Raw genomic sequence first — 55547 nt, forward strand, 5'->3', positions numbered from 1 at the left:
GGGGGCCGCTCCGCTGGCCGCGGGCCCCGCCGCCCGGGCGGGGGCGCGGGGACCTGCTCCATGCGCGGTGGCCGTCAGTCGATGGAGGGCTTCTCGCGGCGCTCCGTGGCGCCGCCGGAGGCGCCGTTGCCGCCCGAACCGCCGCCCAGGCCTCCGAAGTTGCCCATGGCCCCGGAGAGCCCCTTGAGGGCGTCGCCGATCTCGCTGGGGACGATCCAGAGCTTGTTGGCGTCGCCTTCCGCGATCTTCGGGAGCATCTGGAGGTACTGGTAGGAGAGCAGCTTCTGGTCGGGGTCGCCCGCGTGGATCGCCTCGAAGACCGTACGGACGGCCTGGGCCTCGCCCTCGGCCCGGAGGGCGGCGGCCTTGGCCTCGCCCTCGGCGCGCAGGATCTGGGACTGCTTCTCGCCCTCGGCGCGCAGGATCTCGGACTGCCGGACACCTTCGGCCTGGAGGATCGCGGCGCGCTTGTCGCGGTCGGCGCGCATCTGCTTCTCCATCGAGTCCTGGATGGAGGTGGGCGGCTCGATCGCCTTGAGCTCGACGCGGTTGACGCGGATGCCCCACTTGCCGGTGGCCTCGTCGAGGACGCCGCGCAGGGCCGCGTTGATCTCCTCGCGGGAGGTCAGGGTGCGCTCGAGGTCCATGCCACCGATGATGTTGCGCAGGGTGGTGACGGTGAGCTGCTCGATCGCCTGGATGTAGCTGGCGACCTCGTAGGTCGCGGCCCGTGCGTCGGTCACCTGGTAGTAGATGACGGTGTCGATGTTGACGACCAGGTTGTCCTGGGTGATCACCGGCTGCGGCGGGAACGGGACGACCTGTTCGCGCAGGTCGATCCGGTTGCGGATGGTGTCTATGAACGGGACGACGATGTTGAGGCCCGCGTTGAGTGTGCGGGTGTAGCGGCCGAAGCGCTCGACGATGGCGGCGCTGGCCTGCGGGATGACTTGGATCGTCTTGATCAGGGCGATGAAGACCAACACCACCAGGATGATCAGGACGATGATGATCGGTTGCATCGTCGGTTTCCCGAACCCTTCTTCGCCTCGGCGCCTTCGTCAGATCCTATGCCTGTTACGGATCTTGCTGGTCGAGTCTGACAGACCGTCGTGCAACTCGGTGGCCGTTCGGCCCAGTTGTTGTCCTGTGCGAGCCAGTGGTGCGGGATCACATGACGATCGCCGTGGCTCCCTCGATCTCCACGACGTCCACTTCCTGGCCCACTTCGTAAGAGCGGGCGGCGTCGAGGGAACGTGCCGACCAGATCTCGCCGGCCAGCTTGATCCGGCCGCCGGAGCCGTCGACCCGTTCCAGCACGACGGCCTGTCTGCCCTTCAGGGCGTCGACGCCGCTGGCGAGGTGGGGGCGTTGTGCGCGCTGCCTGTTCGCGATGGGGCGTACGACGGCGATGAGAGCGGTCGAGACGACGGTGAAGACCACGACCTGGACCACGGCGCCGCCGCCGAAGATTCCGGAGACCACCGCCGCGGCGACGGCGCCCACCGCGAGCATGCCGAGTTCGGGCATCGCGGTGATCACCAGCGCGATGCCGAGTACCGCCGCGCCGATCAGCCACCACAGCCATGCATCGATGTCCACAGGGGCATGGTAGGACCGTGCACCCGGTCACCGACAGGGCGCCGGGACATTCGAAAGGGCCTTCCGGGCCCGGTTTCTGAGTGGACGGAACCTCCCGGCCGGATTCAGGCCATCGGGAGGCCCTGCGCGGTCCAGCGGTCGCCGACCTGCTCCACGACGAGCGGGAGGCCGAAGCAGAGGGAGAGGTTGCGGGAGGTGAGTTCGAGCTCCAGCGGACCGGCGGCCAGGATCTGGCCCTGGCGGATCATCAGGACGTGGGTGAAGCCGGGGGCGATCTCCTCGACGTGGTGCGTGACCATGACCATGGAGGGGGCGATCGGGTCGCGGGCGAGGCGGCCGAGGCGGCGCACGAGGTCCTCGCGGCCGCCCAGGTCGAGGCCGGCGGCGGGCTCGTCGAGGAGCAGCAGTTCGGGGTCGGTCATCAGCGCGCGGGCGATGAGGGTGCGCTTGCGCTCGCCCTCGGAGAGGGTGCCGAACCTGCGGTCGACGAATTCGGACATGCCGAGGCGGTCGAGGAAGGCGCGGGCGCGCTGTTCGTCGATGTCCTCGTACTCCTCCTGCCAGCCGGCGGTCATCCCGTAGGCGGCGGTCAGCACGGTCTGCAGGACCGTCTGGTTCTTGGGGAGCTTGTCGGCCATGCCGTTCCCGGCGATGCCGATGCGCGGGCGCAGTTCGAAGACGTCGGTGCCGGGGGTGCCGAGGGTCTCGCCGAGGATGGTGGCGGTGCCCTTGCTCGGGAACAGGTAACTGGAGGCGATATTCAGCAGGGTGGTCTTCCCGGCGCCGTTGGGACCGAGGATGACCCAGCGCTCGCCCTCCTTCACCGACCAGGAGACCTGGTCCACCAGAGCCCGGCCCTCGCGGACCACGGATACGTCCTGAAGCTCCAGAACATCGCTCATGAGCGCGTTGTCTCCCCTTGCAGTGTGGCCGGGTTCTCGGCTCTGTCGTACGCCTGTGGTCGGTCCGCCGCGCCCGTGGGCGCGGCCCTCCATGAAATCTACGCCACCGGTCGGCCCGGACATCCCCTCGGTCCTGTCCTTAGGGTGGAGGCATGCTCTCGGAACCACGTTCAGGACGTCTCGCCTCCTGGGGAAATGCCCTTATTGCCGGTCTTGTCTCTCCGGATGACGCCGTGCTCGCCATCGTCGGCGAGGACGCGGTGCACCGGGTGGAGGGGGTGCCGGGTGAGTCCGCGCCGGTGGGTCTCACGCTGGCGCTGGGGCGCCTGCGGACGCTCGGGGTGACCGGGCTGCGGGTCGCGCTGCCCATGCCGGGGCATCCACTGGGGCTGAGCGGGCCGCCGGAGTTCAACGCGCGGGCGCTGGAGGCCGGGGAGGCGGTGGTCGGTCACGGGGCCGCCTTCGGGCTGGTGCCGCAGGTGCGGGAGGCCGGGCCCGCGGGTGATGTGCATGTGGAGGTCGTCTGGCACTGCCTGGCGGTGCGGGAGGCGCCGCCCGCCGACGTGCCCTCGCTCGGCGAGGCGGAGCGGGAACTGGCGGAGGCGCTCAGGGAGGCGACCGAGGTGCTGACGCGGCTGGACGTGGCCGGCTCGGGTCCGGTGGCCGAAGCGGCGATCGAAGCGTACCGGGCCCGGGCGGAGTCGGGCCGTGAGGTGCTGGCGCCGGGATATCCGCCGCGAGCGGTACGGGTGCTGGAGCTGGCCCGGCGGGTGGGGACGCTGGTCTCGCTGGCCGGTGCGAACGGGCACGGGGGCGCGGTGAGCGCGTCGGAGATGGCGGCGCGCGGGGAGGCCCTGCGGCCGGTGGAGCGGACGGCCCGGCGGGCGCAGGTCGCGGCGTACAACTCCGTCGTGGAGGAACGGGAGCGGGGGGCCCGGTGAGCCCCGGCCCCTGCGTGATCGGCGTGGGCGGACCGAGCGGCCTCCCGGGTGGGGCCGGGAGGCCGGGAGCGTCACCGGTGGGGTGACAGGCGTCAGCCGTTGACGGCCACGTTGCCGAAGGCGGGGTTCAGCAGGCCGATCACGTTGACGCTGTTGCCGGACACGTTGACCGGGACGTCGACCGGGACCTGGATGACGTTGCCCGAGACGACGCCCGGGGAGCCCACGGCCTTGCCGCCGGCGTGCGCGCCGTCGGTGGCGGAGGCCATGCCCGTGCCGGCGGCGAGCAGACCGCCGGCCACCATCGTCACGGCCGCTGCCTTCTTCAGGTTCTTCACTTTCCGAGCCCTCCTCGCGGTCACCGCGGCAGGCGCCGCGGTACGCACGGGAGAACGGCGGGAGGCCGAAGAAGGATGCGCCATCCGGGGGACATTCCCACTACGGTATGAATCTCGCACCGGAGGGGAACCATCCGCCCGGCCCGGCACGTCACGGGTCGGCCTCCCCCGGCTCACCGCTCGGGTACTCAGGTGTTCGGTGCTCAGCCGCTCAGGCCGTGGCGCACCGCCCACAGGGCGGCCTGGGTGCGGTCCGCCAGGTCGAGCTTCATCAGGATGTTCGAGACATGCGTCTTCACGGTCTTCTCGGAGAGGACCAGGGCGCGGGCGATCTCCCGGTTGGAGCGGCCGTCCGCTATGAGGCCGAGCACCTCGCGCTCCCGCTCCGTGAGCGAACCGGCCCGGCCCTGGCCGGAGTGGGTCTCCTCCTGGGCCAGCAGAGCGCCGGCGACCTCGGCCTGGAGGAGGACGTGTCCGGCGTGCACCGAGCGAATGGCTCCGGCGAGCGCGTCGGGGTCGATGTCCTTGTACACGTATCCGGCGGCGCCCGCGCGCAGGGCCGGGACCACGGTGCGCTGCTCGGTGAAGCTGGTGACGATCAGCACGCGCGCGGGGTGGTCCAGTTCGCGGAGCCGGCGCAGGGCCTCCACGCCGTCCATGCCCGGCATCCTGACGTCCATCAGGATCACGTCGGGCCGCAGCTCCCCGGCGAGGGCGACTCCTGCGGCGCCGTCCGCCGCCTCGCCGACGACCTCGATGTCGTCCTGCACCTCCAGAAAGGTGCGCAGCCCTCGGCGGACCACCTGATGGTCGTCGACGAGCAGCACCCTGATCGCGTCAGCCACCGGGAACCTCCATCTCGATCGTGGTGCCCTTGCCGGGCGCCGATTCCACGGTCAGGCTGCCGCCGACCCCGCTCGCCCGGTCGCGCATGGAGACCAGGCCGAGATGCCGTCCGGCACTGCGGATGATCTGCGGGTCGAACCCCTTGCCGTCGTCGGTGACCCGCAGAACGGCGCCGCTTCCGCGTCGGCCCAGGGTGACGTCGACACGGTCCGCCCCCGAGTGCCGCAGGGCGTTGTGCAGCGCCTCCTGGGCGACGCGCAGCACGGCCTCCTCCTGTGCGGCGGGCAGGGCGCGCGCACCGTGTCCGGCGAAGGTCACGCGCGCGCTGTGGGCACGGTCGAGGACCTGGATCTGGGTACGGAGGGTGGGGACGAGGCCGTCCTCGTCGAGGGCCGCGGGGCGCAGCTCGACGACCGCGGCGCGCAGTTCGTCGGCGGCCTCGGCCGCCAGGGCGGCCACCTGCTGGAGCTCTCCCTTGGCCCGGGCCGGGTCGCGGTCCACGAGGCGGGCGGCCGCCTGGGCGGTGAGGCGCAGGGAGAACAGCTTCTGGCTGACGGCGTCGTGCAGTTCGTGGGCGAGGCGGGAGCGTTCCTCGGCGATGGTCAGTTCGCGGCTGCGCTCGTAGAGCCGGGCGTTGGTGAGGGCGATCGCCGCGTGCTGGGCCAGGATGCCCAGCACGTCCTCGTCGTCCTGGGTGAACCCGCAGGCGCCCTCGGGTGCGGGGCACGAGGGACCGAAGGGGTCTTGGGGGTCTTCGGGGCTTCCCCCCGCCGGGGCCCTTTTGTTGGCCAGGAACAGGGCGCCGATGACCTCGTCGCCGTCGCGGATGGGCAGGCCCAGGAAGTCGACCAGCTCGGGGTGGGCACTGGGCCAGCCCTCGAAGCGGGGGTCCCTGCGTACGTCGGCGAGGCGCTGGGGTCCGTCCTCGCGGAGCATCGCGGCGAGGATGCCGTGCTGGCGCGGGAGGGGGCCTATGGCCTTCCACTGGTCGTCGCTGACGCCGTCGACCACGAACTGGGCGAAGCCGCCGTGGTCGTCGGGGACGCCGAGCGCGGCGTACTCCGCGTCGAGCAGCTCGCGGGCCGAGGCGACGATCGTCTTGAGGACGTCACGCACCTCGAGGTGCCTGCTCATGGCCAGCAACGCGGTGCTCACCGCGGCGAGGCCGGACCGGGGGCCGTGGCTCATGTCCTCACGGTACCGGCGGGCACCGGCACCGCGGATCCGACCGGTGGCGGCGACGACCCGGACCTGAGGTCCTAGGACCTCAGGTCTCCCTGGGGGCGGGCCCGGGTTCTCCGCAGGCCGGTCCAGGGCTCGCCACGCCCCTCACACAGAGCCTTGCACCAGCAACTCCGGGTGAGGGTGACGGTCGCCCGGTGTGAGGCCGGGCATAGGGCCCACATCACGTACGAAGGTGAATAGGAGGACCATAGCGGGCATGTGATCGGCGCAGATAGCCCCCTATGCCCCGTTTTGACCTCCCCTGATCCACTACCCGACTTCGTACGTCACACCTTTGCCTAGTCATTTTGCGACCGCTAAGAATTGCTCCCGTCGCTCAGCGCCGTGGGTTCCGCCCGCGGCGTTCGTGCCGGAGAAACCCCTGTCCCCACCGGACGTTGAGCGACCTCCGCGCTATTCGAAGAGGTCCATCACCCATGTCGAAGAACTTCCTCGCCCGAGGTCACATTCGTGCTCTGAACCGCCACCACAAGATCGCCGCCGCCGGTGTCGCCGCCCTCGGGGCCGCCGCCATCGCTCTCTCGGCCACGCCGAGCCAGGCGTCGACGACCGTCACGAGCGAGGCAGTTCCCACCGCGCAGGTCGCCTACAGCACCGAGCCGATCAAGGACGTCAAGGGCACCGTCACCGACCAGCTCGCCGTCTCCGGTGTGAAGACCGAGCAGATCGCGGCGAAGCAGCAGGCCGCGGCCGACGCCGCCGCCGAGAAGCAGGCCGCGAAGGAGCAGGCCGCGAAGGAGCGCGAGACCGAGCAGGCCGCCGACCGCTCCGCGCAGCGGGCCGAGGCCGACAAGGCCGCCCCCAAGACCTACGGCAACAACCTGGACGGCTGGATCCGCGAGTCCCTGGACATCATGAAGAAGCACGGGATCCCGGGTTCGTACGAGGGCATCCACCGCAACATCATCCGGGAGTCCTCCGGCAACCCGATGGCCATCAACCTCTGGGACATCAACGCCAAGAACGGCATCCCGTCCAAGGGACTGCTGCAGGTGATCCCGCCGACGTTCGAGGCGTACCACGTCCCGGGCACGCCGAAGGACATCTACCACCCGGTCTCGAACATCACCGCCGCCTGCAACTACGCGGCCGACCGGTACGGCTCCATGGACAACGTCAACAGCGCGTACTGAGGTCGGCGCGGACCTCTTCACGCGGCCTGACGCGCCCGGATACGCCGAAGGGCGGCACCCTCCTGACGGGGTGCCGCCCTTCGGGCGTACGGCGCGCGAACGGCCACGCCGACTCCTTGCGTCACTCGCGTTACTTGCGCATGACCTCGGGCTCGTGGCGGCGCAGGAAGCGGGCCACGAAGAAGCCGCAGATCACGCCGAGGGCGATGAGCGCGCCCATGTCCATGAACCAGGCCCCCGCCGTGTGCTCCCACAGCGGGTCGGGGTCGCCCGCGGTCTCCGGCGGGCTGATCTTGTTGAAGTCCAGCGTGGCGCCGGAGGCGGCGACCGCCCAGCGCGACGGCATCAGGAACGAGAACTGGTTGACGCCGATCGAGCCGTGCAGCGCGAACAGACAGCCGGTGAAGACGACCTGGACGATCGCGAACATCACCAGCAGCGGCATGGTCTTCTCGGCGGTCTTCACCAGCGAGGAGATGATCAGGCCGAACATCATCGAGGTGAAGCCGAGCGCCATGATCGGGATGGACAGCTCCAGCAGTGTGAAGCCGCCGAGGACCAGTCCCTCCTCGGGGAGCTCCCGGCTGGAGAAGCCGATGACGCCGACCATCAGGCCCTGCAGCACGGTGATCATGCCGAGCACGAACACCTTGGACATCAGATACGCCGAGCGGGACAGTCCGGTCGCGCGTTCCCGCTCGTAGATGACCCGTTCCTTGATCAGCTCACGTACGGAGTTCGCGGCGCCGGCGAAGCAGGCGCCGACCGCGAGGATCAGCAGGACCGTGGTCGCCGTGCCGTTCGGGATGATCCGGCCGGTCTGCGGATGGGGCGGGTTCGGCAGCAGCCCCTTGTCGGCGTCGATGAGCAGGCTGACCGCGCCGAGGACGGCCGGCAGGATCACCGTCAGGGCGAGGAACCCCTTGTCGGAGACGATCACCGAGATGTAGCGGCGCACCAGTGTGGTGAACTGCGACATCCAGCTCTGCGGCTTCGGCGGCTTCATCGCCTGCATCGCCGGGACCTGTACGGACTGCGGCGCGACCGCGTCGATGTCCGCCGCGTACATCTGGTAGTGCTGCGAGCCCTTCCAGCGGCCCGCCCAGTCGTAGTCGCGGTAGTTCTCGAAGGCGGAGAAGACGTCGGCCCAGGTGTCGTAGCCGAAGAAGTTCAGCGCCTCCTCGGGCGGACCGAAGTAGGCGACCGAGCCTCCGGGCGCCATCACCAGGAGCTTGTCGCAGATCGCCAGCTCGGCCACCGAGTGGGTGACGACGAGGACGGTGCGCCCGTCGTCGGCGAGCCCGCGCAGCAACTGCATGACGTCGCGGTCCATGCCCGGGTCGAGGCCCGACGTCGGCTCGTCGAGGAAGATCAGCGACGGCTTGGTGAGCAGTTCCAGCGCCACCGAGACCCGCTTGCGCTGGCCGCCGGAGAGCGACGTGACCTTCTTGTCCTTGTGGATGTCCAGCTTCAGCTCGCGCAGCACCTCGTCGATGCGGGCGTCGCGCTCGGCGGCCGTGGTGTCGGCCGGGAAGCGGAGTTTGGCCGCGTACCCGAGGGCCTTCTTGACGGTCAGTTCCTTGTGCAGGATGTCGTCCTGCGGGACCAGACCGATGCGCTGGCGCAGTTCGGCGAACTGCTTGTAGAGGTTCCGGTTGTCGTAGAGGACCTCGCCCTGGTCGGCGGGCCGGTACCCGGTGAGCGCCTTGAGCAGGGTGGACTTGCCGGAGCCGGACGGGCCGATGACCGCGATCAGCGACTTCTCCGGGACGCCGAAGGAGACGTCCTTGAGGATCTGCTTGCCGCCGTCGACCGTGACGGTGAGGTGGCGGGCCGAGAAGGACACCTCACCGGTGTCGACGAACTCCTCGAGCCGGTCGCCGACGATCCGGAACGTCGAGTGGCCGACGCCCACGATGTCGGTCGGGCCGAGCAGCTGCGTGCCGCCCTTGGCGATCGGCACACCGTTGACGTAGGTGCCGTTGTGCGAGCCCAGGTCGCGGATCTCCATGCGGCCGTCGGGCGTCGAGTGGAACTCGGCGTGGTTGCGGGAGACCTGCAGGTCGGAGACGACCAGGTCGTTCTCCAGAGCACGGCCGATACGCATCACGCGGCCGAACGAGAACTGGTGGAACGTGGTCGGACTGCGGTCGCCGTACACCGGCGGCGCCCCCGCCGCGCCACCGGGGCCCTGCTGCTGCGGGACGTACGGCGCGGACTGCTGCGGCGGCACCGGCTGCTGCTGCCAGCCGGCCTGCGCGGACTGCTGCTGATGCATCTGCTGCTGCCCCTGCTGGACCCAGCCCGGGACCGCCCCCTGCACCCCCTGTGCCGCGTATGGCTGCTGCGGTTGCTGCTGCGGCACCGCGGCCCGGGCCGCGGTGCCGGACAGGGTCACCCGCGGCCCGTCGGTCGCGTTGCCCAGGTTCAGCGCCGTACCGGAGCCGACCTCCAGATGCTGGATCCGCTGCCCCTGCACGAACGTGCCGTTGGTGCTGCCGTGGTCCTCGACGACCCAACTGCGGCCGTTGAAGCTGATCGTGGCGTGTCGCCAGGACACCCTGGCGTCGTCCACCACGACGTCCCCCTGCGGATCGCGTCCCAGGGTGTACGACCTGGACGGATCGAGCGTCCAGGTCCGTCCGTTTGATTCCAGTACGAGTTCCGGCACTCCATGCCCCACTGAGTTGTCCCCCGAATTCCCCCCGTCGCAGGGAGTCTAGGGATGTCGAACATCGGGGGGAACTATTTCAGGCTCGGCCGCCGGACCGGAAGTCGGGCCGTCGGAAGGGGGCTCTCGGACGCTTCCGTGCTCCCGTTGACGGGGTTGAAACCGGGCCGGAGAGTGGTAATCCACCCGAGGGGGCATGCGCGGCCACCGTGTGCCGCGCCGCGGGTCGGGGGGTCTGCCATGAGCGCTGCCACGGGCGTCGGTACCGCGGGACACGGCACGCGCGTGCCGTGGGTGGATGTCGTGATGTCCGCGGTCGCCGCGGTGAGCTGGGCGCTGATCGGGATGGCGGGGACGGCGACGCTCGGGCTGCGTCTGCTGGACGCGGACTCGGCGGGTTCGCTGGGGCCGATGACGGCCGCGGTGGTGGCGTCGGCGGCCGGCGGCTCGGTCACGCCGTCCGTCGAGGTGTCGGCGTTCGGCTTGTCGGGCGCGGAGGCGAGCACGGCCGTCGGGGTCGCGCCGCTGGGGGTGAGCCTGGTGGGCGCGCTGCTGCTGTCGTCCGTCTTCCTGCGGTCGCTGCGGGCTGCGGGCGACGTTCTGTCCCCGGCCGAACTCGCCGCACGCGCCGGCGCGGTCGTGGCGCTCTTCGTGGGGACGGCGGGTGGCCTGGTGTGGGCGGGCCACGGCGTCGTCACCGTCGACGGGGACGCGCTGGGCCTGGACGGGTTGCCGGGCGCCGGCGGGGGCGGGATCGAGATCCCGGGGCTGGGTGATGTCGGGGGTCTGCTGCCGGAGCGGGTCGGTGGTCTCGTCGACGTGAAGGCCGTGGTCGGGTTCAGCGTCGACACCGTGCCGACGCTGCTCGGCGGTCTGGGCTGGTCGGTCGGCGTCCTGGTCGTCGCGTTGCTGGCGTCCAGGCGCACTCCGCTGCCGCGCGGCTGGGACGTCCTGCACCGCGTCGTACGGCCCGCGGTGTCCGCTCTCGTCGTGGTGGGCCTGGTGGCGGTGGCGGCGGGGTACGCGGCGGCGGGGTACGCGGCGATCGGCGACGACCATCCCCGGCGGATCGCGGGAGCGGCCCTGCTGGGAGCGCCGAACGGGGTGTGGCTCGGCATACCGGTCGGACTGTTCGTGCCGTGGGAGGGGCGGGCGACGGGGGCGCTGCTCGGCGTCCTGCCGCACCCCTTGGACGACCTGCTGCGGGTGGACTCCGGCCAGTCGGTCACCCTGGCCCGGCTGGCCGGGCTCGACGGGCGGGTGTGGCTGCTGGGGGTGGCGGCCGCGATGACCATGCTGTCGGCCGGTGTGCTGGTGGCGGCGCGGACACCGCTGGGGACGGCAGGGGGTGCCGGTGATGTACGGGATGGGGGCGCCGCGGGTTTCGCCGGGCGGTGCGCGCTGCGGTTGGCGGTCGCGACGGCGTCGGCCCTGCCGCTGCTGGTGTGGCTGACGGAGGTGTCGGCGGACGTCTCGCTGTCCGTGCTCGGTTTCGACGCGTTCGGTGCGGGCGTCGAGCTGCGCGGTCACCTCGCCGCGGCACTGCTCCTGGGCGCCGTCTGGGGTGCGGGCGCGGGCGCGGCGGGGGCGCTGCTGGCATGGGCGAGCGGGGCCGCGGGGCGACGGGTGGCGCCGCGGGCGCGGGTCGCGGCCGGGGGCGGGGCGGTGGAAGGCACCGGGAGCCCGGGGTACGCCGGGGGTGCCGCTGGACCGGGGGACGGTACGGGGACCGGGCCCCGACCTGCCGGGGCGGGGGCCGGGCCGTATGCGCCGGGGGTGCCGTACCGGCCACCGAATCCGGGGACGAATCCGTATCTGGTGGTGCCCGAGGAGTTGCGGGGGCGGCCGGAGGCCCGGCCGGGTGGTGCGGGGCGGCGGCCCGGCGCGCGGTCGGGGCACGCTCCCCCGCCGGAGCCCGATGACGCCCGGCCGCCCGGTCCGTCGGCGGCACTCGGTGACATGCGGCCGCCCGGCCGGCCCCCGAACGAGCCTCCCGGGGGCGACGGCGTGCCGGACGACGGCGACATCTCCGGCGCTCCGACCGTGATCCGCCCCGTCGAGCCGCCGCCACCGGGAAGGGTCCCGCGCGGGCGGCCCGGGGGCGGGCGGTCCGGGCGTGCTGGCGGGCCGTCCACGGGGCAGCGCCCGCCACTGTGGCCGGACGAAGGACCTCCTCCGCCTCCGCCGCCCCCTCCCCCGGCCCCACGTCGTCCCGGCGGCCGGTGAGGCGGACGGCGGCCGAGGCGCGTAAGGTCCGAGACACCTCGGCGACGCCGAGAGTTCGCTGTCCGCCAGACGGACCTCGGGCGCGCAGGGCACTGCGTGCCCGATACGGTAAGAACACCATGAACGCATCGCAGACCTCGGACGTTCCCACACTCCTTGTCAAGATCTTCGGCAAGGACCGACCCGGTATCACCGCCGGTCTCCTCGACACCCTCGCCGCCTACTCCGTCGACGTGGTCGACATCGAGCAGGTCGTCACCCGTGGCCGAATCGTGCTGTGTGTGCTCGTGACCCAGCCGGCGCAGAGCCTGGAGGGCAGCCTGCGGGCAACCGTCCACAACTGGGCCGAGTCGATGAAGATGCAGGCGGAGATCATCTCCGGCATCGGCGACAACCGCCCGCGCGGGCTCGGCCGTTCCCTGGTCACCGTGCTGGGCCACCCCCTCACCGCCGGGACGGCGGCGGCGATCGCCGCGCGGATCACGAAGACCGGCGCCAACATCGACCGTGTCTTCCGACTCGCCAAGTATCCGGTGACCGCGGTGGAGTTCGCGGTGTCCGGCGTGGAGACGGAACCGCTGCGCACCGCCCTGGTGACCGACGCGTCGAAGCTCGGGGTCGATGTCGCCGTCGTCGCGGCCGGTCTGCACCGCCGGGCCCAGCGCCTGGTCGTCATGGATGTGGACTCCACCCTCATCCAGGACGAGGTGATCGAACTCTTCGCCGCCCATGCCGGCTGCGAGGACAAGGTCGCCGAGGTGACCGAGGCGGCGATGCGCGGGGAACTGGACTTCGAGGAGTCGCTGCACGCGCGTGTGCAGCTGCTGGCGGGGCTGGACGCCTCCGTGGTGGACAAGGTGCGCAGCGAGGTGCGGCTGACACCGGGTGCCCGCACCCTGGTCCGCACGCTGAAGCGGCTCGGCTATCAGGTGGGCGTGGTCTCCGGGGGGTTCACCCAGGTCACGGACGATCTGAAGGAGCGGCTGGCGCTGGACTTCGCCCACGCCAACACCCTGGAGATCGTCGACGGAAAGTTGACCGGCCGGGTCACGGGCGAGATCGTGGACCGGCCGGGCAAGGCGCGGCTGCTGCGCCGGTTCGCGGCCGAGGCGGGGGTCCCGCTGTCGCAGACCGTGGCGATCGGCGACGGCGCGAACGACCTGGACATGCTCAACTCGGCGGGCCTCGGCGTCGCGTTCAACGCCAAGCCGGTGGTGCGCCAGGCGGCCCACACCGCGGTGAACTTCCCCTTCCTGGACACGGTCCTGTACCTGTTGGGCATTACGCGCGAAGAGGTCGAGGCGGCGGACATCCTCGACCGGGACTGAACCACGCGCGGACCCGCGGTGTCCGTGCAGGGCGGTGCGGGGCCCGGCACCGGACCGGTGCCGGGCCCCGCTGTCATGGCGCGTGGGTCACTCGCTGGGTGCCCAGTAGTCGAGCAGGGTGGCGACCCCGGGCTCGAGGGACTTCCAGGAGCCGGTGAAGGACAGCACGGCGAAGGCTGCGGCGGGATAGCCACGACGGCTCATCCGCTCACCCGCGTCCCCCTCGGCCGCCCCGGAGAGGATCTCGGCCGCTCCCTGGATGCCGGGGTTGTGGCCGACCAGAAGCACGTTCTGCGCGTCGTCGGGGGTTTCGTTCAGCAGGGTGATCAGTTCACCGGGCGAGGCCTCGTAGATCCGCTCCTCGTAGACCGTCTTCGGGCGCTGTGGGAACTCGTGCACCGCGATTTTCCACGTTTCCCGGGTCCTGGTCGAGGTGGAGCAGAGGGCCAGATCGAACGCGATGGCGGAGTCGGCGAGCTTGCGTCCGGCGACTGCGGCGTCCGTCCTGCCGCGCTCGGCGAGCGGGCGCTCATGGTCGGTCACCGGTGGCCAGTCGGCCTTCGCATGCCGGAAAAGGACAATCCTGCGGGGTTCTGCGACGCTCATGTGCCCCAGCTTCGCATGAAACAGGCCACGGGGCGCGGGTAGTTGACGGCCGTTCCCGGGGTGCTCAGCGGGTTATGAGCTGCTGAGCACGCTCGAGGAGGTGGGTGATTCCGGGCTCGGTGGTCGCCGCGTGCGCGTCGGCGGGGTTCAGGACCAGCGCGAGCAGCGTGACGAAGGCGAGCGCGGGCAGGACGAGGGCCCACCACGGCAGTCGGCTGTCGACGCCGCCCCGGAGGACCGGGTGGGGCCGGGTGTGGGTGCGCGCCGACATGGGGTCTCCGCTCTTCGAGTGTTTCGTGCCGCGTCTCGCGGCCACATCTCGAAGGTATGTACTCCTCGGCCCTCAACCCATCCGGTGACCCACCCACTTGACCCTGATCCTGGCCCCCTAGGGGACAGGGGGGCCAGCACCACCACGGCCCCCGGACAGGGGCGGCGCCGGGGGTGTCACGGCGCGAGGATGCTCGCGATCACACCGATGACGATGAAGATGGCGAAGAACGCTCCGAAGACGAGCAGCAGCTTCTTCTGGCCGTTCTGCGGGTTCGGGTCGAGGACTGGCATGGGACAAGTCTCGCACCCGCCGGCGCTGCGGCGCGCCCCGGGGTCAGGCGCAGCGGGCTCAGCGGGCCGCCGCCTCGTCCTCCACCGTGTGGTCACGGCCCGCCAGGACTCCGGCGATCGTCTGCGGGATCATCAGGCCGGCCAGGAGCGCGAGCGGCAGGCCCCAGCCGCCGCTGTGCTGGTAGAGCACGCCCACCAGGAGGGGGCCCGGGATGGAGATCAGATAGCCGGTGCTCTGGGCGAAGGCCGACAGCTTGGCCACGCCCGCGCCGGACCTGGCCCGCATCCCGACCATGGTGAGCGCGAGGGGGAAGGCACAGTTGGCGATGCCCAGCAGCAGCGCCCAGACCAGGGCGCCGACGGCCGGTGCGAAGTACAGACCGGCGTAGCCGATCAGGCCGCTCACACCGAGCACGAGCACGATCGGGCCCTGCTGGGGCAGGCGCGTGGCGAGGCGCGGGATGACGAAGGCGAGCGGCACGCCCATCACCATGATGAACGCGAGCAGCAGCCCGGCCGTGCTCGCGGGCACGCCCGCGTCCCGGAAGATCTGCGGCATCCAGCCCATGGTGATGTAGGCGACGGTCGCCTGGAGCCCGAAGAAGACGGCCAGCGCCCAGGCGGTCCGGCTGCGGGTGATGCGCACCTCGGGCGCGGGCGCGTCCGCCGACGTCGACGCCGCGCCCGGGGACGACGGTCCGGGTGCGGGGGCCCGCTCGGCCGACGGCCTGCCCCGCTTCCCCGACATTCCAGCGTTTCCCGCGTTTCCCGCGTTTCCCGCGCTTTTCACGAACGGGATCCAGGGCAGTACGGCGGCCGCGGCGAGCGCCGCCCACAGGGCGAGTCCCGTCTGCCAGTTCCCGCCCAGCGCCTCGGTCAGCGGCACGGTCGCCGCGGCGGCCGCGGATGTGCCCAGGGCGAGGGCCATGGAGTACAGGCCGGTCATGGAGCCGACCCGGTCCGGGAACCACTGCTTGACGATGACCGGCATCAGGACGTTGCTGACGGCGATGCCCATGAGCGCGAGGGCGCTGGCGGCCAGGAAGCCCGCCGTGCCTCCCGTGAACGGGCGTATCAGCAGGCCCGCGCCGATGGCGACCATGCCGGCGCACACCACCGCACCCGCTCCGAAACGGCGGGCCAGCCGCGGGGCGGTGACGCCGAAGACGGCGAAGCACAGCGGGGGCACGGAGGTGAGCAGCCCGGCCACGCTGCCGCTCATGGCGAGGTCGGTCCGGACCTCCTCGAGCAGTGCGCCGAGGCTGGTGATGGCGGGACGGAGGTTCAGCGCCGCCAGCACGATGCCGACGACGAGCAGCCGGATCGTCCACGCGCGCGGGGCGGTGCCCCCGGGCTCCCGGAGTTCGGACGGAGCCGCCGTGCGTACGGTCGTGGACTTGAGCGTCCGGGTTTCCTCACCAGCCATGAGATACATCATAGAATCATGGGATGATTGGCTGTCCATGCCGAGACTGCCGTCCGGTGTCGGCACCCGTGCCGTGCAGAGGTGTGTCATGCCCCTGAGCCACCCCCGTCGTTCTGCGCTGTCCGAGCAGGTCATCGCCGCTCTGCGCGCCCAGATCACCTCGGGCGAGTGGCCGGTCGGCTCCCGCATTCCGACCGAGCCGGAGCTGGTCGAGCAGCTCGGGGTGGCACGCAACACAGTCCGCGAGGCCGTGCGCGCGCTGGCGCACAACGGACTGCTCGACATCCGTCAGGGCTCGGGCACCTATGTCGTCACCACGAGCGAGCTGGCCGGGGTGATGCAGCGCCGTTTCGCCGGCGCCGACCGCGGGCACGTCGCGGAGCTGCGCTCCGCCCTGGAGTCGTCCGCGGCGCGGCTGGCCGCCGAGCGGCGCACCGAGAAGGACCTCAAACAGCTCGACATCCTGCTGCTGCGCCGTGAGGAGGCCTGGGAGTCGGGTGCGGCAGAGCAGTTCGTGTCGGCGGACACGACGTTCCACCTGGCCGTCGTGGCGGCGTCGCACAACGACGTGCTGACCGCGCTGTACGCGGACCTGAGCGAGGTGCTGCGGGACTGGCTGCGCGACGACGTCGGCCGTCAGCTGACCCCGGAGACCCACCTGGACCACTCGCGGCTGCTGGACGCGATCCGCGCGGGCGATGCGGCGACGGCGGCCGAGGAGGCCGCCGCCCACTCGCCGGCGTGCCGTCCGGGGCGGTTCAGTCCGCCTTCCGGTGGCTGATCCACGCGGCCCGGACCTCCTTCCAGCAGCGGCCGGTCAGCCGCACGGTCTGTGCGGGTGCGGCGGCCACCGGGGCGCTGTCACTGTCGAGGTCCCACCATCGGAGGCACTCGATGTGCAGGCTCACGTGGTCGGTGTCCGGATAGGGGTTGTGGCAGTACGCGGTCACCCGGGAGCCGTCGGCCCCGATCCGGCAGGCGGCTCCGAACGGATCGTCGGGCCCCGCGCCGCCGGACCCGGCGTCGGCCGACCGCACGCGCGCGTGCGGCGTCGCCTCGTACGCCAGGGCGGGTACGAGAGCGGTGCCGAGGGCGACGGTGAAGGTCACTGAGGCCAGGCGGTGAAAGCGCACAGGGGGACCTCCTCGGCCGTACTGGGAGGGAGATCAGGCGGGAGCACGCGGTGTCCGCGTGCTCCCGGTGACCTGTCGCTCCACAGTGCCCCGCCGGCACCGCGCACCGCCCGCGCTGCTGAGCCGAACAGGTGACGCGGTGAGGGCCCGCACCCTTCCCGGGTGCGGGCCCTCACCGACCGCTTCGGGCCGGGCCGACGGCGCTCAGGCGCCGATGGCGTGCAGACCGCCGTCCACGTGGACGATCTCGCCGGTGGTCTTCGGGAACCAGTCGCTCAGCAGGGCGACGACGCCGCGGCCGGCCGGCTCCGGGTCCTTCAGGTCCCACTCCAGCGGGGCACGGGTGTCCCACACGGAGGCCAGCTCGCTGAAGCCCGGGATGGACTTGGCGGCCATGGAACCGAGCGGGCCCGCCGAGATCAGGTTGCAGCGGACGTTCTGCTTGCCCAGGTCGCGGGCCATGTAACGGCTGGTCGCCTCCAGGGCGGCCTTGGCCGGGCCCATCCAGTCGTACTGCGGCCAGGCGTACTGCGCGTCGAAGGTGAGGCCGACGACGGAGCCGCCGTTCTGCATCAGCGGCAGGCAGGCCATGGTCAGCGACTTCAGGGAGAAGGCCGAGACGTGCATGGCCGTGGCGACCGACTCGAACGGCGTGTTCAGGAAGTTGCCGCCGAGCGCGTCCTGCGGCGCGAAGCCGATGGAGTGCACGACGCCGTCGAGGCCGCCGAGCTCCTCGCCCACGACGTCCGCGAGGCGGCCCAGGTGCTCCTCGTTGGTCACGTCGAGCTCGATGACCTTGGCGGGCTTGGGGAGCTTCTTGGCGATGCGCTCGGTCAGGGTGGGCCGCGGGAACGCGGTCAGGATGATCTCGGCGCCCTGCTCCTGTGCCAGCTTGGCAGTGTGGAAGGCGATGGAGGACTCCGTCAGCACACCGGTGATCAGGACGCGCTTGCCCTCGAGAATTCCGCTCATGTCGTTCAGTGACCCATTCCCAGTCCGCCGTCAACGGGAATGACGGCTCCAGTGATGTACGAGGCGTCGTCCGAGGCGAGGAACCGCACGGCCGCGGCGATCTCCTCCGACCGCGCGTACCGGGCGAGCGGTACCTGCGCGAGGATCTTCGCCTGCTGCTCCTCGGTGAGCTCCCTGGTCATGTCGGTGTCGACGAAGCCGGGGGCGACGACGTTGAAGGTGATGTTGCGCGAGCCCAGCTCACGGGCGAGGGAACGCGCGAAGCCGACCAGCGCGGCCTTGGAGGCGGCGTAGTTCGCCTGCCCGGCGGAACCGAGGAGCCCGACGACCGACGAGATGAGCACGACGCGGCCCTTCTTGGCCCGCAGCATGCCCCGGTTGGCGCGCTTGACGACACGGAAGGTGCCGGTGAGGTTGGTGTCGACGACGGACGTGAAGTCCTCCTCCGACATCCGCATCAGCAGCTGGTCCTTGTTGATGCCGGCGTTGGCGACCAGCACCTCGACGGGACCGTGCGCTTCCTCGATCTCCTTGTAGGCCTGCTCCACCTGCTCGCTGTCGGTGATGTCGCACTTGACGGCGAGGAAGCCCGTGGGGGGCTCGCCCGAGCGGTACGTGATCGCGACCTTGTCACCGGCATCGGCGAACGCGCGGGCGATGGCGAGGCCGATCCCCCGGTTACCTCCGGTGACGAGAACCGAGCGGCTCAACGGATCACCCTTTCGATAGCGGTCTGGAGCCCCTGCGCGCGGCAGGCGCCTTCACCGAAAACCTATCGGTCCACCCGCCCCCCGGAGCAATCGGGCACCGACAGTGACACCGGGTCGCCACTGTTGGATCCCTACAGTCGGCAGCTCGCAGACTCCCTCGGATCCGACCGCCGTCCTGAGAGCGTGCTGTCGACTCTGATGCGTCGCGGGGGTCTCCGCGCGTGGTTCACTGCCTCAGACGGTCAGCAGGCGAGCGCCCGAAGGGAATCCCCACTCGTGCCCCATGAAGTCGATCAGTCGTTCCTGGCGCTGCCGCTGCGCGCCCTCGCCGATGCCGCGCTGGCCCGCGCTCGGGCGCTCGGGGCGGAGCACGCGGACTTCCGTCTGGAGCGGGTGCGCAGCGCCTCCTGGCGGTTCCGGGACGCCAAGCCGGCCGGGTCGTCGGACACCACCGACCTCGGGTACGCGGTGCGCGTGGTGCACGGCGGGACGTGGGGGTTCGCGTCCGGGGTGGACCTCACCCTCGACGCCGCCGCCAAGGTCGCCTCGCAGGCCGTGGCGATGGCGCAGCTGTCGGCGCAGGTGATCCGGGCGGCCGGGTCGGCGGAGAGGGTGGAGCTGGCCGACGAGCCCGTGCACGCCGACCGGACGTGGGTCTCCTCGTACGAGGTCGATCCGTTCACCGTGCCCGACGCGGAGAAGGCCGGGCTGCTGGGCGAGTGGAGCGCGCGGCTGCTGGCGGCGCGCGAGGTGGACCATGTGGACGCCTCGCTGCTCACCGTGCACGAGAACAAGTTCTACGCCGACACGGCCGGGACCACGACCACCCAGCAGCGGGTGCGGCTGCACCCGGTGTTCACGGCCGTGTCGGTGGACGAGTCGAGCGGTGAGTTCGACTCCATGCGGACGCTCGCGCCGCCCGTCGGCCGTGGCTGGGAGTACCTGAGGGGCACCGGCTGGGACTGGGACGACGAGCTGGAGCGGATGCCCGAGCTGCTCGCCGAGAAGATGCGCGCGCCGAGCGTGGAGCCGGGCCTGTACGACCTGGTCGTCGACCCGTCCAACTTGTGGCTGACCATCCACGAGTCCATCGGGCACGCCACCGAGCTGGACCGGGCGCTCGGCTACGAGGCGGCCTACGCGGGCACCTCGTTCGCCACCTTCGACCAGCTGGGGAAGCTGAAGTACGGCTCGGAGCTGATGAACGTCACCGGTGACCGCACCGCCGAGCACGGGCTCGCGACGGTGGGGTACGACGACGAGGGGGTCGCGGCGCAGTCCTGGGACCTGGTGAGGGACGGCACGCTGGTCGGCTACCAGCTGGACCGGCGGATCGCGAGGCTGACCGGGTTCGAGCGGTCCAACGGGTGCGCGTTCGCGGACTCCCCCGGGCATGTCCCGGTGCAGCGCATGGCCAACGTGTCGCTGCGGCCCGACCCCGCCGGGATGTCCACCGAGGATCTGATCGGGGGCGTGGACCGGGGCATCTACGTCGTCGGTGACCGGTCGTGGAGCATCGACATGCAGCGGTACAACTTCCAGTTCACCGGGCAGCGCTTCTTCCGGATCGAGAACGGGCGGCTCACCGGGCAGGTGCGGGACGTGGCCTACCAGGCGACGACCACCGACTTCTGGGGTTCCATGACGGCGGTCGGCGGTCCGCAGACGTACGTCCTCGGGGGCGCCTTCAACTGCGGCAAGGCCCAGCCGGGGCAGGTCGCGGCGGTCTCGCACGGCTGCCCGTCCGCCCTCTTCAAGGGGGTCGGCATTCTCAACACCACCCAGGAGGCGGGACGATGAACGCGCGTACCACCAAGCCGCACGAGCTCGTCGAGCGTGCTCTGGAGCTGTCCCGGGCCGACGGCTGTGTCGTGATCGCCGACGAGGAGTCGACCGCCAACCTGCGCTGGGCGGGCAACTCGCTCACCACGAACGGTGTCACGCGCGGGCGCACGCTCACCGTCGTCGCGACGGTGGACGGCCGGGAGGGCACGGCGTCCGGCGTCGTGTCCCGGTCCGCGGTGACCGTCGACGAACTGGAGCCCCTGGTACGGGCCGCCGAGGCCGCCGCGCGGGGCGCCGGACCGGCCGAGGACGCCCGGCCGCTGGTGACGGGCGTGACTGAGTCTCCCGAGTTCAGGGAGGCCCCCGCGGAGACCTCCTCCACCGTGTTCGCCGATTTCGCACCGGCCCTCGGCGAGGCGTTCGCACGCGCGCGCGGGGGCGGCCGGGAACTGTACGGCTTCGCCAACCACGAACTGGTCTCCAGCTACCTCGGTACGTCCACGGGGCTGCGGCTGCGGCACGATCAGCCGAGCGGGACGCTGGAGCTGAACGCCAAGTCGCCGGACCGTACGCGCTCGGCGTGGGCGGGCCGTGCCACGCGGGACTTCAAAGACGTCGACCCCGCGGCGCTCGACGCCGAGCTGGCCGTGCGGCTGGGCTGGGCCGAGCGGCGGTTCGAGCTGCCCGCGGGCCGGTACGAGACGCTGCTGCCGCCGACCGCCGTCGCGGACCTGCTGATCTACCAGCTGTGGTCGGCCTCGGGCCGGGACGCGGCCGAGGGCCGCACGGTCTTCTCCAAACCGGGCGGCGGCACCCGGATCGGCGAGCGGCTGTCCGGGCTGCCGCTGACCCTGCGCAGCGACCCCGCCGAGCCGGGGCTGGAGTCGGCGCCCTTCGTGATCGCCCACTCCTCCGGGGGCGACCGGTCGGTGTTCGACAACGGGCTGCCGCTGACGGCCACGGAGTGGATCCGCGAGGGCGAGCTGACGCGCCTGACCACCAGCCGGCACGGCGCGGACCTGACCGGGCTGCCCGTGGCACCGGGGATCGACAACCTGATCCTCGACGGGGGCGAGGACCGCTCCCTGGAGGAGATGGTCTCCGCCACCGGGCGCGGGCTCCTGCTGACCTGCCTGTGGTACATCCGCGAGGTGGACCCGGCGACGCTGCTGCTCACCGGTCTGACCCGGGACGGCGTCTACCTCGTCGAGAACGGCGAGGTCGTCGGGGAGGTCAACAACTTCCGGTTCAACGAGTCGCCGGTGGACGTACTGGGTCGCGCCACGGAGGCGGGGCGTACGGAGAGGACGCTGCCCCGGGAGTGGGGCGACTGGTTCACCAGGGCCGCGATGCCGCCGTTGCGCGTCCCCGATTTCAATATGAGTTCTGTCAGCCAGGGCGTATAACCTCGTAGACGTTCGCCACCGGCGGTCACCCGACCGGCCGAGCACCGGCGAGCCGAAGATCACCGAGGAGACACGAGAACCGTGACGGACATCGTCGATGAGCTGAAGTGGCGCGGGCTGTTCGCCCAGTCCACCGACGAGGACGCTTTGCGCAAGACGCTCGCGGACGGTCCCGTCACGTTCTATTGCGGCTTCGACCCGACCGCGCCGTCACTGCACGTGGGGCACCTGGTGCAGGTGCTCACCCTGCGCCGGATGCAGCAGGCCGGTCACCGGCCGCTGGCGCTGGTCGGCGGGGCCACGGGCCAGATCGGCGACCCCCGCCCGACCGCCGAGCGCACGCTGAACGACCCGGCGACCGTCGCCGGCTGGGTCGAGCGGCTGCGCGGCCAGATCGAGCCGTTCCTGTCCTTCGAGGGCGAGAACGCGGCCACGATGGTCAACAACCTCGACTGGACGCAGAACCTCTCCGCCATCGAGTTCCTGCGGGACATCGGCAAGCACTTCCGCGTCAACAAGATGCTGACCAAGGATTCCGTCGCCCGGCGTCTGGAGTCCTCCGAGGGCATCAGCTACACCGAGTTCAGCTACCAGCTGCTCCAGGCCATGGACTTCCTCCAGCTGTACCGGCTTCACGGCTGCACGATGCAGCAGGGCGGCAGCGACCAGTGGGGCAACCTCACGGCGGGCCTGGACCTGCTGCACCGGCTGGAGCCGGACGCCGCCGTCCACGCCTACGCCACGCCGCTGATGACGAAGGCGGACGGCACCAAGTTCGGCAAGACCGAGGGCGGCGCCGTCTGGCTCGACCCGGAGATGACCACGCCGTACGCGTTCTACCAGTTCTGGTTGAACACGGACGACCGGGACATCTCGGGCTACATGCGGATCCTGTCCTTCAAGTCCCGCGAGGAGCTGGAGGAGCTGGAGCGGCAGACGGCGGAGCGTCCGCAGGCCCGTGCCGCCCAGCGCGCCCTGGCCGAGGAGCTGACGACCCTGGTGCACGGTGCCGACCAGACCGCCGCCGTGATCGCCGCGTCGAAGGCGCTGTTCGGCCAGGGTGAGCTGGCGGAGCTGGACGAGCGGACACTGGCGGCGGCCCTCTCGGAGGTGCCGCACGTCCAGGTCGCCGAGCTCGGTCCGGTCGTCGACCTGTTCGCCGAGGTCGGCCTGGTGGCGAGCAAGTCGGCCGCGCGGCGCACGGTGAAGGAGGGCGGCGCCTACGTGAACAACGTCAAGGTCACCGCCGAGGACGCCGTCCCCGCGAAGGAGGACCTGCTGCACGGGCGCTGGCTGGTGCTGCGCCGGGGCAAGAAGAACCTGGCGGCGGTGGAGGTCACGGCCGCCTGAGCCGCTGGAACGTCCGGTCGTCCGGGCATCCGAGGGGGCGATCGGCCTCGGATGCCCGGACGACACCGGCAGGACACCTCGGCGGACCCGCGCGTCAGGCCCGCTGCTGTGTGCGCTTGCCCCGCATCTGCGTGTAGAGCATGTCGACGAAGAAGACGATGACGATCGCCGCCGCCAGCTGGAAGACGTGCCGGCCCCAGTCGATGCCCCGGGTCTCCGCGATACCGAAGCCGCGCGCGATCGCGTTGCCCGCGATGGCGCCGAGGATGCCGCAGATGGTGGTCAGCCACAGCGGGCTGTGCTGCTTGCCGGGAATGATCGCCTTGGCGATCAGGCCGAGCACGAATCCCACGATGATCGCCCACAACCAGCCCATGACTGCCTCCCGGTACGCCTAGACGCGAGCGTTACGGCCAGTGTCGGCCCGGACCCGTTGCGTCGCATGTCGGGCATGCCGTACGGGCTTCGGACCGGACGGGGCGGACGGGGGAACGGCGGACGGATTCCGCGGGCCCGGGGCGCCCCGGTCTCGTGGGCGGCGGGGGCGCGGCGTAACGTGGTCTTCGTGCGGGCCCGGTGCCCCGGCCGTCACGAGACGGCCAGGGGCGGGAAAAGTCCGATACGGGCGGATGGTGGAATGTGATGCGGAAGCAGCACGGCGGCGTCCAGGTGTTCCGGATCACCGGTGCCAGGGCGGGCCTCCAGGACGATGTGCGCGCGCGGCAGCGCCGGTATGTGATCTCCATGACCGTTCGTACGATCTCGGTCATCCTCGCGGCGTCGCTCTGGAACGTGGAACGGTACGTCGCGATCGTGGCGCTGGTCCTCGGAATGCTGCTGCCGTACATCGCGGTGGTGATCGCCAACGCCGGGCGTGAGAACGCGCCGTCGCTGCCCTCGACCTACCTGTCGACGCAGATGCGGACGGAGATCGAGCCGTCGCAGACGGACGGCGACACGGCGGAACCCGGGACGGAGGATGCGGTGCCCGAGCCCACGCCCGAGCCCGCCTCCGGCGCACGGACGGAGCGGCCCGGGCCGTCATGACCTCCGGAACATGACCATGACCGGCCGGAACCGGAGGGCGCTTCCCCGCCAAGCTCAGGAAAAGCTCAGATCAATCATGTTGTTCCGGTGCCGGGGGCGGGGTGACCCGTGACATACTTCGTACGCGCTCCGCATCCCCCGTCGGAGCGACGGACCGACGCCGGGCAGCTCCCCCCGTGGCTGCTCGGCGTCGCCTTTGTTCCGGGTGTGACGGGTGCTCCCGGCGGTTGCCGCTGAGCCGACCGGGTTAGGGTCGGCGGTGTGATGGACCCTGATCCCGAGACGCCGATCTGTTCCGCCAAGGGCTGCCGTGCCGCCGCCGTGTGGGTGCTCGCCTGGAACAACCCGAAGATCCACACGCCGGAGCGCCGCAAGACCTGGCTCGCGTGTGAGGAGCACCGGGAGCATCTGTCGCAGTTCCTCGGCGTACGCGGGTTCCTGAAGGACGTGGTGCGCTTCGAGGAGTGGCGGGCGCCCGAAGAGGCGTAGCCCCGAGCCCAGCCCCGGCCTCCCGGCCCCTTCGGCGCCTCAGCCGCCGATGGCGGACATCGGGCGGTCGGGCTGTACGAACGTCGGGTCGTCGAGGCCGGCGCCCGCCTTCTTGCCCCACATGGCCAGTCGCCAGATCCGGGCGATCTCCTCGTCGGGCGCGTCGGAGCGCAGGGCCGCGCGCAGGTCCGTCTCCTCGGTGGCGAACAGACAGGTGCGGATCTGTCCGTCGGCGGTGAGCCGGGTGCGGTCGCAGGCCGCGCAGAACGGGCGGGTGACGGAGGCGATGACGCCGACGCGGTGCGGGCCGCCGTCGACCAGCCAGCGCTCGGCCGGGGCGGAGCCGCGGGCCTCGTCGCCCTCGGGGGTCAGCTCGAAGCGGGTGCGCAGGGAGGTGAGGATGTCGTCGGCGGTGATCATGCCGTCGCGCTTCCAGCCGTGCTGGGCGTCCAGGGGCATCTGCTCGATGAAGCGCAGCTCGTAGCCGTGGTCCACGGCCCAGGCCAGCAGGTCGGGGGCCTCGTCGTCGTTGAGCCCCGGCATCAGGACCGAGTTGACCTTCACCGGGGTCAGGCCGGCTTCGCGGGCCGCGTACAGGCCGTCGATGACGTCCTGGTGGCGGTTGCGGCGGGTGAGGGTCTTGAAGACGTCCGGGCGGAGCGTGTCGAGGGAGACGTTGACCCGGTCCAGGCCCGCCTCCTTCAGGGCCGCCGCGGTGCGCCCGAGGCCGATGCCGTTGGTGGTGAGGGACGTCCGGGGGCGGGGCTCCAGGGCCGCGACCCGCTCGACGATGCCGACCAGGCCGGGGCGGAGCAGGGGTTCACCGCCGGTGAAGCGGACCTCCTCGATGCCGAGGGAGGTGACGGCGATGTCGATGAGGCGGACGATCTCGTCGTCCGTGAGCAGGTCGGGCTTGGCCAGCCACTGCAGGCCCTCCTCGGGCATGCAGTAGGTGCACCGCAGATTGCACCGGTCGGTCAGTGACACCCTCAGGTCGGTGGCCACTCGGCCGTACGTGTCGATGAGCACGTGGCCCCCTCCCTCGACTCGGATCACTCGGATCACGCGTACTCCGGCTGTCTGTTGAGCCTACGTGACGGCGCCGACAAGCACAGCGGCCGAGACGACGGGATGTACGGCGGCCGCGCCGTGCGGACCTCCGGGAGAGGTCCGCACGGCGCGGCCGGGCCGCCGGTGCGGGTCAGTGGGCGCCGGTGCCGGTCAGCGACCTGACCTCCAGCTCCGCGTACTTCTTGGCGTCCGGTTCCTCCTTGGACAGGACGGTGCCGAGCCAGCCCATCAGGAAGCCGAACGGGATGGAGATGAGTCCCGGGTTCTTCAGCGGGAACCAGGAGAAGTCGACGTCGGGGAACATCGCGGTCGGGTCGCCGGAGACGACGGGCGAGAACAGCACCAGGCCGACGGCGACGATGAGACCGCCGTAGATCGACCACAGGGCGCCCTGGGTGGTGAACCGCTTCCAGAACAGGCTGTAGAGGATCGTCGGCAGGTTGGCGGACGCGGCGACCGCGAAGGCCAGCGCGACCAGACCGGCCACGTTCAGGTCGCGGGCGAGGGCGCCGAGCGCGATGGAGACGACGCCGATGAGGACGGTCGCCCAGCGGGCCGCCCTCATCTCCTCCTTCTCCGTGGCCTTCCCCTTGCGGATGACGTTGGCGTAGATGTCGTGCGCGAAGGAGGAGGACGAGGCGAGGGTGAGACCGGCGACCACGGCGAGGATCGTGGCGAAGGCGACCGCCGAGATCGTGGCGAGCAGGATCGCGCCCCAGGTCGAGTCGGTGCCGCCCAGGTGCAGGGCGAGCAGCGGCGCGGCCGTGTTGCCGGACGGGTTGGAGGCGATGATCTCGTCCCGCGAGATCAGCGCGGCGGCGCCGAAGCCGAGGGCGATGGTCATCAGGTAGAAGCCGCCGATGATGCCGATGGCCCAGTTCACGGACTTACGGGCGGCCTTGGCGTTGGGCACCGTGTAGAAGCGGATCAGGATGTGCGGCAGGCCGGCGGTGCCGAGCACCAGGGCGATGCCGAGGGAGATGAAGTCCAGCTTGGTGGTGCCGCTGGCGCCGTACTGCAGGCCGGGCTCCAGGAAGGCCGCGCCCGCGCCGCTGTTGTCGGCGGCCTTGCCCAGCAGGTCGGAGATGTTGAAGTTGAACTTCAGCAGCACCAGGAAGGTGATCAGGATGGTGCCGCCGATGAGCAGCACGGCCTTGATCATCTGTACCCAGGTGGTGCCCTTCATCCCGCCGATGGAGACGTAGACGATCATCAGGACGCCGACCAGGGCGACGATGAGGACCTTGCCGGCGTCGGAGGTGATGCCGAGCAGCAGCGAGACGAGGACGCCGGCGCCCGCCATCTGGGCCAGCAGGTAGAAGATCGACACCACGATGGTGGAGGTGCCGGCCGCGGTGCGCACGGGCCGCTGGCGCATGCGGTAGGCGAGGACGTCGCCCATCGTGTAGCGGCCGGAGTTCCGCAGCGGTTCTGCGACCAGCAGGAGGGCGACCAGCCAGGCGACCAGGAAGCCGATGGAGTAGAGGAAGCCGTCGTAGCCGAAGAGGGCGATGGCGCCCGCGATGCCGAGGAAGGACGCGGCCGACATGTAGTCACCGGAGACCGCGAGTCCGTTCTGGAAGGCGCTGAACTGCCGTCCGCCCGCGTAGAAGTCGGCGGCGTCCTTGGTCTGCCGGCCCGCCCAGACGGTGATGCCGAGGGTCGCGACGACGAACAGCGCGAACAGCGTGATGATCAGCGCGCGGTGCTCGCTCGCCTCGTTCGCGGCGAGGGTGACGTGGGTGATCGCGGGGCTCATGCGCCGCCCTCCATACGGGTCTTGATGGCCTCGGCCCTGGGGTCGAGCTCGGCGGCGGCGTGCCGGGAGTACCACCACGCGATGAGGAACGTGGTGACGAACTGCAGGACACCGAAGACGAGGGCGACGTTGATGTTGCCGAACAGCTTCGTGCCCATGAAGCCGCCCGCGTAGTTCGAGAGCAGCACGTACAGCAGGTACCAGAGGATGAAGCCGACGGTCAGGGGGAAGGCGAAGGAGCGGTGGGAGCGGCGCAGTTCACCGAACTCAGCGCTCTCCTGCACCGCGGTGAACTCCTCGGGTGTGGGGAGTTTGTGTTCCTCTGCTGAGGGGGATGGCGCTTCGGCGGCCACGGAGTCTCCTCGCGTTGCGGGTGCGGTTACTACGGAACGACGGAACTACTGCGGGAACGGGGGCGAGTGTCCTCGCGCTCCCTGCACAACGTCACGGCGCCACGCGAGCACCGGTTCAACGGTCCGCGCTTTCTTTTCGGGGGACGTTTTCCGAAGTCGTTACGGCAAAACGTTGTTGCCCGGAGAGGGCACGGGATAACTTCACCCTGCACACCCCGTCATGTACCTGCCCGAACGTCACTTGTGCCTCGGGCAGGTTTGTTTCCGGATGATGTGGAGATCCCATGGCTCATCTGCGTTCCAGACGCCGCCTCGCCCTCGCCGTTCCTGTCGCGCTGTCCCTGACCGCCTCGCTCGGCTTCCTGCCGGCGGCGGCGTCGGCGGCTCCGCAGGCGGCGCCGACGGCGAAGCAGGCGACGGACGCGCCCGCCTTGGCGTACGTCGTCAACACCAAGGCGGACCACCGCACCATCGCGTCGGTGAAGAAGGCGATCGCCGCGGCCGACGGGACCGTCGTGGTCACGTACGACAAGATCGGTGTGATCGTCGTCCACTCGGCGAACCCGGACTTCGGCAAGGAGATCCGCGCCGCGCGGGGAGTGCAGTCCGCCGGAGCCACCCGTACCGCGCCGCTGGCCCCGGCCGGGACGACCGACGTGGGCGCCGCCGACTACGTGACGGCCGCCGAGGCCGCGAAGACGAAGGCCGCCTCGGACAAGGTTCCCGGCAGCGAGCCCCTCGAGGCCGACCAGTGGGACCTGCGGGCGATCGGCGCCGACAAGGCCGCGCGGATCAACCCCGGCAGCCAGAAGGTGACCGTCGCCGTGATCGACACCGGCGTCGACGACACCCACGACGACCTCAGGGCGAACTTCTCCGCCGCCCAGTCGGCCAACTGCGTCGGCGGCAAGGCGGACACCAGCGAGGGCGCCTGGCGTCCGTACACGGCCGACGACTACCACGGCACCCACGTGGCCGGTGAGATCGCCGCGGCCCGCAACGGCATCGGCGTCGCCGGTGTAGCGCCCGGCGTGAAGGTGTCCAGCATCAAGGTGAGCGACCCGGACAACGGTCTCTTCTACCCGGAGAACGTCGTCTGCGCCTTCGTGTTTGCCGCCGACCACGGCGTCGAGATCACGAACAACAGCTACTACGTGGACCCGTGGCTGTACAACTGCAAGGACGACCCCGACCAGAAGGCGATCGTCGACGCGGTCAACCGGGCCCAGCTGTACGCCCAGAAGAAGGGCACCCTGCACGTCGCCTCGGCCGGCAACTCCAACCACGACCTGGCCTCGGACGCGATCGACGACGCCTCCAGCCCGAACGACACCACGCCGGTCGAGCGCACCATCGACCCCTCCGAGTGCCTGGACCTGCCGACCCAGCTGCCGGGTGTGGTCACGGTCAGCGCGACCGGTGTGCACAACGCCAAGTCGTTCTACTCCACGTACGGCAACCGCGTGGTGGACGTCGCGGCACCGGGCGGCGACAGCCGCTACCAGCTGCCGGACACGCCGTCGAAGAACGGCCGCATCCTGTCCACCATGCCGAACAACCAGTACGCCTTCCTCCAGGGCACCTCGATGGCCGCACCGCACGCCGCCGGTGTGGCCGCGCTGCTGAAGTCCAAGCACCCGTGGGCGTCCCCGGCCGCGCTGCAGGCGCTGCTGAAGGCGCAGGCGGACAACCCGGGCTGCCCGGCCTCCTACGACCAGGACGGCGACGGGGTGCAGGACGCGACGTGCGAGGGCGGCAAGCGGGTCAACGGCTTCTACGGCTTCGGCATCGTCGACGCGCTGGACGCGGTGAAGCGATAAGCGAAGCATTAGCAGTGCAGTAGCAGGGCAGTAGCAGGACCGCGCGGCCGTACCGCGTGACCTGTGAGAGGGGAAGGGCCGGGCGATCCGCCCGGCCCTTCCGGTGTCCCGGGATCCCCACGGGTGGATCGTGGGCGGGCGTCAACGGGTGCCCGAGTGTGATGATCGGCTCATGCCGCATGGGCGGCCGGTGCGGCACAGTGCACCCATGACCGACACCGAATCCCGCGTCGGCCTCGCGGCCGCGTGGTCCTCACTGGGCGGTGATCCCGCCCTCCTCACCCGCGTGTCGACCGTCGAGCGGCCCGAAGTGCTTCCCGCGCGGCTGCCGGTACGGGAGCTGGCGCGCGCCTGCGTGGGCGCGTGCGCGCTGGCCGCGGCCGAACTGGGCGCGCGGCGGGCGGCGCGTACGGCTTCGGGGTGTGCTCCCGCGGGGCGTCCCGAGGTCTCCGGGACGCCCGCGGTGCGGGTGGACGACGGAGCGGTGGCCGCGGCGTTCGTCAGCGAGCGGCATCTGCTGGTCGACGGGCGGGCCCCGGTGGCCTTCGCGCCGCTGTCGCGCTTCTGGCGCACGGCCGACGGATGGGTGCGCACCCACGCCAACTACCCCCACCACCGGGCCCGGCTGCTCGCCGCGCTGGGGACGTCCGAGGACACGCGGGCGGTGGCGGCGGTGCTCGCCGAGCGGTCGGCCGTCGAGGTGGAGGAGGCCGTGTACGCCTCCGGCGGGCTCGCCGTCGCGCTGCGGACGCCCGCGCAGTGGGCGGCGCACGAGCAGGCCGCGGCGGTGGCGCAGCGTCCGCTGGTGGAGCGCGGGCGGCTGGACGCCGCACCCGCGCGCGTGCTCACCCCCGTGGACCGCGATCCGCTGCTGCCCGCGGCGGGGCTGCGGGTGCTGGACCTGACACGGGTCGTCGCGGGACCGGTCGCCACCCGCACGCTGGCCCTGCTCGGCGCGGACGTGCTGCGCCTGGACCCCCCGCGGCTGCCCGAACTCCCCGACCAGCACACCGACACGGGGTTCGGGAAGCGCTCGGCCCTGCTGGACCTGACGGCCGACCGGGATGCCTTCGAGGAACTGCTCGCGGCCGCGGACGTGGTGGTCACCGGGTACCGGCCGGGGTCCCTGGACCGACTCGGGCTGAGCCCCGGGGCGCTGGCCGAGCGCCGGCCCGGGGTGGTCGTGGCGCAGTTGTCGGCATGGGGTGCGTACGGGCCGTGGGGCGACCGGCGCGGCTTCGACAGCCTGGTGCAGGTGGCCACGGGGATCGCGGCGAGCGAGGGTTCACCGGAGCGGCCGGGGGCGCTCCCGGCGCAGGCCCTCGACCACGGCACGGGGTACCTGCTGGCGGCGGCGGTGCTGCGGGCGCTGACCGAGCAGGCGGACGAGGGGGGCAGCCGGTTCGTGCGGCTGGCGCTGGCACGGACGGCGGGCTGGCTGCTGGAAGGAGCCGCGCACACGCGTGCGCCGGCCGAAGGGGAGGCGGCCGCTTCCGTCCCGGCCGCGGACGGGTCCGCCGACGCCTGGCTCACGGAGGCGGACGGTGCGCAGGGGAGGCTGCGGTACGTCCGGCCCCCGGTGTCGTTCGCCAAAGGGCCCCGTGACTGGGCCCGCCCGCCCGGGCCGTGGGGGGCGGACACCGCGCGGTGGGAGTGAGGGTGGGGACAGCGCTGGAAGCGTCGGGAAGGACGGACCGCGGCCGGTGTCGGCAGGCCGCACGAGCACGACCGGGGTACCAAATCCGAGCTTGGCGCGAACTGTCCCCTGCCTTCCCACCCCACGCTTGCCCGTTCTGTGAGTGCTTGTGAAGATCTTGGGGTGACTCTGACAAATCCCAGGCCCGGGGCGGCCGGTACGCACAGGGGCGCACCGCGTTCCGGCACCGGCCCGGCCGTCGCCGTACTCGTGCTGGTGGCACTGGCGGCACTGATACCCCTCCTCGGCCCGCCCCCCGCCCTGCGCGGCACCGGTGAGGCCCCGGCGCCCGGCACCGGCGGCATAGCCCTGCTGCGGACGGTGCTGTTCGCGGCTCTGGCGATACCCGTCGGCGAACTGTTCGTGAAACGGCTCCTGCGTTCCGTGCCCGACGCGCCCCCGGCCGTGCCCCGCAGCTGGTCCACCGCCGCGAACGCCGTCGGTTTCGCGGCCGCCGTCGGACTCGCCTCCGTCGTGGCCACCGGCAACCTGGTTCCCGAAAGCCTCGCCGCCATCGACGTGGGCGGCCTGTACGACTCCCGGGACGGCAAGCTGGCCCTCCTGGAGGTCAACGCGTTCCTCCTCGCGGCCCTGTGCGCCGCCTCCGGCCGTCCGGGCACACAGGCCTGGCCGCTGGCCGCGGTCATCGTCGCCGAAGCCCTGCGCGCGCACCCGAAGACCGAGTACACCCCGCTGCTCGGCTCCGGCCTGACGCTGGTTCACCTGACCTGCGCCTCGCTCTGGGTGGGCGGCCTGCTGTACGCGCTGCGCACCATGCGGGCGTGGCGGGGCTCGGAAGCGGGGGGCGTGCTGCTGGGGCTGTACGCGCGCGTGGCGGCCGTCCTGCTGGCCGCCATCACCGCGACCGGGGTGTGCAGTTCACTGCGCCGGATGCCGCCGGGGACGATCCTGGAGCAGTTGACGGACACCGCGTACGGGCGCGTCCTGCTCGCGAAGGTGATCCTGATGGCCGGTGTCACGACTCTCGCCCTGTGGGCCCGGATCCGGCTGGCCCGCGCGGCCGATCCGCTGAGCGCCCGCGGCCCCGCGTGGGCGGAGGCGTACCTGCTGGCCCTGGTGGTGGCGGTGTCGGGCCTCCTGACGGCGCTTCCGGTACCGATCCGCTGGTGAGGCCGGGCGGCGGGGTCCGCCCGGCACCTGACCGGCAGGGCTGTCAGTCATGGCCCGTATCCTCATGAACCATGCTCGAAGACCTCACGACCGCAGCGTCCTCCGCCACCGCCTGGCCGGCCTCGTATCCGCGGGGGTACGCGGTCGTCGACGTGGAGACCACGGGACTCGCCCGGGACGACCGCATCGTCTCCGCGGGCGTCTACCGGCTGGACGCGCGCGGCGAGGTCGAGGACCACTGGTACACGGTGGTCAATCCGGAGCGGGACCCCGGTCCGGTGTGGATCCACGGCCTGACGAGCGAGGTGCTCGAAGGAGCGCCCCTCTTCGGTGACATCGCCGAAGAGTTCGCCACCCGGCTGGAGGGGCGGGTGCTCGTCGCGCACAACGCCGTCTTCGACTGGCAGATGATCGCCCGCGAGTACGCCCGCGCCGGCGCGCAGGCTCCGGTGAAGCAGCGGTTGTGCACGATCGTCCTCTCCAAGGAGCTCCGGCTGCCGCTGCCCAACCACAAGCTGGAGTCGCTCGCCGCGCACTTCGGTGTGGTGCAGCGGCGCGCGCACCACGCGCTGGACGACGCACGGGTGCTGGCGGAGGTGTTCCGGCCCAGCCTGCGGGCCGCGGCGGTGGGCGGGATGCGGCTGCCGCTGCACGAGTGCCTGCCGCTGACGGAGTGGGCCGACCGGCCCAGGGCCGCCCAGCAGGCCGGGTACGGCGGCGGCCACCGGTCCGCCGGTTGGCGCCCCTCCCGCAAGCGCCCCGCGTGCCCCTACCCCAACCCGGGACGGTACGAACCGGGCAAGCCGCTCAAGCAGGGCATGCGGGTCGCGTTCTCCGGTGACACCTCCGTGGAGCGGGACCTGCTGGAGGACCGGGCGACCGAGGCCGGGCTGCACGTCGCCACCAGCCTGTCCCGGCTGACCAGCCTCCTCGTCACCAATGATCCGGACTCGGGCACGTCCAAGGTGGTCAAGGCCCGGCAGTACGGGACCCCGGTCGTGGACGAGGCGGCCTTCGGCCAGCTGCTCGGTGACGTCGCACCCGCGTCGGAGGGCTGACCGCGCCGACGGCGAGCGGGGCGCCGACGGCACGGTCGGCCCGTCCGGGGTCCGAGGACCGTACGGACGGGTGATTGCCGGGCGACTCGCCCGCCGCCCGCTCGCCCGCACCGGACCTACGGCCCACCCTGTGGCCCATGGCGACATGTGAAGTGTGCGGCAACAGTTACGGAATGACCTTCGAGGTGCACGCGCAGGGCGCGGTGCACGTCTTCGACTGCTTCTCCTGCGCGATCCACCGGATGGCCCCGATCTGCGAGCACTGCCGGGTGCAGATCATCGGCCAGGGCGTGGAGGCCGAGGGCCACTGGTACTGCGGCGCCCACTGCGCCCGCGCGGAGGGAAGGACGGGGATCGTCGACCGGGTGTGAGGACGCACCCGCCTGAACGCACCCCACGGTCCTGGTTGTACGGTCGTGGGGTGTACCGCTTCCTGTTGTCCCGCCAGTGGGTGATCCTCACCCTCCTGGCACTCGTGCTCATCCCGACGATGATCGAGCTGGGCTTCTGGCAGTTGCACCGTCATGAGCGCCGGGTCGCCCTGAACCAGGTGATCGCCAACTCCCTGGCGGCCGAGCCGGTGCCCGTCGAGTCCCTGACCTCGCCCGGGGCGAAGGTCGACCACGAGCACCTGTACCGCAGGGTGACGGCGAGGGGAAGCTTCGACACCGCCGACGAGGTCGTCGTGCGCCGCCGCACCAACGCGGACGACAAGGTCGGCTACCACGTGCTGACCCCGTTCGTCCTCGAGGACGGCAGGGTCCTGCTGGTCAACCGGGGCTGGGTTCCCGCGGACGGTCCGAGTCAGAGCGCGTTCCCCGAGATCCCGGCGCCGCCCGGGGGCGAGATCACCGTCACCGGGCGGCTGATGCAGGACCAGACGACCGAGGACAGCGGCATCAAGAACCTCGAGGGCCTGCCCGACCGGCAGATCATGCTGATCAACAGCGAGCTGGAGGCCGAGCGGCTCGGCAGGGAGGTCCTCGGCGGCTACGTCGATCTGACGGAGCCCGAGCCGCGCGGTGGCACCCCGGAGCTGATCTCCGAGCCCGTGCACGACGAGATCGGCCCGCACATGGCGTACGCCGTCCAGTGGTGGCTGTTCACCGCGGGCGTCCCCGTCGGCTGGGTGATCCTGGTCCGCCGCGAGGCACGGGAGCGGGCGGAACAGGCGGCTGCCGGGACGGCGGACGCGGAGAAGACCGAACCCGCGGCGGTCTAGGGCCGCCCGGCGGATCGTGCCGCGGACGCGGAGCCCGGCACGCCCGGTGACGGTGCGGTCGTCCGCGCCGTCGCCGCCACCGCGACGGCCGTCGCTCCTTGTCGTTCCCCTCTCACTCCCCGGCGCCGCCCCTGATTGCCGCCCCAGGCAGCCGGGCATCCGCACCTCGTGCACCGTATCGAGGACTACGCGCTCATCGGCGACGAACAGACCGCTGCCCTGGTGGGCGCGGACGGGTCCGTCGACTGGCTCTGCCTGCCCCGCTTCGACTCCGGCGCCTGCTTCGCCCGGCTGCTCGGCGACGAGGACAACGGTCACTGGCGCATCGCGCCGCTGGGCGCCGAGCGGTACACGCGCCGCTCCTACCGCCGGGACACCCTCGTCCTGGACACCGAGTGGGAGACCGACGAGGGCGCGGTGCGCGTCACCGACCTGATGCCGCAGCGCGACCGCGCCCCCGACCTGGTGCGCGTCGTCGAGGGCGTACGCGGCGAGGTGACCGTCCGCAGCACGCTGCGGCTGCGTTTCGACTACGGCTCGGTGGTGCCCTGGGTGCGCAAGACCGACGGCCACCGGGTGGCGGTCGCGGGGCCGGACTCGGCGTGGCTGCGCAGTGTGCCGGAGGTGCCCACCTGGGGCGAGGACCGCGGCACGCACTCCGAGTTCACGGTCGGGCCGGGCGAGCGGGTCGCGTTCGTCCTCACCTGGCACCCCTCCCACGAGCCGCGCCCGCCGCTGGTCGACCCGTACTCCTCGCTGCGGCAGAGCATCGCCGACTGGCGCGCGTGGACGTCCCGGTGCCGTTACACCGGCCCGCACCGGGACGCGGTGGTGCGGTCCCTGATCACGCTCAAGGCGCTCACCTACTCCCCCACCGGCGGTATCGTCGCCGCGCCCACCACCTCGCTGCCGGAGGAGCCGGGCGGGGTGCGCAACTGGGACTACCGCTTCTGCTGGCTGCGCGACTCCACGCTGACCCTGAACGCGCTGCTGGCGGCCGGGTACCAGGAGGAGGCGGAGGCCTGGCGCAACTGGCTGCTGCGCGCGGTCGCGGGCGACCCGGCGGATCTGCAGATCATGTACGGGCTGGCGGGCGAGCGGCGGCTGCCCGAGTCCGAGCTGCCGTGGCTGCCCGGCTTCGGCGGCGCCACCCCGGTACGGGTCGGCAACGACGCCGTCAACCAGCTCCAGCTCGACGTGTACGGCGAGGTCGTGGACTCGCTGACGCTGGCCCGGCGCTCGGGTCTGTCCCCGCACCCGGACGTGTGGGCCCTGCAGACCGTCCTGCTGGAATTCCTGCGCACGGCCTGGCGGCAGCCGGACGAGGGGCTGTGGGAGGTGCGTGGCGGACGGCGCCACTTCGTGCATTCCAAGGTGATGGTGTGGGTGGCCGCGGACCGTGCGGTGCGCCTCCTGGAGGAGAGCCCGGACCTCGAGGGCGACGTCGACGGCTGGCGCGCGTTGCGCGACGAGGTGCACCGTGACGTGTGCGAGAAGGGGTACGACCCCGAACGGAACACGTTCACGCAGTCCTACGGCTCGCGCGAACTGGACGCCGCGCTGCTGCTGATCCCCCGGGTGGGTTTCCTGCCGCCCGACGATCCCCGGGTGCTCGGCACGATCGACGCGATCCGCGCGGAGCTGGGCCAGGACGGGTTCGTACGCCGCTACACCCCGGACGCCGCACCCGTCGACGGCCTGCCCGGTGAGGAGGGCACGTTCCTGGTGTGCTCGTTCTGGCTCGCGGACGCCCTGCACATGGCGGGCCGGACGGATCAGGCACGCGAGCTGTTCGAACGACTGCTGGGGCTGGCCAACGACGTGGGGCTGCTGGCGGAGGAGTACGACGCGGTGGGCGGGCGGCTGCTGGGCAACTTCCCGCAGGCGTTCAGTCATATCGGCCTGGTGAACACCGCCCTCGCCCTGTTCGGGGGCGAGGAGGCAGGATAGGGCCATGGATCTTGGACTGAAGGACCGGGTGTACGTCGTCACCGGGGCGACCCGCGGGCTGGGCAACGCCACCGCGCGCGAGCTGGTCGCGGACGGTGCGAAGGTGGTCGTCACGGGCCGGGAGGAGCAGAGCGTCGCCGAGGCGGTCGCCGGTCTCGGGCCGAACGCGGTCGGCGTGGCGGTCGACAACGCCGACCCCCAGGCACCGGCGCGGCTGATCGCGACCGCGCGTGAGCGGTTCCACCGTTTCGACGGCATCCTCGTCAGCGTGGGCGGACCGCCGCCCGGCTTCGTCGCCGACGCCACCGACGAACAGTGGCAGTCGGCGTTCGAGTCGGTGTTCCTGGGCGCGGTACGACTGGCCCGTGCCGCCGCCGCGGAGCTGGGTGAGGGCGGGGTCATCGGCTTCGTGCTGTCCGGCTCGGTGTACGAGCCGCTCCCCGGCCTGACCATCTCCAACGGCCTGCGCCCCGGACTCGCCGGCTTCGCCAAGTCCCTCGCGGACGAGCTGGGCCCGCGCGGCATCCGCGTCGTGGGTGTGCTCCCCGGGCGGATCGACACGGACCGGGTCCGTGAACTCGACGCCCTCTCCGCCGACCCGGAGGCCACCCGCCAGGCGGCCCGGTCCCGCATCCCCCTGCGCCGCTACGGCACCCCGGCCGAGTTCGGCCGCACCGCCGCCTTCCTCCTCTCCCCGGCCGCCTCCTACGTCACCGGCGTCATGGTCCCGGTGGACGGCGGGGTACGGCACGGGTTCTAGGGCCGCGTCCGGCACCGGGACCCGTCCGGTTCCGGGCCGGGGCCGGGGTCAGCTGACGCGTTCCGCGCGGTGTTTGACCGCTCGCAGGCGGACCTCGGCCGGGAGGGCGGCCAGGCCCGCCGCCTCGCGGGCATGGGTGAGGGCTCCGGTGGTGAGGGTGTCCAGCGCGGTGCCGGGGTCCACGTGGGGCTCCAGGAGGAGGCGGACGCGGGTCCGCGGGGCACCGCGACGGCCGGTCAGCCGGACGTGGGCCTGGTCGACGCCGTCCAGCCGGCCCGCCTCCTCGGCGAGTGCGGCCTCCAGGGCCCGGCCGCGCAGGATCGCTCCGTCGCCGTCGCCGGTGTCGACGAACACCTCGGCCGTCCGGTGCCGGCGCACGATCGCGACCAGCCACCAGAGCAGGAGCAGGACGAGGACCGCGAGTGCGGCGATCACGACGGGCCACCACCAGCCCTGGTCCCGCCACCGGGTCCGCTCGGCGTCGCTCAGCAGTACGTCGTGCCGTCCCTGGTGCAGCCACCAGGAGGGCATCGGCGTCCCCAGCCCGATGGCCAGCACGGACCCGCCGAGGGCCGCCAGGAGCAGGCCCGTGAGCCCGAGCAGTACACGGTTGACACCCCTGATCACCGGCCTCACCCCTTCCGTCCGGGACGCCGCACCCGTACCGACAGGGCGGGCGGCCGGGACAGCCCCAGGCCCCTGACGGCGTCGGCGAGTACCGCCTCCAGGTCGGCCCGTACGTCGTCCAGTTCACGGAAGTGCGACACCGCGCGGACGTCGGCCCGCTTGCGGGCCACCCGCACCCGGACCGTCTGCACCCCGGCGATCTCCATGGCCCGGTCCCGCAGCACCATCGCCGCCGCGTCCCGGTCGAGTCCGGCGCGTACCCCGGGATGGGTGCGGCACATCGGGAGCAGGGCCCGCAGCCCGGGGGTGAGGGCCAGCAGGAGCAGCCAGAGTCCGAGGGCGGCGGCGATCCCGGCGCCCAGCAGCACCCAGACGTCGTCCAGGGGCCGTTCGGCCAGTTGGCGGGCCAGCTCCCGGCGCCAGCTCATCGCGGGCCGGCCGGCGCGCACCGCGGCGATGTCGTACAGGAACGCCACCGCGACCACCAGGAGCAGCAGTGCGAGCAGGCCCGCGGGGACCTTGCGCGCCGACCAGAAGCGCCGGGGGCCCGGGGCCGCGGCGCCGTCCGGCGCGGGCGGCGGTGTCTTCTCCAGGACGGTGCCCGCGGGCTGCTCGACGGCTCCGGGTTCGCTCATCGGACCCTCCCCCGTACCGCTCCCGCCAGGTGCAGCCGTTCCACCTGGACGACGACCTCCGGCACCTGCATGCCCGCCAGCACGGACACCCGTTCGACCACCTGGCGGCGTACCTGCCCGCACCGGCCGCCGATGTCGCCGGGGTAGCCGAGTTCGACGTGGACGCGGACCCGTGCGGTGTCGTCGCGGTGGACGACGACCGTGGCGTGCGGCGGCTCGGCGTCCGGGGGCAGCGGTCCGAGCGCCTCACGGGCCGCCTGGGAGGCGATCTTCGCGACCACCCGGTCGGCGATCCTGGTCGCACCGCGCTCGCTCGGCGGCATGACGACGCGGGCGCCCTCGGACACGCTTTCCCCCGTGCTCACCGGTGTCACCTCCGACGATCGCCACGGGGGCGGAAGAAGTCACCGAGCTCCAGGTCCCCCTGGAGGAACCGCCCGGCGACGAAACCGATGGCCCCCAACGCGGCCACCAGTACGAAAGCCCCGAATCCGCCGAAGTATCCGGCGAAGCCCAGCGCCATGCCGGCGATCATGCCGGCCACGGCCATGTTCATGGTGCGCTCCTCAGCTCCTCAGATCCTCGACTCCTCGACTCATCGAGGGGTGCCTCACTGGAGACGGGTCTCCGACTCCTCTTCCTCCTCGTCCGGCAACTTCACGTCGCTCACCGCGATGTTGACCTCGACCACCTCGAGGCCGGTCATCCGCTCGACCGCCGCGACGACGTTCTCCCGCACGTCCCTGGCGACATCGCTGATGGACACGCCGTATTCGACGACGATCTCCAGATCCAGCGCGGTCTGTACCTCGCCGACCTCGGCCTTCACTCCACGCGTCACCGATTTCGACCCGCCCGGTACCCGGTCGCGTACGGCCCCGAAGGTCCGGGACAGGCCGCTGCCCATGGTGTGCACGCCGAGCACGTCCCGCGCGGCGAGACCGGCGATCTTCTCCACGACGCCGTCCGCGATCGTGGTGCGGCCACGGGTGGCGGGTTCGCCTCCGCCGCGCCGGGTGCCCGGCCCCTTGCGCGTGGAGGCGTCCGGCACGGTCTTCTCGATGTCGGTGGCCCTCGTCGAGCCACCCTCCGGCATGTCGGTCATCGGTGCACGTCCCTTCCGGTCGTCGTCCACGTGCCCACCGTATGCGCGGTTGCGTGATAGCGCGCCATGGATGCGGCAGGCTGGAGGAATGACGGCGGACCGGTGGACTCGGACAGTGCGACAGCAGTTGGGGCTGGGCAGACTTCTGCCCCTGGGCGGAGCGCGGGACGGCGTGTGGATCTCCGAAGCGGCCGCCGGGGACGCCCTGCGGCGCGCGGTGGAGCAGGACGAACCGGGCGTGCGCGTGGACGGACTGCGGATCGCGCTCGCCGACCCCCGGGAGACCGGTGAACCGGTGGTGCCGCCCCCGCCGAGCGCCCTGCCACCGGGCGCGCTGCGGGTGACGGTCCGGTTCGCGGCCACGGCGGCAGAGCCGCTGCCGGTGGCGGCGGACCGTCTGCGGGCGGTGCTGTCGCGGGCCGCGGCGGAGCGGATCGGGCTGGTGGTGGCGGAGGTGGACCTGCGGGTGACCGAACTGCTGGACCCACAGGCCGGGCCGCCTCCGGTGTCAGGTGCGGAGTCCGCGGGCGGGTCCGCGGAGGGGCCGGCCGACGCCTCGCCGTTCGGCGCGCCGGAGCCCGGTGACTCCGACGGGAGCCGGGTGGCCGCCGCGGCGCTCGCCGTCCCGGGGGTGTCCCGGCTGACGGGCACCCTGGGCCGCCCGGTGCACCTGACGGCTCACCAGCAGCCCGGCGAAGCCACCCTGACCCGCCGCCACGCGCGCGTGGACCTCGCCGCCCTGGCGGACCACCGGACGGTGGACGTGGCCCGAGCGGTCCGCTCGGCGGTGTCGGCCGCCCTGCCGGATCATCCGACGGTGGCGGTACTGGTCACGGCGCTCGACTGACACTCCCCCGCGGCTCCCCCGCGCCTCACCGGTTCTTCATCGGTGAGGCGCCGGTTCCTCACTCGCCGAGACCGGCCAGATCCCGCAGCCTGCGGCCCTGGGCCGCGCGCTCGGCGATCCGCTGCTCCTCGTACGTACGCTCCTGGGCGCCGCTCAGGAGCGCCTTCGTCTCGATCACGGCGTCGCGGGGCGCGGCCAGCAGCGCCGCCGCGAGGTCGCGCACCGCCGAGTCCAGTTCGTCGCCCGGCACGGCGAGGTTGGCCAGTCCGGTGCTCACGGCCTCCTCGGCCGTGACGAACCGCCCGGTCACGCAGATCTCCAGCGCGCGGGCGTACCCGACGAGCCCGACCAGCGGATGCGTGCCGGTCAGGTCCGGTACCAGCCCCAGGCTGGTCTCGCGCATGGCGAACTGGACGTCGTCCGCGACGATCCGCAGGTCGCAGGCGAGGGCCAGCTGGAAACCGGCCCCGATGGCGTGCCCCTGCACGGCCGCGACGGACACGAGGTCGCTGCGCCGCCACCAGGTGAACGCCTCCTGGTACCCGGCGATGGTCGCGTCGAGTTCGGCCTCCCCACCGCGCGCGAGGTCGACGAAGGAGGGCTCGCCCTCGATTCCCTCGGGCGTGAGCATCCGCCGGTCGAGCCCGGCGGAGAAGGACTTGCCCTCACCCCGGAGCACCACGATCCGGACGGAGCCCGGCAGCAGCCGGCCCGCCTCGGCCAACGCGCGCCACAGAGCGGGGCTCTGCGCGTTGCGCTTGGCCGGGTTGGTCAGCGTCACCGTGGCGATCGCGCCGTCGACGGTGAGCCGTACGCCGTCCTTGTCGAGTACCGGACCGAGGTCCTGGGCGGACGAAGCCATGGGGGCGCCTCCGATGGGTGCGGTCGTCTTCCGCGCCGCACGACGGCGTCGAACCGTCCTGCGGCACAGCCAAGTGACTGCACAGTAACCACCCGGTCGGCCAGTCGGCCGACCGGGTGGCCACCATCGGGTCGAGAGGCGACGCCCGGAATCAGGCCGAAGGGGCCTTCTTGCCTCGCGTCGCCCCGCCACGCCCTCGGAGCGTGACGCCCGACTCGCTGAGCATGCGGTGCACAAAGCCATACGAGCGGCCGGTTTCCTCGGCCAACGCCCGGATGCTCGCACCGGCGTCGTACTTCTTCTTCAGGTCTGCCGCGAGCTTGTCGCGCGCGGCGCCGGTCACCCGGCTGCCCTTCTTCAGAGTCTCGGCCACCCGTGCCTCCTCATGGGAAGTGCGCTCTGGTCTCCTCATGATCACCCCTCCCGGGCCCGATGGCCACCCATTCGGCAAGGTCCGTGCGACAAGGTTGTGACGACAGGAGCGCATCCCCACAAACGGAGTAAGGGATTCCATCGGATGCCGACGACACCACCGAACGGGTTGTCCCGCGAATTCCCAGGTCAGAAAGGCGTCGCGGCCGAGCCCCGGTGGATCAGGGGCTCGGCCGCGAAACACGTGGAGGACACACTTCGGTACGAGGAGATCTCACACGAATGATGGATCACCGATGGGCCGAATGATCCATGCTCGGTGGATCACGCCGCCGATCATGTCAGGAGTCACTCCCGCAGTCGCACCTGCCGTCACGCGCGCGGCGGCCCGAGGTTGCTCAGGCGAGGGCGACGAGGTCCGCGTAGTCGGCGCCCCACAGGTCCTCGACGCCGTCCGGCAGCAGGATGATCCGCTCCGGCTGGAGTGCCTCGACGGCGCCCTCGTCGTGGGTGACCAGGACGACCGCGCCCTTGTAGGTGCGCAGCGCGCCGAGGATCTCCTCACGGCTGGCCGGGTCGAGGTTGTTGGTCGGTTCGTCGAGGAGGAGCACGTTCGCCGAGGAGACCACGAGGGTCGCGAGCGCGAGACGGGTCTTCTCGCCGCCGGAGAGGACACCGGCGGGCTTGTCGACGTCGTCGCCGGAGAACAGGAACGAGCCGAGCACCTTGCGGACCTCGACGAGGTCCATGTCGGGCGCGGCGGAGCGCATGTTCTCCAGCACCGTGCGGTCCTGGTCGAGGGTCTCGTGCTCCTGGGCGTAGTAGCCGACCTTGAGCCCGTGGCCGGGCACGACCATGCCGGTGTCGGGCTGTTCCACTCCGGCGAGGAGGCGCAGCAGGGTGGTCTTGCCCGCACCGTTGAGGCCGAGGATGACGACCCGGGAGCCCTTGTCGATGGCCAGGCCGACGTCGGTGAAGATCTCCAGGGAGCCGTACGACTTCGACAGGCCCTCGGCGGTCAGCGGGGTCTTGCCGCAGGGCGCCGGGTCGGGGAAGCGCAGCTTGGCGACCTTGTCCGACTGGCGGACGTCCTCGAGGCCGGACAGCAGGCGCTCCGCGCGGCGGGCCATGTTCTGCGCGGCGACCGTCTTGGTGGCCTTGGCGCGCATCTTGTCGGCCTGGGCGTTGAGGGCCGCGGCCTTCTTCTCGGCGTTCTGCCGCTCGCGCCTGCGGCGCTTCTCGTCGGCCTCGCGCTGCTGCTGGTAGAGCTTCCAGCCCATGTTGTAGATGTCGATGGTGGAGCGGTTGGCGTCCAGGTAGAACACCTTGTTGACGACCGTCTCGACCAGGTCGACGTCGTGGGAGATGACGATGAAGCCGCCGCGGTAGGTCTTGAGGTAGTCGCGCAGCCAGACGATCGAGTCGGCGTCGAGGTGGTTGGTCGGCTCGTCGAGCAGCAGGGTGTCCGCGTCGGAGAACAGGATGCGGGCCAGTTCGACACGGCGGCGCTGACCGCCGGAGAGCGTGTGCAGCGGCTGGCCCAGGACCCGGTCGGGCAGGTTCAGCGCGGCGGCGATGGTGGCGGCCTCGGCCTCGGCGGCGTACCCGCCCTTGGTGAGGAACTCCGTCTCCTGGCGCTCGTACTGCCTGAGTGCCTTCTCGCGGGTGGCGCCCTGGCCGTTCGCGATGCGCTGCTCGTTCTCGCGCATCTTGCGGATCAGGACGTCCAGGCCGCGGGCGGAGAGGATGCGGTCGCGGGCGAGCACGTCCAGGTCGCCGGTGCGGGGGTCCTGGGGGAGGTAGCCGACCTCGCCGGAGCGGGTGACGTTGCCGGCGGCGGGGATGCCCTGGCCGGCGAGGACTTTGGTGAGCGTGGTCTTGCCGGCGCCGTTGCGGCCGACCAGGCCGATGCGGTCGCCCTTGGTGACGCGGAAGGTGGCGCTTTCGATGAGGACACGGGCACCGGCGCGCAGCTCGATGCCGGAGGCGGAGATCACGGGTCAGACTCCAGGCGTTGGGGTCCCCTGCTCGAACGGAGCCCGGGGGAAGTCGGCGGTGGTCGGCTGAGGGCGTTCCCGCCGTCTAATGCACAAGGAGAATGGCCATGCGAGCCATTCTAACGGGGCCGCGCAACCACTTTTCCGGTGTGCGGGTGTGCGATGCCCCGCGCCCGGCCGGGTCGCGGGGCGTTGTCAGTGGTCGGTGCCAGACTGGCGGCAGGTCGGGTTTCCGGTGGTTTTCCCGTCGCGGGGCATCCGGCGCGGGAGGTGAGGAGTGGGGCCGTGGCGGGTGCGGGTGGCGGGCGTCCGAGCATCTTCCCGACGCTGCTGTACGCGGACGCGAAGGCGGCGATCCGGCAGCTCACGGAAGCCTTCGGCTTCACGGAGCTGTCGGTGTACGAGGACGAGGGCGGCTCGGTGACGCACGCCGAGCTGGTGCAGGGCAACGGCGCGGTGATGCTGGGGTCCCAGGGCCGCGGCGGCGTGTTCGACACGGCGATGAAGGGTGCGGGGCCTGCCGGGGTGTACGTCGTCGTGGACGACGTCGACGCACACCACCGGCGGGCGGTGGAACAGGGCGCGGAGATCCTGATGCCCCCGGCGGACCAGGACCACGGCTCGCGGGACTACCTGGCCCGGGACCTCGAGGGCAACGTCTGGAGCTTCGGTACGTACGCGCCCGGGACCGGGGCCTGAGCCCGGTCCCCGGGCCGCGGAGCCGGGGTGCCGCCCTCGCGGGCCGGTGGGATCTCGCGGGACACTGCGGGACGGCGGCGGTGGGGTCAGCCTCCGGTGTGCACCTGGAAGGCCGCCCGCCGGACGGCCTTGGCCAGGGCCGGGTCGGGGTGCGCGGCGGCGAGCGCGACCAGTACCTGCACGGTGCGCGGGTGTCCGACCGCGCGCACCTCGTTCAGCAGCGCGGGGACGGTCGGCTGGACCGCGGACTCCAGGTGCCGTACCAGCAGCGGGGCCTCACCGTGGTCGGCGACCGCGGCGGCGGTGTCCACCCACAGCCAGGTGGCCTCGTCCCGGGTGAGGACCTGGTGGGCGTCCTCGGGGTCGGCACCGTCGTGCTCGGCGAGCCACAGCAGGGCGTAGGGCCGCAGCGTCGGCTCGTCGTGCACGGCGCGGACCTCGGGTTCGGCGGGGGCGCCGACCACGCGCAGCGCCTCGAAGGCGAGGCCGCGCAGCAGGGCGTCCTCGCCCCGGGCGGCGTCGAGCAGTTCGGTGACGGCGCCGGCGACCGGCCGGGCGGCGAGCCAGGCGCGGTACTCGGCGCGGGCCGCGTTGGGGCGCAGCTGGGCGCAGCCGCGGAGCATGTCCTCGGCGCTCTGCTCGATGTTCCCGGCGGGGCTCTGCGCGGCGACGCAGATCTGCTCCAGCTTGACCCAGACCGCCCAGCTGCCGAGCGGGGTGAGCGTGGCCTGTCCCTCGCCGTAGGTGAGGGCGCCCACCGCGGCGAGGGCGCGCAGGGCCCATTCGAGGAGCGGGGCGAGCGGGGCGTCGGCGGCGCCCGGCTCGACGGGCGCGGGCGTGGGGCCGGGGCGGGCGGTGTCGGCGGAGTGGGGCGCGTAGTCGACCTCGCAGCGCTCCGTGCGCAGTTCGGTGACCCGCTGCTGCAGGAGGTCGAGGAGCTGGGGCATGGGGACGGGCCCGGCCGAGAGCTGGAGGAAGGAGAGCACCTGCGGCATGGCCGAGACGACCTCGCCGACGGTGGCGGGTTCGTGGCCCTCGGGTTCCGGGTGGGCCAGCGACCAGGCGTCGAAGAGGGCGACCCAGCCCCGCAGCACGGCACTGTCGTCGCGGTCCCAGGCGCGCAGCCGCCAGCCGGGACGGGCCGTGTCGCCGTGCACCTCGACCAGACCGGCGAGCCGGGCCGTGTCCCAGTCGGCCCGGACCTGAGCCGGGGTCAGGCCCAGCTCCTCGGCCGCCCATTCGGCGGTCGCGGCGGAGAGGATCGCCTTGCCGGCGGCGGTGGCGCTGCCCCGGCCGGGGCCGAGGGCGGCATCGGCCCAGCGGGCGACGCGGGCCGCGCCGGCCAGACCGGAGCGTGCCATCCTGGCCAGCTCCGCGGGGGCCGGTGTGCCTTCCGGAGGGCGCGGCGCAGGGCGGCGCGAGCGCTGCTGGTTCATCGCCCTGGGGGCGGCGGCCAGGGGTCGCGGGCGGACAAGTCGAAGCCTGGAGTCGCGCGGGATACGGGACGTCACGGGTGCAGTCTTGCGGTTGACGGTCCGAAAACCCAAACGGAATGTCACGGGCGGCGACGGAGAGGGCCAACGCACCGGCTCGCGCGGGCGGTCGAGGGGCGGGAACAAGCCGGTGTCACGCCCCCGAACGGAATCCCCGGCAAGGCCCCGCGCCACCGTCCGCCCGGCCGCCCGGCGGGGCGGCGGGGCGGCCGTCGGGGCGTCCGCCGGGGCAGACAAAGCGGGCACAGCGGCCATATGGAGGGGTGCGACGGTCACACGAGAGGGGTGAGGAAGCGGCGCAGGGCCTCTTCGTAGGCGTCCTGGTCGGCGTTCCACATGGCGCCGTGCGGAGCGTCCTCGACCGTGAGCAGGGTGATCATGTTGGGCTGGGCGGCGGCCAGGCGGCGGGAGAGCCCCCAGGGGGCCACCACGTCGCCGGGGCCGTGGATGATCAGGGTGGGGACGTCGACGCGTTCCGCCCCCGCGGCGCCGGGGCGGCGGTCGCCGCGGCGGCCGGTGCGGCCCTGGGCGGCGCGGACCGCCAGCGGCAGCAGCGCGCCCGGGGTGTGGCGGGCGGCGGCGAGGGCGCGCAGGGTCGATTCCCAGCTGAGCACCGGGGAGTCGAGGACGAGCCCGGCGATGCGGTCGCGCAGGGTGGAACGGGCTGCGGCACGCAGCGCCATGGTCGCGCCGGTGGACCAGCCGAGCAGGACGACCTGCCGGGCACCGGCGTCCAGCGCGTAGCGGATCGCCGCGTCGAGGTCGCGCCACTCGGTCTCGCCGAAGTGGTTGAGACCGTCGAGCGAGCGCGGCGCGCCCGGATCGCCCCGGTATGAGGGGGCGAGTACCGGGAAGTAGCGGCGGTGCAGGAACTCCATGAGGTTCATGGGGTGTTCCCGGGTGGTGCCGAGGCCGTGCACCGCGAGCACCCAGGTGTCCCGGGCCCCCGGCAGGAACCAGGTGGGAAGGGGGCCGAGTTCGCCGGGGACGTCGACGTCGGTGTGGCCCAGGCCCAGTGCGGTGCCCGGGTCTCCCACGTACAGGTTCGGGGTGAGCCACGCCCGGTCGCCGGGCTTCAGGTTGCCCCGCACGACGCGTTCGAGACGGCGTACGACGGTGTCGGCGGAGTCCGACAGGCCTTCCAGCACGGGGCCGACGACCGCGTGGGAATCGTCACCGGTGAGGCCGTAGCGGCCGGGGCGCAGTGCGGCGAGGTCCCGGGTGAGGCTGACCTGCCCGGCGGCGGTGGCGTGCACGGTGAGCCGGGGCTCGGTGGGCAGCGGCCTGCCCGGCGGCGCCTTGAGGGCCGCGTCGCTGGCGAGCCGGCCGGCCGCCACCGCGGCGGCTCCGGCACCTATCACGGCGGTGACGGCAGCGGCCGTCGCTCTGACAGTGCGCACGGAACCCAGTGTCCCGGCGGAGCGGTCACCCGGCCAGTGGACGTCCCGCCCGAAGCGGGACTCAGTCGCGCTGCCCGTAGCCCCGCAGGCGGTCCGCGACCTCCGCCAGCTGGTCGGGCGACAGGAGGGCCGGGGAGCGGCCCGGGACGGACGAGGCGGTCAGCCAGAGCCTGCACATCCACTCCAGCTGGGCGGTGCGGTCGTAGGCCTGGTCGAGGGTGGTGCCGTGGGTGAGGGTGCCGTGGTTCCGAAGGAGGCAGCCGGTGCGGCCGTCGAGGGCGCGCAGCACGTGTTCGGCCAACTCCTCGGTGCCGTACGTCGCGTACGGGGCGACCCGGACGGGCCCGCCGAGCGCGGCGGCCATGTAGTGGACGAGCGGGAGTTCGTCGACGAGCGTGGAGACCGCCGTCGCGTGCACGGCGTGCGTGTGCACCACGGCGCGGGCGCCGGTCGTGCGGTACACCGCGAGGTGCATGGGCAGCTCGCTGGTCGGGACCAGGGTGCCGAGGACCTGCCGACCGGTGAGGTCGACACCGGTCACGTCGTGCGGGGTCAGCCGGTCGTAGGGCACTCCCGACGGCGTGACCAGCACGGTCGGACCGACCCGCACCGAGACGTTTCCGGAGGTGCCGACGACGAGCCCGTCGGAGACGGTCCGGCGGGCGGCCTCGACGAGGCCGGTCCAGGCGCGCGTCTCCTCGTCACTCACGTCCCGTTGCTGCTCGGCCATGCCGTGATCCTGCCGGGTGACGAAGGTCTCTTCAACGGCTCCGCGGTCGGCCGCGAACGCCCGTCGACGGAGCGCGGCCCTTCAGCCGCACCGCCACGGGCGGGCCGTGGTGGACGTACGGCCGTCCGACGGAGCAACCGCACCCATCACGGTCATCCCGACGCCCATCCCAGTTCATCTTCTGTTCACTCAGGTTACCTACGTTCAACGCGCCAATGACTTCGAACGATTGCCTGGGTAAATGGAAAGCTTCTCGCTGATCCTCGCGATTGTGGTGGTAACCGCACTCGCGTTCGATTTCACGAACGGTTTCCACGACACCGCGAACGCGATGGCGACAACCATTTCGACCGGTGCTCTCAAGCCCAAGGTCGCGGTGGCCATGTCCGCCGTGCTGAACCTGGTGGGCGCCTTCCTCTCCGTGGAGGTCGCCAACACGATCTCCAAAGGCCTCGTCGACGAGGCCGGCATCCGTCCCGAGGTCATCTTCGCCGCACTGGTCGGCGCGATCCTCTGGAACCTCCTGACCTGGCTGGTCGGTCTGCCGTCCAGCTCCTCGCACGCCCTGATGGGCGGTCTGATCGGCGCCACCGTCGCCTCGGCGGGCTTCGGCGCGGTGCACGGTGACGTCCTGGTCACCAAGGTGCTGATCCCCGCGATCGCCGCGCCGCTGGTCGCCGGCCTCGCCGCGATGTTCGCGACGCGGCTGACCTACCGCCTGGGCAAGAAGGCCGACGGCAAGGCGTCCGAGAAGGGCTACCGGGCGGGTCAGATCGCCTCCGCCGGCCTCGTCTCGCTGGCCCACGGCACCAACGACGCGCAGAAGACGATGGGCATCATCACCCTGGCCCTGGTCGCCGGCGGCACCCTCGCCCCGGACTCCGACCCGCCCCTGTGGGTCATCGTGTCCGCGGGCGTCGCCATCGCGCTCGGCACCTACCTCGGCGGCTGGCGCATCATCCGCACGATGGGCAAGGGCCTGACGGACCTCCAGCCGCAGCAGGGCTTCGCCGCCCAGACCAGCGCCGCGACGGTCATCCTGGCCTCCTCCCACCTCGGTTTCTCCCTCTCCACCACGCACTCGGTCTCCGGTGCCGTGATGGGCGCGGGCCTGGGCCGCAAGGGCGGTGTCGTCCGCTGGTCGACGGCCACCCGGATGTTCGTCGCCTGGGGCCTGACGCTGCCGGCGGCGGCCCTGGTCGGGGCCATCGCCGAGCTGGTCTGCCGGGCCGGCAGCTGGGGCACCGCCGTCGTCGCCGTCTTCCTGGTCTCCTCCAGCGCGGCGATCTGGAAGATCTCCCGGCGGGAGGTCGTCGACCACACCAACGTCAACGACCACGATGCCGCCGACGGTTCGGCCGCCACCGCCGAGGAGCCGGCCGGCGTGGTGACCGCCGCCATGGCCGCGGTGACCCCGCCCCCGGCGGGCAGCCCGGTCGAGGAGCTCTCGGCCACCATCCCGGCCCCGGCCGCCACCGACCCGGCCGCCAAGACCACCGTCTGACCGCGCCCCGGTACGAAGGAAGAAGAGCACCATGAAGATCGACTGGGCGGCCCTCGGTTCCGTCTTCGGCGTCAGCCTCGTGGTCACCGTGGCCCTGGTGGCCCTGTTCACCCTCGGCATCGTCGGCCTGTCCCGCCACGAGCGGGCCGCCGCCCAGGGCCGGTCCGCGGCCCTGGCGGTCACCGGCGCCTACGCCTGCTTCGCGGCCTGCACGGCGGCGGTGGCGTACGGGATCTATCTGATCATGGCCTGATCCTGACCTGATCTCGGCCTGATCGCGGTCTGATCAGAGTCGTCTCCGTCCGACGGGCGGTGCGGGGCTTCGCGCCCCGCTCCGCCCGTTCGCGTTCCCCCACCGGAACCCCTCTGTGGGCCTCAGCACACTTCAGCCTCGCAGGTCAAAGGCAGGTTGACGGTTCTTCCGGACCGTGGTGGACTGCCGGATGCCAATGCGGCGACAGGAGAGGAAGCCGGTGTAAGTCCGGCGCGGTCCCGCCACTGTCACCGGGGTGCACACCCCGGGAGCCAGGAACTCTCACCGCCGGTCTCGTCGAACCAGGGCGTGGACACCCTGAGTGAGGACATATCGCCATGCCCGGCTGCCCGTCGAGGTCGACCAGCGACACTCCACCCCGGATCGGGGCGGTCCCTTCCACCGGATCCCCCACCGGCTGAACCCGTGGGTGCCGATCGCGAGTTCGCGTACGGCGCCGCCGCCGGCCTCCTCGGCGACCTGCTCCTCGGCGATCCCCGCCGGGGACATCCGGTCGCTGCTTTCGGGCGGGCCGCGGCTGCCGTGGAACGGATGCTGTGGCGGGACGACCGCGGCCGGGGCGCGTTGCACACCGCCGTCTGCGTCGGCGGGGCCGTCGCCCTGGGGAGCCTTGCCGCCCGGTGCGTACGGTCCTCCTCCGCTGCCTCGATCGCCCTGACCGGCGCCGCCACCTGGGCCGTCGTCGGCGGGACGTCGCTGGCCCGGGAGGCCCGCGCCGTCGGGCGGTCCCTGGAGACCGGCACCGCCGAGGGCATCGAGGCCGCGCGGGCACGGCTGCCGCACCTGTGCGGGCGGGACCCGCAGGCGCTGGACGCCGACGGGATCGCCCGCGCGGTGGTGGAGTCCGTCGCCGAGAACACCTCCGACGCCGTGGTGGGCGCCCTGGTGTGGGGCGCCGTCGCCGGGGTGCCGGGACTGCTCGGGTTCCGGGCCGTCAACACCCTGGACGCCATGGTCGGCCACAAGTCCCCCCGGTACCGGCGCTACGGCTGGGCCTCCGCCCGCCTCGACGACGTCGCCGGGTGGCCCGGGGCGCGGCTGACCGCCGTACTCGCCGCGGTCGCCGGGCCGGACCCGCGGGGCGCCGTCCGGGCGTGGCGCGCGGATGCCGCGAAGCACCCCAGCCCCAACGCGGGCCCCGTGGAGGCGTCCTTCGCGGGCGCGCTCGGCGTGCGGCTCGGCGGAACGCTGTCCTATGCCGGGCGGGTCGAACACCGGCCCGTCCTCAACGGCACCGGCCGTCCCGTGGCCGTGGCGGACATCGACCGGGCGGTACGGCTCTCGCGGCGCGTCGGCTGGCTGACGCTCGGCGTCGGTGCCGCCGCGCGGATCGTCGCCGCACGGATCGTCGGGAAGGGGCACAGGTCATGAGCGGTGGGGGTCTGCTGGTCGCCGGTACCACCTCGGACGCCGGCAAGAGCGTCGTGACCGCCGGGATCTGCCGGTGGCTGGCACGGCAGGGCGTCAAGGTCGCGCCGTTCAAGGCGCAGAACATGTCGCTGAACTCGTTCGTGACGCGCGAGGGCGCCGAGATCGGGCGGGCGCAGGCCATGCAGGCCCAGGCCTGCCGGGTCGAGCCGACCGCACTGATGAACCCCGTGCTGCTCAAGCCGGGCGGCGAGCGGAGCAGCCAGGTGGTGCTGCTGGGCAAGCCGGTCGGCGAGCTGAGCGCGCGCGGCTACCACGGCGGACGGCAACAACAGTTGCTGGGCACGGTGCTGGACTGCCTCGCACAGCTGCGGGACACGTATGACGCGGTGATCTGTGAGGGGGCCGGCAGCCCGGCCGAGATCAACCTGCGGCGCACCGACATCGTGAACATGGGGATCGCCAGGAACGCCGGGCTCCCCGTCCTCGTCGTCGGCGACATCGACCGCGGCGGGGTCTTCGCCTCCTTCTTCGGCACCGTCGCCCTGCTCTCCCCCGAGGACCAGGCGCTGGTCGCCGGGTTCCTGGTGAACAAGTTCCGGGGCGACGTGACGCTGCTGGAGCCGGGCCTCGACATGCTGCACGGCCTGACCGGGCGGCACACGTACGGCGTACTGCCCTTCCGGCACGGGCTCGGCATCGACGAGGAGGACGGGCTGGCCGTGTCCCTGCGCGGTGCCGTGCGGGAGTCGGCCGTCGCCCCGCCGGTCGGCGAGGACGTGCTGCGGGTCGCCGTGTGCGCGGTGCCGCTGATGTCCAACTTCACGGACGTGGACGCGCTGGCGGCCGAACCGGGCGTCGTCGTGCGGTTCGTGGACCGGCCCGAGGAACTGGCCGACGCCGACCTCGTCGTCCTGCCGGGGACCCGCGGGACCGTGCGGGCCCTCGAATGGCTGCGCGAGCGGGGGCTGGCGGACGCCCTGAAGCGACGGGCCGCCGAGGGACGGCCCGTGCTGGGGATCTGCGGGGGCTACCAGATCCTCGGCGAGCACATCGAGGACGAGGTCGAAAGCCGCGCCGGGCACGTCGACGGGCTCGGACTGCTGCCCGTGCGGGTGCGGTTCGCGCGGGAGAAGACGCTGACCCGTCCCGCCGGGGAAGCCCTCGGGGAGCCCGTCGAGGGGTACGAGATCCATCACGGGGTCGCCGACGTCACCGGCGGGACAGCGTTCATCTCTGATGACAGCGGACACAGCCTGGACGGCTGCCGGGTCGGCCAGACCTGGGGCACGCACTGGCACGGCTCGCTGGAGTCCGACGGCTTCCGCCGGGCCTTCCTGCGCGAGGTGGCCGCCGCCGCGGGGCGCCGTTTCGTGCCGGCCCCCGACACCTCGTTCGCCGCGCTGCGCGAGGAGCAGCTCGACCGGCTCGGCGACCTGATCGAACAGCACGCGGACACGGACGCGCTCTGGCGGCTCATCGAGTCGGGCGCGCCGCAAGGACTGCCTTTCATTCCACCGGGAGCGCCCGCATGAGCACAGTGTTGTTGTTGTCGACCGCCGACACGGACCTGCTGGCGGCCCGCGCCGCCACCGGCGTCTCCTACCGGATCGGCAACCCGACCCGCGTGGACGTGGCGGCCGAACTGCCCGCGCTGCTCGACGGCGCGGACCTCGCCGTCGTACGGCTGCTGGGCGGCAAGCGTGCCTGGGAGGACGGGCTCGCGGCGCTGAGGGCGTCCGGGATCCCGACGGTGCTGCTCGGCGGCGAGGCGGTGCCGGACGCGGAGCTGATGGCCGAGTCGTCGGTGCCCGCGGGCGTCGTGGCGGAGGCACTGAAGTACCTGGTGGAGGGCGGCCCGGACAACCTGGCCGAGCTGGCCCGGTTCCTGTCCGACACCGTGCTGCTCACCGGCGAGGGCTTCGAGGAGCCGCGCCGGATGCCGGAGTACGGGGTGCACGGCTCCCGTACCGTCTCGGCGGACCGTCCGACCGTCGGCGTGCTCTTCTACCGCGCCCACGAACTGAGCGGCAACACCGCCTTCGTGGACACGCTCTGCGACGCGATCGAGGCACACGGCGCCAACGCCCTGCCGGTGTACTGCGGTTCGCTGCGCGGCGCCGACCCCGGGCTGTACGAGATCCTCGGGCGGGCGGACACCCTGGTCGCCACCGTGCTCGCGGCCGGCGGCACGCACGCCTCCCAGGCGTCGGCGGGCGGGGAGGACGAGGCCTGGGACATCGGGGCCCTCGCCGACCTGGACGTCCCGGTGCTGCAGGGGCTGTGCCTGACCTCGTCGCGCGCCGCCTGGGAGGAGTCGGACGCCGCCCTCTCCCCCATGGACGCGGCGATGCAGGTCGCCATCCCGGAGTTCGACGGACGGCTGATCACGGTCCCGTTCTCCTTCAAGGAGCAGGGTCCCGACGACGTCCCGGTCTACGTCGCCGACCCCGGGCGGGCCGCGCGCGTCGCCGGGATCGCCGTACGGCACGCCCGGCTGAAGCACCTGGACAACGCGGAGAAGAGGCTCGCACTGGTCTTCACCGCCTACCCGACCAAGCACTCCCGCGTCGGCAACGCGGTGGGGCTCGACACCCCCGCCTCGGCGGTACGGGTGCTGGACGCGCTGCGGGACGCGGGGTACGGGGTGCACGGGTACCCCGACAACGGCGACGAGTTGATCCACCGGCTCATCGAGGCGGGCGGCCACGACGTGGAGTGGCTGACGGAGGACCAGTTGGCCGCCGCGCCCGCCCGGGTGCCGCTCGCGGACTACCGGGCCTGGTTCGAGAAGCTGGACCCGGCGCTGCGGGACGCGATGACCGAGGCGTGGGGCGAGCCGCCGGGCTCGCTGTACGTCGACGGCGACGACATCGTGCTGGCCTCCCTCCAGTTCGGGAACGTCGTGGTCATGATCCAGCCGCCGCGCGGCTTCGGCGAGAACCCCATCGCCATCTACCACGACCCCGACATGCCGCCGTCGCACCACTACATGGCCGCCTACCGGTGGCTGGAGAACAGCTTCGGCGCCGACGCGATCGTGCACATGGGCAAGCACGGCACCATGGAGTGGCTGCCGGGCAAGGGCCTCGGGCTGAGCGCGGGCTGCGCGCCGGACGCCGTCCTGGGCGACCTCCCGCTGATCTACCCGTTCATCGTCAACGACCCCGGTGAGGGCACCCAGGCCAAGCGGCGCGGGCACGCGACGGTGGTCGATCACCTCGTCCCGCCGATGGCCCGCGCCGACACCTACGGCGACCTGGCGAAGCTGGAGCAACTCCTCGACGAGTACGCGCTCGTCTCCGACCTGGACCCGGACAAGGCCCCGGCGGTACGGGCGCAGATCTGGACCCTCGTCAAGGCCGCCGAGCTCCACCACGACCTGCACGTGGACGACCAGCCGGACGACGACGACTTCGACTCGTTCGTCATGCACATCGACGGTTATCTGTGCGAGATCAAGGACGTGCAGATCCGCGACGGCCTGCACATCCTGGGCGGTGGCCCGGTCGGCGAGCCGCGCGTCAACCTGGTGCTCGCGGTGCTGCGCGCCTCACAGGTGTGGGGCGGACAGGCGAACGCGCTGCCGGGCCTGCGGGCCTCGCTGGCCGAGCACTTCGGGCTGGTGGAGAAGGAGCTGCTGGCCGAGCCGGGCGCCCCGCTGAAGGTGCCGGTGGAGCTGACGGAGCTGGTGGACGGTCCTGCGCGGTCGGCCTCCGACGCGATCGACCTGCTGGAGCAGCTGTGCCGGCGGATCGCGGAGGGCATGGAGGAGCGCGGCTGGGCGGTCGAACAGAGCGCGCCGCTGGTGCGCGAGGTGCTCGGCGCCGAACTCCCGGACGCGGTGGCCGTGGTGGAGTTCGCCTGCACCGAGGTCGTCCCCCGGCTCGCCCGGACCACGGACGAGATCGGGCACATCCTGCGGGCGCTGAACGGCGGTTACGTCCCTGCGGGCCCGTCGGGATCACCGACGCGCGGGCTGGTCAACGTCCTGCCGACCGGCCGGAACTTCTACTCCGTCGACCCCAAGGCGATCCCGTCCCGGCTGAGTTGGGAGGTCGGTCAGTCGCTGGCGGACTCGCTGGTGCAGCGGT

54 protein-coding genes and 1 riboswitch (1 of these 55 running past the window's edge) are annotated in these 55547 nt (G+C 72.2%); of the genes, 25 read left to right on the forward strand and 29 right to left on the reverse strand.

From position 1 onward, the window contains the following. Nucleotides 1-74: 74 nt before the first annotated feature. The 3 genes from AB0I73_RS08400 to AB0I73_RS08410 form a co-directional block, all read right to left on the reverse strand. Nucleotides 75-1022: an SPFH domain-containing protein gene (locus AB0I73_RS08400; protein WP_109383202.1), complete on the reverse strand. Its 948-nt coding sequence runs from the start codon at nucleotides 1020-1022 to the stop codon at nucleotides 75-77. A 148-nt stretch (nucleotides 1023-1170) separates the two neighbouring features. Then, nucleotides 1171-1602 (reverse strand): NfeD family protein, encoded by a 432-nt coding sequence (locus AB0I73_RS08405; protein ID WP_363035064.1) that lies wholly within the window; start codon nucleotides 1600-1602, stop codon nucleotides 1171-1173. Nucleotides 1603-1706: 104 nt separating this feature from the next. Continuing rightward, nucleotides 1707-2504 (reverse strand): ABC transporter ATP-binding protein, encoded by a 798-nt coding sequence (locus AB0I73_RS08410; RefSeq protein WP_363035066.1) that lies wholly within the window; start codon nucleotides 2502-2504, stop codon nucleotides 1707-1709. Between the two features lie 152 nt (nucleotides 2505-2656). On the opposite strand from AB0I73_RS08410, the gene AB0I73_RS08415 reads away from it, so the two are divergent. Beyond that, nucleotides 2657-3445 carry a hypothetical protein gene (locus AB0I73_RS08415; protein WP_363035068.1) on the forward strand — a complete coding sequence of 263 codons (789 nt, stop codon included), beginning with the start codon at nucleotides 2657-2659 and terminating at the stop codon, nucleotides 3443-3445. Nucleotides 3446-3537: 92 nt separating this feature from the next. Here the strand turns inward: AB0I73_RS08415 and AB0I73_RS08420 are convergent, their stop codons facing one another. From AB0I73_RS08420 to AB0I73_RS08430, 3 genes are all read right to left on the reverse strand, one after another. Continuing rightward, nucleotides 3538-3783, reverse strand: a complete 246-nt coding sequence (locus AB0I73_RS08420) for a chaplin (RefSeq protein WP_109383206.1) — start codon at nucleotides 3781-3783, stop codon at nucleotides 3538-3540. Nucleotides 3784-3986: 203 nt separating this feature from the next. Further along, complete coding sequence (locus tag AB0I73_RS08425) at nucleotides 3987-4628, reverse strand: response regulator transcription factor (RefSeq protein WP_363035071.1); 642 nt, start codon at nucleotides 4626-4628, stop codon at nucleotides 3987-3989. Next, nucleotides 4621-5817, reverse strand: a complete 1197-nt coding sequence (locus tag AB0I73_RS08430) for a GAF domain-containing sensor histidine kinase (protein WP_363035073.1) — start codon at nucleotides 5815-5817, stop codon at nucleotides 4621-4623. Before AB0I73_RS08430 ends, AB0I73_RS08425 begins: the two co-directional genes overlap by 8 nt. Before the next feature lie 473 nt (nucleotides 5818-6290). Between AB0I73_RS08430 and AB0I73_RS08435 the strand changes: the two genes are divergently transcribed. After that, nucleotides 6291-7007 (forward strand): transglycosylase SLT domain-containing protein, encoded by a 717-nt coding sequence (locus AB0I73_RS08435; protein WP_363035075.1) that lies wholly within the window; start codon nucleotides 6291-6293, stop codon nucleotides 7005-7007. Between the two features lie 130 nt (nucleotides 7008-7137). Here the strand turns inward: AB0I73_RS08435 and AB0I73_RS08440 are convergent, their stop codons facing one another. Beyond that, the gene (locus AB0I73_RS08440; RefSeq protein WP_363035077.1) at nucleotides 7138-9678 is read right to left on the reverse strand and encodes an FHA domain-containing protein; all 2541 of its coding nucleotides are present in this window, start codon (nucleotides 9676-9678) and stop codon (nucleotides 7138-7140) included. 240 nt (nucleotides 9679-9918) lie between these two features. Here AB0I73_RS08440 and AB0I73_RS08445 point away from each other — a divergent pair, with 240 nt between their 5' ends. Both AB0I73_RS08445 and serB read left to right on the forward strand, forming a co-directional pair. Continuing rightward, nucleotides 9919-11904 carry a streptophobe family protein gene (locus AB0I73_RS08445; RefSeq protein WP_363035079.1) on the forward strand — a complete coding sequence of 662 codons (1986 nt, stop codon included), beginning with the start codon at nucleotides 9919-9921 and terminating at the stop codon, nucleotides 11902-11904. A gap of 119 nt (nucleotides 11905-12023) precedes the next feature. Further along, nucleotides 12024-13232: a phosphoserine phosphatase SerB gene (gene serB / locus AB0I73_RS08450; protein ID WP_363035081.1), complete on the forward strand. Its 1209-nt coding sequence runs from the start codon at nucleotides 12024-12026 to the stop codon at nucleotides 13230-13232. 87 nt (nucleotides 13233-13319) lie between these two features. Here serB and AB0I73_RS08455 read toward each other — a convergent pair whose 3' ends face one another. The 4 genes from AB0I73_RS08455 to AB0I73_RS08470 all read right to left on the reverse strand — a co-directional run bounded on the left by AB0I73_RS08455 (nucleotide 13320) and on the right by AB0I73_RS08470 (nucleotide 15840). Further along, nucleotides 13320-13838, reverse strand: a complete 519-nt coding sequence (locus tag AB0I73_RS08455; RefSeq protein ID WP_109383213.1) for a histidine phosphatase family protein — start codon at nucleotides 13836-13838, stop codon at nucleotides 13320-13322. A gap of 64 nt (nucleotides 13839-13902) precedes the next feature. After that, nucleotides 13903-14109 carry a hypothetical protein gene (locus tag AB0I73_RS08460; protein WP_363035084.1) on the reverse strand — a complete coding sequence of 69 codons (207 nt, stop codon included), beginning with the start codon at nucleotides 14107-14109 and terminating at the stop codon, nucleotides 13903-13905. 176 nt (nucleotides 14110-14285) lie between these two features. Then, a complete protein-coding gene (locus tag AB0I73_RS08465) occupies nucleotides 14286-14402 on the reverse strand; it encodes an SGM_5486 family transporter-associated protein (RefSeq protein WP_272932931.1) in 117 nt (38 codons plus the stop codon). Between the two features lie 58 nt (nucleotides 14403-14460). After that, complete coding sequence (locus AB0I73_RS08470) at nucleotides 14461-15840, reverse strand: CynX/NimT family MFS transporter (protein WP_363035087.1); 1380 nt, start codon at nucleotides 15838-15840, stop codon at nucleotides 14461-14463. Nucleotides 15841-15916: 76 nt separating this feature from the next. Here AB0I73_RS08470 and AB0I73_RS08475 point away from each other — a divergent pair, with 76 nt between their 5' ends. After that, on the forward strand, nucleotides 15917-16609 hold the full coding sequence (locus tag AB0I73_RS08475; protein ID WP_363035089.1) for a FadR/GntR family transcriptional regulator: 693 nt from the start codon (nucleotides 15917-15919) through the stop codon (nucleotides 16607-16609). Here the strand turns inward: AB0I73_RS08475 and AB0I73_RS08480 are convergent. The 3 genes from AB0I73_RS08480 to fabG form a co-directional block, all read right to left on the reverse strand. After that, on the reverse strand, nucleotides 16587-16961 hold the full coding sequence (locus AB0I73_RS08480; protein WP_363035091.1) for a hypothetical protein: 375 nt from the start codon (nucleotides 16959-16961) through the stop codon (nucleotides 16587-16589). The two genes, AB0I73_RS08475 and AB0I73_RS08480, sit on opposite strands and share 23 nt — an antisense overlap. A 204-nt stretch (nucleotides 16962-17165) precedes the next feature. After that, the gene (gene fabI, locus AB0I73_RS08485) at nucleotides 17166-17933 is read right to left on the reverse strand and encodes an enoyl-ACP reductase FabI (RefSeq protein ID WP_109383218.1); all 768 of its coding nucleotides are present in this window, start codon (nucleotides 17931-17933) and stop codon (nucleotides 17166-17168) included. A 5-nt stretch (nucleotides 17934-17938) separates the two neighbouring features. Further along, complete coding sequence (gene fabG, locus AB0I73_RS08490) at nucleotides 17939-18643, reverse strand: 3-oxoacyl-[acyl-carrier-protein] reductase (protein WP_279336790.1); 705 nt, start codon at nucleotides 18641-18643, stop codon at nucleotides 17939-17941. A gap of 276 nt (nucleotides 18644-18919) precedes the next feature. Here fabG and AB0I73_RS08495 point away from each other — a divergent pair, with 276 nt between their 5' ends. The 3 genes from AB0I73_RS08495 to tyrS all read left to right on the forward strand — a co-directional run bounded on the left by AB0I73_RS08495 (nucleotide 18920) and on the right by tyrS (nucleotide 23184). Continuing rightward, on the forward strand, nucleotides 18920-20443 hold the full coding sequence (locus AB0I73_RS08495) for a TldD/PmbA family protein (RefSeq protein WP_363035094.1): 1524 nt from the start codon (nucleotides 18920-18922) through the stop codon (nucleotides 20441-20443). After that, nucleotides 20440-21834 carry a metallopeptidase TldD-related protein gene (locus AB0I73_RS08500; RefSeq protein ID WP_363035096.1) on the forward strand — a complete coding sequence of 465 codons (1395 nt, stop codon included), beginning with the start codon at nucleotides 20440-20442 and terminating at the stop codon, nucleotides 21832-21834. The genes AB0I73_RS08495 and AB0I73_RS08500 overlap by 4 nt, the downstream gene beginning before the upstream one ends. 81 nt (nucleotides 21835-21915) lie before the next feature. Then, nucleotides 21916-23184, forward strand: a complete 1269-nt coding sequence (tyrS, locus tag AB0I73_RS08505) for a tyrosine--tRNA ligase (protein WP_363035098.1) — start codon at nucleotides 21916-21918, stop codon at nucleotides 23182-23184. Between the two features lie 94 nt (nucleotides 23185-23278). Here the strand turns inward: tyrS and AB0I73_RS08510 are convergent, their stop codons facing one another. Next, nucleotides 23279-23560: a GlsB/YeaQ/YmgE family stress response membrane protein gene (locus tag AB0I73_RS08510; protein WP_363035100.1), complete on the reverse strand. Its 282-nt coding sequence runs from the start codon at nucleotides 23558-23560 to the stop codon at nucleotides 23279-23281. Between the two features lie 266 nt (nucleotides 23561-23826). Here AB0I73_RS08510 and AB0I73_RS08515 point away from each other — a divergent pair, with 266 nt between their 5' ends. Together AB0I73_RS08515 and AB0I73_RS08520 are read left to right on the forward strand one after the other, a co-directional pair. Beyond that, nucleotides 23827-24231, forward strand: coding sequence for a DUF3099 domain-containing protein (locus AB0I73_RS08515; RefSeq protein ID WP_363035102.1), 405 nt, complete (start codon nucleotides 23827-23829; stop codon nucleotides 24229-24231). A 264-nt stretch (nucleotides 24232-24495) separates the two neighbouring features. Then, complete coding sequence (locus tag AB0I73_RS08520) at nucleotides 24496-24720, forward strand: hypothetical protein (protein ID WP_109383225.1); 225 nt, start codon at nucleotides 24496-24498, stop codon at nucleotides 24718-24720. Nucleotides 24721-24759: 39 nt separating this feature from the next. Here the strand turns inward: AB0I73_RS08520 and moaA are convergent, their stop codons facing one another. From moaA to AB0I73_RS08535, 3 genes are all read right to left on the reverse strand, one after another. Continuing rightward, nucleotides 24760-25749, reverse strand: a complete 990-nt coding sequence (moaA, locus tag AB0I73_RS08525) for a GTP 3',8-cyclase MoaA (RefSeq protein ID WP_363035104.1) — start codon at nucleotides 25747-25749, stop codon at nucleotides 24760-24762. 172 nt (nucleotides 25750-25921) lie between these two features. Beyond that, nucleotides 25922-27550, reverse strand: coding sequence for a cation acetate symporter (locus AB0I73_RS08530; protein ID WP_109379921.1), 1629 nt, complete (start codon nucleotides 27548-27550; stop codon nucleotides 25922-25924). Then, nucleotides 27547-27903: a DUF485 domain-containing protein gene (locus AB0I73_RS08535; RefSeq protein ID WP_363035106.1), complete on the reverse strand. Its 357-nt coding sequence runs from the start codon at nucleotides 27901-27903 to the stop codon at nucleotides 27547-27549. Before AB0I73_RS08535 ends, AB0I73_RS08530 begins: the two co-directional genes overlap by 4 nt. Nucleotides 27904-28187: 284 nt before the next feature. Here AB0I73_RS08535 and AB0I73_RS08540 point away from each other — a divergent pair, with 284 nt between their 5' ends. The 8 genes from AB0I73_RS08540 to AB0I73_RS08575 all read left to right on the forward strand — a co-directional run bounded on the left by AB0I73_RS08540 (nucleotide 28188) and on the right by AB0I73_RS08575 (nucleotide 37540). Next, entirely contained in the window at nucleotides 28188-29723 is a 1536-nt protein-coding gene (locus tag AB0I73_RS08540; protein WP_363035108.1) for a S8 family serine peptidase, read from the forward strand. A 208-nt stretch (nucleotides 29724-29931) separates the two neighbouring features. Next, a complete protein-coding gene (locus AB0I73_RS08545; RefSeq protein ID WP_363035111.1) occupies nucleotides 29932-31380 on the forward strand; it encodes a CoA transferase in 1449 nt (482 codons plus the stop codon). Between the two features lie 162 nt (nucleotides 31381-31542). Further along, nucleotides 31543-32550, forward strand: a complete 1008-nt coding sequence (locus AB0I73_RS08550; protein ID WP_363035113.1) for a CopD family protein — start codon at nucleotides 31543-31545, stop codon at nucleotides 32548-32550. Nucleotides 32551-32621: 71 nt separating this feature from the next. Continuing rightward, on the forward strand, nucleotides 32622-33608 hold the full coding sequence (locus AB0I73_RS08555; protein ID WP_363035115.1) for a DEDDh family exonuclease: 987 nt from the start codon (nucleotides 32622-32624) through the stop codon (nucleotides 33606-33608). A gap of 137 nt (nucleotides 33609-33745) precedes the next feature. Then, entirely contained in the window at nucleotides 33746-33979 is a 234-nt protein-coding gene (locus AB0I73_RS08560; protein WP_109379926.1) for a hypothetical protein, read from the forward strand. 50 nt (nucleotides 33980-34029) lie between these two features. Next, nucleotides 34030-34830: an SURF1 family protein gene (locus AB0I73_RS08565; RefSeq protein WP_363035117.1), complete on the forward strand. Its 801-nt coding sequence runs from the start codon at nucleotides 34030-34032 to the stop codon at nucleotides 34828-34830. Nucleotides 34831-34998: 168 nt separating this feature from the next. Then, nucleotides 34999-36780, forward strand: a complete 1782-nt coding sequence (locus tag AB0I73_RS08570) for a glycoside hydrolase family 15 protein (RefSeq protein WP_363035119.1) — start codon at nucleotides 34999-35001, stop codon at nucleotides 36778-36780. Nucleotides 36781-36784: 4 nt separating this feature from the next. Then, complete coding sequence (locus tag AB0I73_RS08575; protein ID WP_109379929.1) at nucleotides 36785-37540, forward strand: SDR family oxidoreductase; 756 nt, start codon at nucleotides 36785-36787, stop codon at nucleotides 37538-37540. A 48-nt stretch (nucleotides 37541-37588) separates the two neighbouring features. Here AB0I73_RS08575 and amaP read toward each other — a convergent pair whose 3' ends face one another. From amaP to AB0I73_RS08600, 5 genes are read right to left on the reverse strand one after another with little or no spacing between them, the layout of a single operon-like run. Next, nucleotides 37589-38176 (reverse strand): alkaline shock response membrane anchor protein AmaP, encoded by a 588-nt coding sequence (gene amaP / locus AB0I73_RS08580; protein ID WP_363035122.1) that lies wholly within the window; start codon nucleotides 38174-38176, stop codon nucleotides 37589-37591. Then, nucleotides 38173-38802 (reverse strand): DUF6286 domain-containing protein, encoded by a 630-nt coding sequence (locus AB0I73_RS08585; protein ID WP_363035124.1) that lies wholly within the window; start codon nucleotides 38800-38802, stop codon nucleotides 38173-38175. Before AB0I73_RS08585 ends, amaP begins: the two co-directional genes overlap by 4 nt. After that, nucleotides 38799-39125, reverse strand: a complete 327-nt coding sequence (locus AB0I73_RS08590; protein WP_363035306.1) for a hypothetical protein — start codon at nucleotides 39123-39125, stop codon at nucleotides 38799-38801. Before AB0I73_RS08590 ends, AB0I73_RS08585 begins: the two co-directional genes overlap by 4 nt. A gap of 47 nt (nucleotides 39126-39172) precedes the next feature. Further along, entirely contained in the window at nucleotides 39173-39358 is a 186-nt protein-coding gene (locus tag AB0I73_RS08595) for a hypothetical protein (RefSeq protein WP_363035126.1), read from the reverse strand. A 54-nt stretch (nucleotides 39359-39412) separates the two neighbouring features. Beyond that, nucleotides 39413-39907, reverse strand: a complete 495-nt coding sequence (locus AB0I73_RS08600) for an Asp23/Gls24 family envelope stress response protein (protein ID WP_363035128.1) — start codon at nucleotides 39905-39907, stop codon at nucleotides 39413-39415. Nucleotides 39908-39995: 88 nt separating this feature from the next. On the opposite strand from AB0I73_RS08600, the gene AB0I73_RS08605 reads away from it, so the two are divergent. Beyond that, nucleotides 39996-40754 carry a nucleopolyhedrovirus P10 family protein gene (locus AB0I73_RS08605; protein ID WP_363035130.1) on the forward strand — a complete coding sequence of 253 codons (759 nt, stop codon included), beginning with the start codon at nucleotides 39996-39998 and terminating at the stop codon, nucleotides 40752-40754. Nucleotides 40755-40812: 58 nt separating this feature from the next. Here the strand turns inward: AB0I73_RS08605 and AB0I73_RS08610 are convergent, their stop codons facing one another. From AB0I73_RS08610 to AB0I73_RS08620, 3 genes are all read right to left on the reverse strand, one after another. Further along, complete coding sequence (locus AB0I73_RS08610) at nucleotides 40813-41616, reverse strand: enoyl-CoA hydratase/isomerase family protein (protein WP_363035132.1); 804 nt, start codon at nucleotides 41614-41616, stop codon at nucleotides 40813-40815. A 151-nt stretch (nucleotides 41617-41767) separates the two neighbouring features. Continuing rightward, nucleotides 41768-41989: a helix-turn-helix domain-containing protein gene (locus tag AB0I73_RS08615; RefSeq protein WP_029385158.1), complete on the reverse strand. Its 222-nt coding sequence runs from the start codon at nucleotides 41987-41989 to the stop codon at nucleotides 41768-41770. A gap of 397 nt (nucleotides 41990-42386) precedes the next feature. Beyond that, nucleotides 42387-43985, reverse strand: a complete 1599-nt coding sequence (locus tag AB0I73_RS08620) for an ABC-F family ATP-binding cassette domain-containing protein (RefSeq protein ID WP_363035134.1) — start codon at nucleotides 43983-43985, stop codon at nucleotides 42387-42389. A gap of 285 nt (nucleotides 43986-44270) precedes the next feature. Here AB0I73_RS08620 and AB0I73_RS08625 point away from each other — a divergent pair, with 285 nt between their 5' ends. After that, nucleotides 44271-44684, forward strand: a complete 414-nt coding sequence (locus AB0I73_RS08625) for a VOC family protein (protein WP_363035136.1) — start codon at nucleotides 44271-44273, stop codon at nucleotides 44682-44684. 86 nt (nucleotides 44685-44770) lie between these two features. Here AB0I73_RS08625 and AB0I73_RS08630 read toward each other — a convergent pair whose 3' ends face one another. From AB0I73_RS08630 to AB0I73_RS08640, 3 genes are all read right to left on the reverse strand, one after another. Then, complete coding sequence (locus AB0I73_RS08630) at nucleotides 44771-46195, reverse strand: hypothetical protein (protein ID WP_363035138.1); 1425 nt, start codon at nucleotides 46193-46195, stop codon at nucleotides 44771-44773. A gap of 254 nt (nucleotides 46196-46449) precedes the next feature. Beyond that, the gene (locus tag AB0I73_RS08635) at nucleotides 46450-47577 is read right to left on the reverse strand and encodes an alpha/beta fold hydrolase (protein ID WP_363035140.1); all 1128 of its coding nucleotides are present in this window, start codon (nucleotides 47575-47577) and stop codon (nucleotides 46450-46452) included. Between the two features lie 61 nt (nucleotides 47578-47638). Continuing rightward, nucleotides 47639-48307, reverse strand: coding sequence for a class II aldolase/adducin family protein (locus tag AB0I73_RS08640; RefSeq protein ID WP_363035142.1), 669 nt, complete (start codon nucleotides 48305-48307; stop codon nucleotides 47639-47641). 241 nt (nucleotides 48308-48548) lie between these two features. Here AB0I73_RS08640 and AB0I73_RS08645 point away from each other — a divergent pair, with 241 nt between their 5' ends. The 5 genes from AB0I73_RS08645 to cobN form a co-directional block, all read left to right on the forward strand. Next, nucleotides 48549-49811, forward strand: coding sequence for an inorganic phosphate transporter (locus tag AB0I73_RS08645; RefSeq protein ID WP_363035144.1), 1263 nt, complete (start codon nucleotides 48549-48551; stop codon nucleotides 49809-49811). 31 nt (nucleotides 49812-49842) lie between these two features. After that, nucleotides 49843-50064, forward strand: a complete 222-nt coding sequence (locus AB0I73_RS08650) for a hypothetical protein (RefSeq protein ID WP_363035146.1) — start codon at nucleotides 49843-49845, stop codon at nucleotides 50062-50064. A 143-nt stretch (nucleotides 50065-50207) separates the two neighbouring features. Next, nucleotides 50208-50369: riboswitch (cobalamin riboswitch) on the forward strand. A gap of 121 nt (nucleotides 50370-50490) precedes the next feature. Beyond that, entirely contained in the window at nucleotides 50491-51456 is a 966-nt protein-coding gene (locus AB0I73_RS08655; protein ID WP_363035148.1) for a cobalamin biosynthesis protein, read from the forward strand. Then, nucleotides 51453-52988 carry a cobyric acid synthase gene (locus tag AB0I73_RS08660; RefSeq protein WP_363035150.1) on the forward strand — a complete coding sequence of 512 codons (1536 nt, stop codon included), beginning with the start codon at nucleotides 51453-51455 and terminating at the stop codon, nucleotides 52986-52988. The genes AB0I73_RS08655 and AB0I73_RS08660 overlap by 4 nt, the downstream gene beginning before the upstream one ends. Then, nucleotides 52985-55547, forward strand: partial view of a cobaltochelatase subunit CobN gene (gene cobN / locus AB0I73_RS08665; protein ID WP_363035152.1) — the 5' portion only. Its footprint extends 1094 nt past the window's final position; 2563 of the gene's 3657 nt are visible here — the first part of the coding sequence; its start codon is at nucleotides 52985-52987; its stop codon lies beyond the right edge, outside the window. Before AB0I73_RS08660 ends, cobN begins: the two co-directional genes overlap by 4 nt.

Origin of the sequence: Streptomyces sp. NPDC050388, from assembly GCF_040655635.1 — a bacterium.
GTDB lineage: Bacteria > Actinomycetota > Actinomycetes > Streptomycetales > Streptomycetaceae > Streptomyces.

Excerpts from the sequence above, each read along its gene's own strand:
- AB0I73_RS08660 (WP_363035150.1), top strand. The coding sequence starts at position 51,453 with ATGAGCGGTGGGGGTCTGCTGGTCGCCGGTACCACCTCGGACGCCGGC.
- AB0I73_RS08605 (WP_363035130.1), top strand. The coding sequence starts at position 39,996 with ATGACGGCGGACCGGTGGACTCGGACAGTGCGACAGCAGTTGGGGCTG.
- AB0I73_RS08430 (WP_363035073.1), bottom strand. The coding sequence starts at position 5,817 with ATGAGCCACGGCCCCCGGTCCGGCCTCGCCGCGGTGAGCACCGCGTTG.
- AB0I73_RS08455 (WP_109383213.1), bottom strand. The coding sequence starts at position 13,838 with ATGAGCGTCGCAGAACCCCGCAGGATTGTCCTTTTCCGGCATGCGAAG.
- AB0I73_RS08530 (WP_109379921.1), bottom strand. The coding sequence starts at position 27,550 with ATGAGCCCCGCGATCACCCACGTCACCCTCGCCGCGAACGAGGCGAGC.
- AB0I73_RS08475 (WP_363035089.1), top strand. The coding sequence starts at position 15,917 with ATGCCCCTGAGCCACCCCCGTCGTTCTGCGCTGTCCGAGCAGGTCATC.
- AB0I73_RS08540 (WP_363035108.1), top strand. The coding sequence starts at position 28,188 with ATGGCTCATCTGCGTTCCAGACGCCGCCTCGCCCTCGCCGTTCCTGTC.
- AB0I73_RS08520 (WP_109383225.1), top strand. The coding sequence starts at position 24,496 with ATGGACCCTGATCCCGAGACGCCGATCTGTTCCGCCAAGGGCTGCCGT.
- AB0I73_RS08645 (WP_363035144.1), top strand. The coding sequence starts at position 48,549 with ATGGAAAGCTTCTCGCTGATCCTCGCGATTGTGGTGGTAACCGCACTC.
- serB (WP_363035081.1), top strand. The coding sequence starts at position 12,024 with ATGAACGCATCGCAGACCTCGGACGTTCCCACACTCCTTGTCAAGATC.
- AB0I73_RS08500 (WP_363035096.1), top strand. The coding sequence starts at position 20,440 with ATGAACGCGCGTACCACCAAGCCGCACGAGCTCGTCGAGCGTGCTCTG.
- AB0I73_RS08410 (WP_363035066.1), bottom strand. The coding sequence starts at position 2,504 with ATGAGCGATGTTCTGGAGCTTCAGGACGTATCCGTGGTCCGCGAGGGC.
- AB0I73_RS08510 (WP_363035100.1), bottom strand. The coding sequence starts at position 23,560 with ATGGGCTGGTTGTGGGCGATCATCGTGGGATTCGTGCTCGGCCTGATC.
- AB0I73_RS08515 (WP_363035102.1), top strand. The coding sequence starts at position 23,827 with ATGCGGAAGCAGCACGGCGGCGTCCAGGTGTTCCGGATCACCGGTGCC.
- AB0I73_RS08600 (WP_363035128.1), bottom strand. The coding sequence starts at position 39,907 with ATGACCGACATGCCGGAGGGTGGCTCGACGAGGGCCACCGACATCGAG.
- AB0I73_RS08435 (WP_363035075.1), top strand. The coding sequence starts at position 6,291 with ATGTCGAAGAACTTCCTCGCCCGAGGTCACATTCGTGCTCTGAACCGC.
- AB0I73_RS08555 (WP_363035115.1), top strand. The coding sequence starts at position 32,622 with ATGCTCGAAGACCTCACGACCGCAGCGTCCTCCGCCACCGCCTGGCCG.
- AB0I73_RS08590 (WP_363035306.1), bottom strand. The coding sequence starts at position 39,125 with ATGCCGCCGAGCGAGCGCGGTGCGACCAGGATCGCCGACCGGGTGGTC.
- AB0I73_RS08560 (WP_109379926.1), top strand. The coding sequence starts at position 33,746 with ATGGCGACATGTGAAGTGTGCGGCAACAGTTACGGAATGACCTTCGAG.
- AB0I73_RS08465 (WP_272932931.1), bottom strand. The coding sequence starts at position 14,402 with ATGCCAGTCCTCGACCCGAACCCGCAGAACGGCCAGAAGAAGCTGCTG.
- AB0I73_RS08445 (WP_363035079.1), top strand. The coding sequence starts at position 9,919 with ATGAGCGCTGCCACGGGCGTCGGTACCGCGGGACACGGCACGCGCGTG.
- AB0I73_RS08585 (WP_363035124.1), bottom strand. The coding sequence starts at position 38,802 with ATGAGCGAACCCGGAGCCGTCGAGCAGCCCGCGGGCACCGTCCTGGAG.
- AB0I73_RS08545 (WP_363035111.1), top strand. The coding sequence starts at position 29,932 with ATGACCGACACCGAATCCCGCGTCGGCCTCGCGGCCGCGTGGTCCTCA.
- AB0I73_RS08650 (WP_363035146.1), top strand. The coding sequence starts at position 49,843 with ATGAAGATCGACTGGGCGGCCCTCGGTTCCGTCTTCGGCGTCAGCCTC.
- AB0I73_RS08415 (WP_363035068.1), top strand. The coding sequence starts at position 2,657 with ATGCTCTCGGAACCACGTTCAGGACGTCTCGCCTCCTGGGGAAATGCC.
- AB0I73_RS08575 (WP_109379929.1), top strand. The coding sequence starts at position 36,785 with ATGGATCTTGGACTGAAGGACCGGGTGTACGTCGTCACCGGGGCGACC.
- AB0I73_RS08460 (WP_363035084.1), bottom strand. The coding sequence starts at position 14,109 with ATGTCGGCGCGCACCCACACCCGGCCCCACCCGGTCCTCCGGGGCGGC.
- AB0I73_RS08610 (WP_363035132.1), bottom strand. The coding sequence starts at position 41,616 with ATGGCTTCGTCCGCCCAGGACCTCGGTCCGGTACTCGACAAGGACGGC.
- AB0I73_RS08595 (WP_363035126.1), bottom strand. The coding sequence starts at position 39,358 with ATGAACATGGCCGTGGCCGGCATGATCGCCGGCATGGCGCTGGGCTTC.
- fabI (WP_109383218.1), bottom strand. The coding sequence starts at position 17,933 with ATGAGCGGAATTCTCGAGGGCAAGCGCGTCCTGATCACCGGTGTGCTG.
- AB0I73_RS08640 (WP_363035142.1), bottom strand. The coding sequence starts at position 48,307 with ATGGCCGAGCAGCAACGGGACGTGAGTGACGAGGAGACGCGCGCCTGG.
- AB0I73_RS08470 (WP_363035087.1), bottom strand. The coding sequence starts at position 15,840 with ATGATGTATCTCATGGCTGGTGAGGAAACCCGGACGCTCAAGTCCACG.
- AB0I73_RS08400 (WP_109383202.1), bottom strand. The coding sequence starts at position 1,022 with ATGCAACCGATCATCATCGTCCTGATCATCCTGGTGGTGTTGGTCTTC.